The sequence below is a fragment of the Virgibacillus sp. DJP39 genome, assembly GCF_049310925.1.
Taxonomy (GTDB): domain Bacteria; phylum Bacillota; class Bacilli; order Bacillales; family Amphibacillaceae; genus Virgibacillus_F.
Map to the genome: position 1 here is coordinate 1 of NZ_JBMERP010000029.1, position 44675 is coordinate 44675.

46 protein-coding genes, 2 tRNA genes and 1 other RNA gene are annotated in these 44675 nt (G+C 37.8%); 6 read left to right on the plus strand and 43 right to left on the minus strand.

Features of this window, described 5'->3' with window-relative positions:
* Positions 1–124: 124 nt before the first annotated feature.
* The 18 genes from spoVT to metG form a co-directional block, all read right to left on the minus strand.
* Positions 125–661: a stage V sporulation protein T gene (spoVT, locus tag ACOI1D_RS11075; protein ID WP_422501351.1), complete on the minus strand. Its 537-nt coding sequence runs from the start codon at positions 659–661 to the stop codon at positions 125–127.
* Between the two features lie 131 nt (positions 662–792).
* Entirely contained in the window at positions 793–4317 is a 3525-nt protein-coding gene (gene mfd / locus ACOI1D_RS11080) for a transcription-repair coupling factor (RefSeq protein WP_422501352.1), read from the minus strand.
* 691 nt (positions 4318–5008) lie between these two features.
* Positions 5009–5239: an anti-sigma-F factor Fin gene (locus ACOI1D_RS11085; protein WP_422501353.1), complete on the minus strand. Its 231-nt coding sequence runs from the start codon at positions 5237–5239 to the stop codon at positions 5009–5011.
* A 92-nt stretch (positions 5240–5331) separates the two neighbouring features.
* Positions 5332–5892, minus strand: a complete 561-nt coding sequence (pth, locus tag ACOI1D_RS11090) for an aminoacyl-tRNA hydrolase (RefSeq protein ID WP_422501354.1) — start codon at positions 5890–5892, stop codon at positions 5332–5334.
* Positions 5893–6039: 147 nt separating this feature from the next.
* On the minus strand, positions 6040–6672 hold the full coding sequence (locus ACOI1D_RS11095; RefSeq protein ID WP_422501355.1) for a 50S ribosomal protein L25/general stress protein Ctc: 633 nt from the start codon (positions 6670–6672) through the stop codon (positions 6040–6042).
* A 125-nt stretch (positions 6673–6797) separates the two neighbouring features.
* On the minus strand, positions 6798–7751 hold the full coding sequence (locus ACOI1D_RS11100; RefSeq protein WP_422501356.1) for a ribose-phosphate diphosphokinase: 954 nt from the start codon (positions 7749–7751) through the stop codon (positions 6798–6800).
* Positions 7752–7784: 33 nt separating this feature from the next.
* Positions 7785–9158, minus strand: a complete 1374-nt coding sequence (glmU, locus tag ACOI1D_RS11105) for a bifunctional UDP-N-acetylglucosamine diphosphorylase/glucosamine-1-phosphate N-acetyltransferase GlmU (protein ID WP_422501357.1) — start codon at positions 9156–9158, stop codon at positions 7785–7787.
* A 425-nt stretch (positions 9159–9583) separates the two neighbouring features.
* Positions 9584–9874 (minus strand): septation regulator SpoVG, encoded by a 291-nt coding sequence (gene spoVG / locus ACOI1D_RS11110; protein ID WP_422501358.1) that lies wholly within the window; start codon positions 9872–9874, stop codon positions 9584–9586.
* A gap of 247 nt (positions 9875–10121) precedes the next feature.
* Positions 10122–10940 (minus strand): pur operon repressor, encoded by an 819-nt coding sequence (gene purR, locus ACOI1D_RS11115; protein WP_422501359.1) that lies wholly within the window; start codon positions 10938–10940, stop codon positions 10122–10124.
* 56 nt (positions 10941–10996) lie between these two features.
* Positions 10997–11863, minus strand: a complete 867-nt coding sequence (gene ispE / locus ACOI1D_RS11120; protein ID WP_422501360.1) for a 4-(cytidine 5'-diphospho)-2-C-methyl-D-erythritol kinase — start codon at positions 11861–11863, stop codon at positions 10997–10999.
* Positions 11864–12229: 366 nt separating this feature from the next.
* Positions 12230–12412: a small, acid-soluble spore protein, alpha/beta type gene (locus ACOI1D_RS11125; RefSeq protein WP_422501361.1), complete on the minus strand. Its 183-nt coding sequence runs from the start codon at positions 12410–12412 to the stop codon at positions 12230–12232.
* Positions 12413–12624: 212 nt separating this feature from the next.
* Positions 12625–12888 (minus strand): biofilm formation stimulator Veg, encoded by a 264-nt coding sequence (veg, locus tag ACOI1D_RS11130; RefSeq protein ID WP_422501362.1) that lies wholly within the window; start codon positions 12886–12888, stop codon positions 12625–12627.
* A 283-nt stretch (positions 12889–13171) separates the two neighbouring features.
* On the minus strand, positions 13172–14050 hold the full coding sequence (gene yabG, locus ACOI1D_RS11135) for a sporulation peptidase YabG (protein ID WP_422501363.1): 879 nt from the start codon (positions 14048–14050) through the stop codon (positions 13172–13174).
* A gap of 147 nt (positions 14051–14197) precedes the next feature.
* Complete coding sequence (rsmA, locus tag ACOI1D_RS11140) at positions 14198–15070, minus strand: 16S rRNA (adenine(1518)-N(6)/adenine(1519)-N(6))-dimethyltransferase RsmA (protein ID WP_422501364.1); 873 nt, start codon at positions 15068–15070, stop codon at positions 14198–14200.
* Positions 15060–15623 (minus strand): ribonuclease M5, encoded by a 564-nt coding sequence (gene rnmV, locus ACOI1D_RS11145; protein WP_422501365.1) that lies wholly within the window; start codon positions 15621–15623, stop codon positions 15060–15062. The genes rsmA and rnmV overlap by 11 nt, the downstream gene beginning before the upstream one ends.
* 107 nt (positions 15624–15730) lie before the next feature.
* Positions 15731–16936, minus strand: a complete 1206-nt coding sequence (locus tag ACOI1D_RS11150) for a ubiquitin-like domain-containing protein (RefSeq protein WP_422501366.1) — start codon at positions 16934–16936, stop codon at positions 15731–15733.
* 359 nt (positions 16937–17295) lie between these two features.
* Positions 17296–18072: a TatD family hydrolase gene (locus tag ACOI1D_RS11155; RefSeq protein WP_422501367.1), complete on the minus strand. Its 777-nt coding sequence runs from the start codon at positions 18070–18072 to the stop codon at positions 17296–17298.
* 148 nt (positions 18073–18220) lie between these two features.
* On the minus strand, positions 18221–20179 hold the full coding sequence (gene metG, locus ACOI1D_RS11160) for a methionine--tRNA ligase (RefSeq protein ID WP_422501368.1): 1959 nt from the start codon (positions 20177–20179) through the stop codon (positions 18221–18223).
* Between the two features lie 280 nt (positions 20180–20459).
* Between metG and ACOI1D_RS11165 the strand changes: the two genes are divergently transcribed.
* Positions 20460–20738 carry an AbrB/MazE/SpoVT family DNA-binding domain-containing protein gene (locus ACOI1D_RS11165; protein WP_422501369.1) on the plus strand — a complete coding sequence of 93 codons (279 nt, stop codon included), beginning with the start codon at positions 20460–20462 and terminating at the stop codon, positions 20736–20738.
* Positions 20739–20824: 86 nt separating this feature from the next.
* Here ACOI1D_RS11165 and rsmI read toward each other — a convergent pair whose 3' ends face one another.
* The 19 genes from rsmI to tadA form a co-directional block, all read right to left on the minus strand.
* Complete coding sequence (gene rsmI, locus ACOI1D_RS11170) at positions 20825–21697, minus strand: 16S rRNA (cytidine(1402)-2'-O)-methyltransferase (RefSeq protein WP_422501370.1); 873 nt, start codon at positions 21695–21697, stop codon at positions 20825–20827.
* The gene (locus tag ACOI1D_RS11175; RefSeq protein ID WP_422501371.1) at positions 21675–21968 is read right to left on the minus strand and encodes a GIY-YIG nuclease family protein; all 294 of its coding nucleotides are present in this window, start codon (positions 21966–21968) and stop codon (positions 21675–21677) included. The genes rsmI and ACOI1D_RS11175 overlap by 23 nt, the downstream gene beginning before the upstream one ends.
* Complete coding sequence (locus tag ACOI1D_RS11180; RefSeq protein ID WP_422501372.1) at positions 21958–22701, minus strand: tRNA1(Val) (adenine(37)-N6)-methyltransferase; 744 nt, start codon at positions 22699–22701, stop codon at positions 21958–21960. Before ACOI1D_RS11180 ends, ACOI1D_RS11175 begins: the two co-directional genes overlap by 11 nt.
* Positions 22702–22784: 83 nt before the next feature.
* A complete protein-coding gene (gene yabA, locus ACOI1D_RS11185) occupies positions 22785–23135 on the minus strand; it encodes a DNA replication initiation control protein YabA (protein WP_422501373.1) in 351 nt (116 codons plus the stop codon).
* Between the two features lie 15 nt (positions 23136–23150).
* Complete coding sequence (locus ACOI1D_RS11190) at positions 23151–23978, minus strand: PSP1 domain-containing protein (protein ID WP_422501374.1); 828 nt, start codon at positions 23976–23978, stop codon at positions 23151–23153.
* A 5-nt stretch (positions 23979–23983) separates the two neighbouring features.
* Positions 23984–24970, minus strand: a complete 987-nt coding sequence (gene holB, locus ACOI1D_RS11195) for a DNA polymerase III subunit delta' (RefSeq protein WP_422501375.1) — start codon at positions 24968–24970, stop codon at positions 23984–23986.
* Between the two features lie 11 nt (positions 24971–24981).
* Positions 24982–25422, minus strand: coding sequence for a YaaR family protein (locus tag ACOI1D_RS11200; protein WP_422501376.1), 441 nt, complete (start codon positions 25420–25422; stop codon positions 24982–24984).
* Positions 25423–25511: 89 nt separating this feature from the next.
* Entirely contained in the window at positions 25512–25841 is a 330-nt protein-coding gene (locus tag ACOI1D_RS11205; protein ID WP_422501377.1) for a cyclic-di-AMP receptor, read from the minus strand.
* A gap of 82 nt (positions 25842–25923) precedes the next feature.
* Positions 25924–26559 carry a dTMP kinase gene (gene tmk / locus ACOI1D_RS11210; protein WP_422501378.1) on the minus strand — a complete coding sequence of 212 codons (636 nt, stop codon included), beginning with the start codon at positions 26557–26559 and terminating at the stop codon, positions 25924–25926.
* Entirely contained in the window at positions 26556–27998 is a 1443-nt protein-coding gene (locus ACOI1D_RS11215; RefSeq protein WP_422501379.1) for an aminotransferase class I/II-fold pyridoxal phosphate-dependent enzyme, read from the minus strand. The genes tmk and ACOI1D_RS11215 overlap by 4 nt, the downstream gene beginning before the upstream one ends.
* 35 nt (positions 27999–28033) lie before the next feature.
* Positions 28034–29011, minus strand: a complete 978-nt coding sequence (locus ACOI1D_RS11220) for a cation diffusion facilitator family transporter (RefSeq protein ID WP_422501380.1) — start codon at positions 29009–29011, stop codon at positions 28034–28036.
* Between the two features lie 948 nt (positions 29012–29959).
* The gene (locus tag ACOI1D_RS11225; protein WP_422501381.1) at positions 29960–30151 is read right to left on the minus strand and encodes a sigma factor G inhibitor Gin; all 192 of its coding nucleotides are present in this window, start codon (positions 30149–30151) and stop codon (positions 29960–29962) included.
* A 122-nt stretch (positions 30152–30273) separates the two neighbouring features.
* Positions 30274–30540 carry a pro-sigmaK processing inhibitor BofA family protein gene (locus ACOI1D_RS11230; RefSeq protein ID WP_422501382.1) on the minus strand — a complete coding sequence of 89 codons (267 nt, stop codon included), beginning with the start codon at positions 30538–30540 and terminating at the stop codon, positions 30274–30276.
* Positions 30541–30615: 75 nt separating this feature from the next.
* A complete protein-coding gene (locus ACOI1D_RS11235; protein WP_422501383.1) occupies positions 30616–30831 on the minus strand; it encodes a YaaL family protein in 216 nt (71 codons plus the stop codon).
* 15 nt (positions 30832–30846) lie between these two features.
* Positions 30847–31443: a recombination mediator RecR gene (recR, locus tag ACOI1D_RS11240; protein ID WP_422501384.1), complete on the minus strand. Its 597-nt coding sequence runs from the start codon at positions 31441–31443 to the stop codon at positions 30847–30849.
* Between the two features lie 11 nt (positions 31444–31454).
* A complete protein-coding gene (locus ACOI1D_RS11245; protein ID WP_422501385.1) occupies positions 31455–31769 on the minus strand; it encodes a YbaB/EbfC family nucleoid-associated protein in 315 nt (104 codons plus the stop codon).
* Positions 31770–31791: 22 nt separating this feature from the next.
* Positions 31792–33498, minus strand: coding sequence for a DNA polymerase III subunit gamma/tau (dnaX, locus tag ACOI1D_RS11250; protein ID WP_422501386.1), 1707 nt, complete (start codon positions 33496–33498; stop codon positions 31792–31794).
* A gap of 238 nt (positions 33499–33736) precedes the next feature.
* An RNA gene (ffs, locus tag ACOI1D_RS11255) (signal recognition particle sRNA large type) lies at positions 33737–34002 on the minus strand.
* A 129-nt stretch (positions 34003–34131) separates the two neighbouring features.
* Positions 34132–34611 (minus strand): tRNA adenosine(34) deaminase TadA, encoded by a 480-nt coding sequence (gene tadA, locus ACOI1D_RS11260; RefSeq protein WP_422501387.1) that lies wholly within the window; start codon positions 34609–34611, stop codon positions 34132–34134.
* A gap of 84 nt (positions 34612–34695) precedes the next feature.
* Between tadA and ACOI1D_RS11265 the strand changes: the two genes are divergently transcribed.
* The 3 genes from ACOI1D_RS11265 to ACOI1D_RS11275 all read left to right on the plus strand — a co-directional run bounded on the left by ACOI1D_RS11265 (position 34696) and on the right by ACOI1D_RS11275 (position 37211).
* On the plus strand, positions 34696–34902 hold the full coding sequence (locus tag ACOI1D_RS11265) for a DUF1657 domain-containing protein (protein ID WP_422501388.1): 207 nt from the start codon (positions 34696–34698) through the stop codon (positions 34900–34902).
* Positions 34903–34972: 70 nt separating this feature from the next.
* The gene (locus tag ACOI1D_RS11270) at positions 34973–35704 is read left to right on the plus strand and encodes a DUF421 domain-containing protein (RefSeq protein WP_422501389.1); all 732 of its coding nucleotides are present in this window, start codon (positions 34973–34975) and stop codon (positions 35702–35704) included.
* A gap of 217 nt (positions 35705–35921) precedes the next feature.
* Positions 35922–37211, plus strand: a complete 1290-nt coding sequence (locus ACOI1D_RS11275; RefSeq protein ID WP_422501390.1) for a glycosyl hydrolase family 18 protein — start codon at positions 35922–35924, stop codon at positions 37209–37211.
* Positions 37212–37304: 93 nt separating this feature from the next.
* On the opposite strand, the gene ACOI1D_RS11280 is transcribed toward ACOI1D_RS11275, so the two are convergent.
* From ACOI1D_RS11280 to ACOI1D_RS11290, 3 genes are all read right to left on the minus strand, one after another.
* Entirely contained in the window at positions 37305–37820 is a 516-nt protein-coding gene (locus ACOI1D_RS11280) for a type 1 glutamine amidotransferase domain-containing protein (protein ID WP_422501391.1), read from the minus strand.
* 124 nt (positions 37821–37944) lie between these two features.
* Positions 37945–39660: an acetate--CoA ligase gene (acsA, locus tag ACOI1D_RS11285; protein WP_422501392.1), complete on the minus strand. Its 1716-nt coding sequence runs from the start codon at positions 39658–39660 to the stop codon at positions 37945–37947.
* Positions 39661–39949: 289 nt separating this feature from the next.
* A tRNA-Arg gene (locus ACOI1D_RS11290) sits at positions 39950–40022 on the minus strand.
* 298 nt (positions 40023–40320) lie between these two features.
* Here ACOI1D_RS11290 and ACOI1D_RS11295 point away from each other — a divergent pair.
* The gene (locus ACOI1D_RS11295) at positions 40321–40968 is read left to right on the plus strand and encodes a deoxynucleoside kinase (RefSeq protein WP_422501393.1); all 648 of its coding nucleotides are present in this window, start codon (positions 40321–40323) and stop codon (positions 40966–40968) included.
* Positions 40969–40981: 13 nt separating this feature from the next.
* Positions 40982–41668, plus strand: a complete 687-nt coding sequence (locus ACOI1D_RS11300; protein ID WP_422501394.1) for a deoxynucleoside kinase — start codon at positions 40982–40984, stop codon at positions 41666–41668.
* A 35-nt stretch (positions 41669–41703) separates the two neighbouring features.
* Here the strand turns inward: ACOI1D_RS11300 and proC are convergent, their stop codons facing one another.
* The 3 genes from proC to serS form a co-directional block, all read right to left on the minus strand.
* Positions 41704–42519: a pyrroline-5-carboxylate reductase gene (proC, locus tag ACOI1D_RS11305; protein WP_422501396.1), complete on the minus strand. Its 816-nt coding sequence runs from the start codon at positions 42517–42519 to the stop codon at positions 41704–41706.
* A gap of 498 nt (positions 42520–43017) precedes the next feature.
* A tRNA-Ser gene (locus ACOI1D_RS11310) sits at positions 43018–43110 on the minus strand.
* A 169-nt stretch (positions 43111–43279) separates the two neighbouring features.
* The gene (gene serS / locus ACOI1D_RS11315; protein ID WP_422501395.1) at positions 43280–44554 is read right to left on the minus strand and encodes a serine--tRNA ligase; all 1275 of its coding nucleotides are present in this window, start codon (positions 44552–44554) and stop codon (positions 43280–43282) included.
* Between the last annotated feature and the right edge of the window lie 121 nt (positions 44555–44675).

The following is a 44675-nucleotide window of genomic DNA, read 5'->3' on the forward strand; positions in this document are numbered from 1 at the left end:
GAGGCGACTGGTTTGGGGTGACACGCTTAGTTAAGAGACCTTGGAGCATAGGCCCCTTAGTGCTTAGAGTGTAAACCGAAAAAGGCCAGCACCACTTTTGCTGACCCTTTTACATCTAAGTAAATTATTCCATTTGTTTTGCCAAGAAGCTTGCCGCAGTCTCAACACCTTTTTGCTCGACTTCACTGAGTTGTTTCCCATCTCTTGCAAATATTATTACGCAGCCTATCGGATCACCATTCGCAATAATTGGATTTATGCAATAGGAAGAAAGTTCTTCTTCTTTTCCTTGCAGAATTTCCACCTTATTTGGTTCCGTTACAAACAGCTGTGAGCGATTTTCGATTACCTTTTCTACCTGTTCGCCTACATTTTTGTTTAAGTAATCTTTCTTTGATTCTCCTGCCACCGCAATAATTTCATCTCGATCCGAAATTAATACCGGTTGGTGCAGAGAGTCAAATAACGCTTCCGCGTATTCTTTTGCGAAATTTCCTAGTTCGTTTATAGGTGAATACTTTTTTAAAATTACTTCTCCTTCTCGATCCACAAAAATCTCTAATGGGTCACCTTCTCGGATACGTAATGTTCTTCTAATTTCTTTTGGTATTACAACTCTGCCTAAATCATCAATTCGACGCACAATTCCAGTTGCCTTCATCTCATGTTGCCTCACTTTCTAACGATGATTGTTTCTGGGTCGACTTCCACTTATTAAATAAATTTGAAGATAACACCAGTTGTAAAGTTAGTATGATGCACCCAGATAAAACTATACATCGAAATACAATTTTACTCATTTCTATTAACGTCACTTAACCTCTTAATAAACTTCTTGGCCATTTCATATCGTTCATGTTGTTTATCCTTTGACCACTGAATTGTAACCTTTAATTTTTTGTTGTCTGTTCCCAGTTGAACACCGCGTCCAAATTCATTAGCTACAGTAAATAGCTTAGATCCATCAATTTGTTGACTGCGATTCTCATCAACAAGGAGCACTATTTTCCCACTTTTCTCTGTTATCGATTCAACTCTCTCTGTTTTTGCATACATTTTTAGTGATGATACCTCAAATAAATTCTCTACTTCCTCAGGATAATCACCAAAACGGTCCATTAATTCTTCCTGTAAATCTTCAAATTCATCATTGGATGTTAACGTTTGAAAACGTTTATACATGTCTATTTTTTGCTTCTCATCTTTTATATAAGTATCAGGGATATATGCGTCAATTTTAAGCGTAAGTTCAGGTTCGAATGGCTTCATATCTATAACATCTTTACCAAACTTGCGGGCATCTATTGCATCTTTTAGCATTTGTGAGTACATATCAAAACCAACAGAATCAATGAATCCATGCTGCTGAGAACCTAATAAGTTACCTGCACCTCGAATAGATAGATCACGCATTGCAATCTTAAAGCCGGATCCCAGTTCAGTAAATTCTTTAATTGCCTGTAATCGCTTTTCCGCAATTTCCGTTAGTACCTTATCTTTCTTATAGGTAAAGTATGCGTAAGCCACACGGTTTGAACGTCCAACTCTTCCTCTTAGTTGGTAGAGCTGACTTAATCCCATTCTATCTGCATCATATACAATTAACGTATTTACATTTGGTATGTCCACACCCGTTTCAATAATCGTAGTACTTACCAGAACATCGTATTCACCTGCTAAAAATCCAAACATTACGTTTTCGAGCTCTGTTTCGTTCATGCGTCCATGTGCAATAGCAATTCTGGCATCGTCAACCAGTGCACCAATTTCCCGTGCAATTGAATCTATGTTTTCTACTCGATTATATAAGAAAAATACTTGTCCTCCGCGTGACATTTCTCGTTCTATCGCTTCTCTAATCATAATTGGGTTATATTCAAGTACATACGTTTGGATTGGGAAACGATTTTCTGGTGGAGTTTCAATGACAGATAAATCTCTAACACCCAGCATAGACATATGCAGCGTCCTTGGAATTGGTGTTGCAGTTAACGTTAATACATCAACATTTGTCTTCATCTGTTTGATCTTTTCTTTGTGCTTTACACCAAAACGTTGTTCCTCATCTACAATCAACAGCCCCAAATCACGATATGTAACATCTTTTGATAATATCCGATGCGTTCCAATAACAATATCTACTATTCCACTCTTTAGTCCTGTAGTAGTATCTTTTAACTGTTTCTTGGTACGAAACCTACTTAACAAGCCAATAGTTACAGCTTGATCCTGGAATCGCTCTCGAATCGTTTCATAATGCTGTTGTGCAAGAATTGTTGTTGGAACTAGAATTGCAACCTGCTTTCCATCTGCAACTGCCTTAAATGCAGCACGAATGGCAACTTCCGTTTTGCCATAACCAACGTCACCACATAGTAAGCGATCCATCGGCCGTTCTTTTTCCATATCCTCTTTTATTTCTACAATACATCTAATTTGATCATCTGTTTCCTGGTAAGGAAATGCCGATTCAAATTCCCTCTGCATTTCTGTTTCTTCAGAAAATGCAAAGCCTTTTTTAGCTTCACGTTCTGCATAAAGTTTAATTAGATCGTCTGCAATGTCTTCAACAGAAGATTGGACCTTGCTCTTTACCTTTGCCCACTCGCTACCACCTAATTTATAAAGCTTTGGTTCTTTGCCTTCTGACCCAACAAACTTTTGTACTAAATCTATTTGATCGATAGGCACAAAAAGTTTGTCGTCACTAGCATAGCGAATCAACATATAATCTTTATGCATATCACTCACTTCAAGCGTTTCAATCCCAATGTATTTACCTATACCATGGTTTGCGTGGACAACATAGTCACCAATTTTTAATTCTTGATAACTTTTAATTCGTTCAGCATTCGATATCTTTTGTCTTTTTCTAACCCGCTTTGTCTTCTTCTTGAATAACTCATTTTCTGTGATCAATACCAATTTATGCATTGGTAGTTCGACACCGCTACTTATATTTCCAATAGCGATAGTAGGTTCTTTTACTGGCAAAGTTAAGTCCATCGTACTCCCTACATTAATGTCATAATCAGCAAAGATAGATTGTACCTTTTCCATTCGCTGTTTATTGGGTACAAGTATGACAACAGAAGCTTCACTTTTTGCCCATCGTTTTAATTCATTTTTAAATAAATGCATTTGCCCATGAAATTCTTGCATGGATCGTGATGATAGGTTAATGATATTTTGTGGTTGTGTGTTTGGTATATGTCGCATAAAAACAGACATGTATAGACGCGGCTGTTTCATATTTTGCCAAACATCATGCCAGTCGAAAGAGAATTTGCTTTTTTGAACCATTTTATTTGTTTCAAGCAAATTACTGTACCATTCACCTTCCTCGGCATCAATATTTGTTGCTGTCTCCTGAATTCTGCTCATTTCATCAAGGATGATTAAACCATCTTTTGGTAAGTAATCTAATAAACTAGCAGGTTCATCGTAAAGAAACCCTATATACTTATACATCTCCTGAAAATGTTCAAGATTTTTTAACCGCTCAAGATCATGGTTTAATGAATCGGTCAAAGTCTCTTTGGCATCATCTGTTTTCAATTTTTTTAATGTATCAGCCAAGGCAATTTCAATTCTATTTGTTCCAGAAAGTAAATCTTCTTCGGTCAAAAGCAGTTCAGTCGCAGGGCCAATAACAACCTCACTTTTTTTATCAAGAGAACGCTGTGTCTCTGCATCAAAATAACGAATTGAGTCTACTTCCTCATCAAATAATTCAATTCTAATGGGATGGGCCTCGGTGATAGGATATATATCTATAATTCCACCACGCCGACTAAACTCACCAGGGGTTGTTACCATTGTTTGGCGTTCATAACCCATATCAACCAGTGAGTTTAAATATGTATCTATCTCAATGTCTTCACCAAGCTTAAAGAAGAGCTGGTATTTCTCCCAATAACTTTTGGGTGGCAAAATTCGTTTTAATGCTGCTACCGGAGCAATTAAAATTCCTGAAGTTTTTTTAGACCATTCTGTCAGTGCCTCAATTCGCTGACTTCTCAGTTCAGGACTTGCAATTGCAATTTCAGATGCAATTAATTCATTCACTGGGTACAAATGTACATTTTGATCACCCATAAACTCTGATAAATCATCATACAACTGCTGAGCTTGAACGAGCTGATGTGTAACTAGCAATACAGGTTTGTTCATGGATTCCTCAATAACCGAAACAAGTAAGCTCCTTGCCGAGCCCGATAACCCTGCTACAAGCTGCTCCTGAATCCCAGAATCAATCCCATTAATAATAGATTGTATGTCATCTTTAGACTGTAAAAAAGTATCAATACCCTTCAAAATAAAACCCCCAAGTATATATAAAAGCGTAGGCGACTGGTCTGGGGTGACACGCATAAGCAAGGAACCGTAGAGTGCGTGTTCTTTGCACTCGGAGTGTTCATTGCTTATGTCGCGAACCCCAAGGAGCCGCAGCTAGATAAAGCTTAAAAGCGGAGCGGGCTTGGTAGAGACGACAAGCATAGTCAAGAGACCGTAGAGCAACGTTCTTTGTGCTCGGAGTGTCTATTGACTATGTCTCGAGTCTCTAGCCCGCGCAGCTAGATAATAAAAGCGTAGGCGACTGGTCTGGGGTGACACGCATAAGTAATGGAACCGTAGAGTGCATGGTCTTTGCACTCGAAGTGTTCATTGCTTATGTCGCGAACCCCAAGGAGCCGCAGCTGGATAATAAAAGCGGAGCGGGCTTGGTAGAGACAGATAGCCTCTGAGAAAAGAAAGAAGTGACCAAATCCCACAACGATTAATATTTTTGTATAACAGTTTATAGTTTTCCGTAACGGTTGATATTGTCGAAGACAAGGGTAGATATCCGACCGTAACGGTTGATATTTATCAATAAGGGTCAATATAATCATACAAACATACAAATTTCACTGGCCCTTCTATCAACTGTCATATAGTCAACAGAGTCTCACTTGCTAAGCGCAAAAATGCTTTGGTTTAGAAACCAAAGCTTTGCTTGTATAATTTATTGTATAAAGAAATCAAGTTCATGATACTGTGGATTTTGTCCTAATGCAGCTTCGCAATTCTCACAAATCGTTTTGATATGGACATCTCCATTTTGATTAAAGTGGACCATTTCCTTTTGATCCTCAGCTGATAGTTTATCAAGACCCAATGTTGATGAATCTACAATTGGCTGCTCAATTTTCCCAACTGCATGTCCGCAGTGTCTACACGTATATATAATAGACATAAAAATACCTCCTCGAATAAACATGGGGTATCCTAAAGTTTATCCGAAACGCATCTTTTTATACCATTTATTACGTGGCAGACATAATTTTTTTATTGGTTAAATTCATTCATAACTTCTAAAAATGGTTTTTCAAGCCAAGCCTCAAAGGCATCCGCTGCTTTTTCAATACTATTTTGTACATCACCAGCTTCTTCTTTAGGGAAAGAGCCTAGCACGTAATCAATTACCGGCTGTGGTGTGTCAGGCCGTCCAACACCAATTCTGATCCGTTTAAATTCTTTTGTACCTAAATGACTTATGGTTGATTTAATTCCGTTATGTCCTCCAGGGCCACCTTTTTGGCGTAAGCGAATCTTTCCAGTCGGGAGATCAAGATCATCATATACAACAACAACATCTTCTGTCGCTACATCATAATAATCCATTAGTGGTCTTATTGACTCACCAGACAAATTCATATATGTCTGTGGTTGAAGAAATAACACCTTTTGAGTACCTATATGCTCCAGTGCATATTTGCCATTAAACTTTGTTTTATTCAAGTCAAAAGAATGGCGTTGCAATAACTCATCAACCACCATAAAACCAATGTTATGACGGGTTACACTATATTTCTTGCCTGGATTTCCAAGTCCTACTATACACTTCATGAGCTTCTTCCTTTGTCTTAAAAATAGACTAATATGCAGACGTTTTACTCTACATACAACAATCCCCCCTACCAGAATGAAACGGTCTTTCATTCAGGTTAACAGGAGGGCTGAATTATAAGTTGTATATAAAGTTATGTCTGTCTATTACTTTTCTTCTTCAGATTCTGCCCCAACTAACTCTGGTTCAGCATTTTCATCAGTTTCTTCCTCTTCAATGTCCTCAATTGTATCTGGTGGAACAACAGTTACAACCGTTGTATCCGCATCATCAAGAAACTCGTAGTTCTTTCCTGTTGGTAAATCAGCAATTGAGATACTGTCACCAATTTCTAATTTAGATACATCAATTGAAATTTCTTCTGGAATATCACCTGGTTTAGCGCGTACTTGTAATTCGTACATAGGTTGCTGTAGAACTCCTCCGTCTTTTGAACCTTGAGCTTCTCCTACTAGATGAAGAGGTACTTCAACGTCCATTTCCTCGGACATATTAACAATATAAAAGTCCACATGTACTAATTCATCTTTAATTGGGTTCATTTGATAATCATGTAACATTACATCAACAGATGAATCATTTTCAATATCCAATGAAATAATTGCATTTCTACCTTCATCACGTACAGTCTTGACTAGTTCAATACTGTCAACTGCGATTGATTTTGATTCTTTCGCTTTACCGTATACAACTCCAGGGACCAATCCGCTTTCTCTAATTCCCTTTAGTGCTGAATGCGCTTGATTTTCTCGTGAAACTGCTTTTAGTTTTACCGTCATGTTTTTTACCCTCCATTATTTGGAAACTTGGGTGTTAACCAAGTTAACTAGCTTTTAAAGTTCTATATAAAAAGTATTAAAATTTCTACTTATTATTTATACCCTTATAGTTAAATCATTAAACCTTAGTCAAATAGTATGCTTACCGATTGCATTTCATGAACACGTACAATAGCTTCACCAATTAGAGGTGCCACAGAAAGTTGCTTAACCTTTTGAGTATATTTCTCCGCTTCTAACGGAATAGAATTTGTTATAACCAATTCTTTGATTTTTGAGTTTTCGATACGTTCCATTGCTGGTCCAGATAGTACTGGGTGTGTACAACAAGCGTAAACTTCTTTTGCACCATTTTCAACCAATGCGTTGGCTGCTAGTGTAATCGTACCAGCTGTGTCAATTATGTCATCAATCAGAATTGCAGTTTTTCCCTCTATATTTCCTACAATGTTCATAACTTCAGCAACATTAGGTCGTGGTCTGCGTTTGTCGATAATCCCAATCGGCGCTTTTAAGCGATCGGCCATTTTCCTGGCACGCGTAACTCCCCCATGATCTGGTGAAACAATTATGATATCGTCAAGGTTCTTCTTCTTGAAGTACTCAGATAGGATTGGTACACCTTGCAAGTGGTCAATCGGAATGTCAAAGAATCCTTGAATTTGTGGTGCATGTAGGTCAAGTGTTATAACACGGTTTGCACCAGCAGTTTCAAGTAAATTAGCAATTAACTTCGCTGTGATCGGTTCTCTGGAACGAGCTTTACGATCCTGACGGGCATATCCATAATAAGGCATAACAATATTAATGGATCTTGCTGAAGCACGCTTCAAAGCATCAATCATAATAAGTAATTCCATAATGTGCTGGTTTACTGGTGAGGATGTCGACTGAACGACATAGACATCACACCCACGAATGCTCTCTTCAATATTAATCTGGATTTCGCCATCACTAAATGCTGAGACAGTACATTTTCCCAGGGTTGTACCAATGTGAGTTGCAATTTCTTCTGCTAATTTACGATTTGAATTCAGCGTAAATACTTTCAAAGACGGATCTTTATAGCTAGCTGTCATGAAAAACCCTCCGATAAGATAAAATCTCTTAATTTAATTCTTTAACCTTTTGGCATAGCCTTCTTTGTTTTCTTGTCGAGCACGTGCAACAGACAGAGAATCTTCAGGAACATTCTTGGTAATAGTTGAACCAGCTGCTACAAATGAGCCCTTACCAATAGTTATCGGTGCGACTAAGTTTGAATTACAACCAATAAAAGCATCATCTTCAATCTTTGTTAAATGTTTGTTTTTACCGTCATAATTAACTGTGATTGTCCCACACCCAACATTTACATTGGTTCCAATTTCTGCGTCCCCAATATAGCTTAGATGAGAAACTTTGCTTTCGTCCCCAATAACGGATTTTTTAACTTCAACAAAATTACCTATTTTCACCTTATTACCTATCGAAGCACTAGGACGAATATTGGCGTATGGTCCAATTTTTGTATTCGATCCAATTTGGCTGTCACTTGCAACACTTTGGTGTATTACTGTTCCGTCCCCAACAGTGCAATTCACAATTTCTGAATGCGGACCAATTTCTGCATTTGTTTTAATGATTGAATTACCCTTTATGATAGATCCAGGGTGAATTAATACATCTTGTTCTATTATAACATCTAGACCAATATAAGTGTTATTAGGGTCAATAATCGTTACCCCATTACGCATATGCTTCTCATTTACGCGATTTTTCATTACCTTTTCCGCCTGTGCTAGTGCTACACGGTCATTTACTCCTAATGTTTCTTCCTCATTTGGAGTTGAAAAAGCTGAAACCTTTTTATCATGACCACGAAGTATTTCGATCACATCTGGAAGGTAATATTCTCCTTGAGCATTCTCATTGGATACCTCTTTTAATGCACGAAAAAGAGATTTATTATCAAAACAATATGTACCTGTATTAATTTCTTTTACGTTTAATTCACTTTCACTAGCATCTTTTTGTTCTACAATACGTTCTACCTCACCAGTATTATTTCGGATGACGCGACCATATCCTGTAGGATTATCTACTTTTGTCGAAAGGATTGTTGCGCTTGCATTTTCCTGTTCGTGATGGTCAAAAAGTTCTTGAAAGGTCTGACCAGTAATTAATGGTGTATCACCACATACTACAATAGTCGTTCCTTCTTTATCTTTTAACAAAGCTTCCGCTTGTTGTACTGCATGTCCAGTACCAAGTTGTTCTTCTTGGATAACAAATTTACTTTCATTTCCATTTCCAATCTTTTCCTCAACTGCCTCTGCACCAAATCCAACTACAGTTACAATTTGATCTAAATTGGCAGTTTTTATCTGATTCATTACATGTTGTACCATTGGGCGACCCATTACAGGATGAAGTACCTTATACAGTTTCGACTTCATTCTAGTGCCTTGACCTGCTGCTAAGATCACAGCATACCTTTTTTTCATGAAGTAACCTCCATTCTGATTATCCATTATGAATATATCTCAAAAAGCATATGATTTCAACAAATACAGACAGATAGAAGGGATTTAGGAGAGGGGTTTTTCTTTTAGTTAAAATTTAATCGGTTTTAATACAATAAACCAAAAAATCAGTTTACTTATCTATATCTGCAAAGAACAAAAGCGCCCGTTTATTGCCGTATGACCTGGAGGCTTCGTATGAGATAAAGGAAACACGGAGCTTCAGCGACGATGTTGACTTATCGCAAGGAGGAGCCTGAAGGGCACTAGGCAAGGGGTGCTGGAGCTTGACGTGGCTGTTTATGTACCTTAGTTATCCACAGCCTTCTAAATCTATAGTTTCCTAAACGACAAAAAAAGAAGGCTAATCTCCCTGGATTAGTCTCCTTGGTTATCCATGTTGTTATTTAAGAAGCTCCCGCCTCTTCAAATTCCACTTCAGCTTCACCAACACGCTTATATTCTTCCAAGACTGCATCCTGAATTTTTCCACGTGTTCCAGAATTAATTGGGTGTGCGATATCTCTGAACTCGCCATCAGGAGTACGTTTAGATGGCATTGCAACAAACAAACCATTATTTCCGTCAATTACACGGATATCGTGAACTACAAATTCCTGATCTAACGTAATGGAAGCAATTGCTCGCATTCTTCCCTCAGTGTTAACGCGGCGTAATCTTACGTCAGTTATTTCCATGATGTTTCACCACCTTTTCCCTTTTGAACTTATATACCATAATTCTACAAAACAAAGTTAATTCCTGCTTAATTTTAAAAAAAATTTAAAAATTTAGTTAAAAAGTAAAAAAGGTATTGGAAAACCAGGATTATCGCCATGACTTAATGGCCACTTAGTTGCACTTATGCAGTGAGAAAGGATTTATACTTTCTTACCTGCTAAAAAAAAAGATAAAACCTTTTTAGCAAAGATTTTATCTTTCTGCCTATTTTGTATGGAAATTACCAGGACTTATATTGATTTGTTTTTGTTTTAAATCTACATGTGTAATCTTTATAAGGGATAAATAATTTTCAACAACTCGCTCGTCGTCTTCTTCATCATCAGCTTCTACTAAGACACCAATACCTTTAACATTAGCATTAAATTCACTAAGAAGGCTGACCATACCATTAATAGTCCCGCCTGCTTTCATGAAATCATCAATGATACAAACATTGGAACCTTCCTTCAGGCTCCTTTTAGGAAGAACCATAGTTTGGATTTTCCTGGATGAACCAGAAACATAATTGATACTTACCGATGACCCCTCAGTAACCATTGGGTCACGCCTGACAATTACAACCGGAACATTAAGAAATGATGCTACTGCATAAGCTAATGGAATCCCTTTTGTTGCAACTGTCACGACAGCTTCAATGTTGGAATCTGTAAACTGTGACGCAAAAATACGTCCAATTTGTTTCACTACCGCCGGGTCTCCTAATAGATCACTCATATAAAGATAGCCACCTGGTAATAATCGTTCAGGGTCCTCCAGCGTCTGGCATAAGACATCAATAAATTTTTTACCATTGTTCACAGAAAACTCAGGTATGTATTTTACACCTCCGGCAGCACCAGCAACCGTTCTTAATCGTCCAATGCCTTCATCCGCAAATACTCTATCAATAATATCCAAATCCTCACTTATAGATGATTTTGCAGCATTGTATATTTCAGAAAAACGTGGTAATGACACGTGTTCCCTAGGATTTTCTATAAAAAAGTTTGTTAATGCAACTAACCGATCACTTCTTTTCATGTATACACCTCTAAAACCGAATATTTATTATTAAATATATCACTTTTATACGTGTTTTAGCAAGTGTTAGAATGTCCTATTACACGTACCACGTAAACCTCATCGCAAAATCCTCGAAGGCCATTATAAATTCGTATCGCTTTGTACTGGTGTTCAACAAGTCCTACAATTGTTGGTCCACTTCCACTCATTAGAACTCCATTTGCCCCCGCCTGAGTCATTTTTTCTTTTATCCGCTGAACGTTTGGAAATAATGAAGTAGTTACAGTTTCTAATACATTACCTACATGATTACAAAGTTTATAAAAGTCCTGCTCAGCAATTGCATCTAATATTTTCGTTGTATTTGGGTGAGGCAAATTTTCGATTTCCAACTGATTAAAGACTACACGCGTAGAAACACCAATATTCGGCTTAGCCAGTATTGCCCATTTAACAGGAGGCGGCGGGATTTCCTCTATTATCTCTCCACGACCCTTTGCAAGAGCCGTAGAACCATAAACACAAAAAGGAACGTCAGAGCCAATACCGGCTCCGATTTCGGCCAATTCCTCAAGCGAGAGATTCAACTTCCATAGCTTATTCAATCCACGTAATACAGCAGCCGCATCACTGCTCCCTCCACCTAATCCAGCTGATACAGGAATATTCTTTTCGATATCAATACGTACACCACGGGTGAGATGGTATTTATTTTTAAGAGCAAGCGCAGCTTTAAATGCTAGGTTCCGTTCATCATTGGGAACGTATTGATTATCAGCTGATACATCAATGCGATCTCCATTTAAAGAGCTTAATGCAACCCTATCAGCTAAATCAACTGTAGTCATAACCATTTCAACATCGTGATAACCATCATCACGTTTACCCAGCACATCTACCGACAATGTGATTTTTGCTGGCGCACTTTCAAAAAACACCATACCATCACCCCCTACAAATTTAAACAAATTGTATCATATTTTATAAAGACGTTCGACTATCTTCCATATCAGGATTACCAAAGTTAAATTATTAACCATTCCGTCTACGAACAAAAGCGCAAGCGCCCTGGATAGAGACGTACGGACTGGACTGAGCCGTAGGAGATAAAGGAAACATACCCCTGCAACGTTGGACGGTAAGTCCACTTTAGTCGGCCCTCCTCTGAGGAAGGAAGCTGATGTTGATCGTACGAAGGCGAGGGAAGTCTCGGTAGTCTCTGGGCGTGGCTGTTACTGTATGCAAGCTTAACAAAGCCAAATTTAAATTTTTTATACTTTCTTTACTGCTAAAAAAAGACAAACCCGCTAGGATTTGCCTTTTTGTTGCATGCCTTGCTCAGCCATTTCTATAGCTCTTTTCACCATATTCCCTGCATCTCTTGCCTTAATTCCGCCCCAGCCTTCTTGCTGCACGGTGTCGTAAAAGCCTAACTCTTTAGCAATTTCTTCTTTCAATTGATCAGACATCATACTTCTTCGTCTTCCCATGAAAGAACAACCCCTTTCTAAATTGAGCATCCTTATTACGACACTAATAGCATATGTACTTTTGTTCAACATACACCCGTCATATGTATACAGAAAAGGAAATATTTAAAGGAACAGCAAAGAAAAGGAATTTTTAGGTCTAAAGATGCGAATCCAAACATAGTTATAATCAAAAATTTAATATACAAAAAGAAGCAGTAAACGAATGTTTACTACTTCATCACCATTGCTGTTATTCTATCGTCTTGGAAGCTTAGTTCAACTGTTTCTGTTAAAACGTCTGCATAGCTGTATGAAACACGTTCGAATGCGTTTTCGTCTTGATCGAGCTCAACAATGAAAACGGAAGGGTAAGTTTCTGCCAATATTCCGCATCGTTCAATCGTTTTTCTTCTTCCACCGTTGGCTTTCAATTTTAATCGTTTACCAATGTGACATTCAAGACCTTGCTTAATTTCTATTAATGTTTTAGCCAATACACTCCACCTCACTCCATATAGTATATCACGTGCTTGTATTAACAGTCAAGTAAAACTTTACATTATAACAATATACCTTTTTTAATGTCAACAACTTTTTTCATTAATTGCTGTTATTATTTCAAAAATGTATATAAATATGTATATAAAATGAAATAACTTAAATAATTACCAGCTGTGTAGTTTTTAGAGTGGGCTTTAACTGAACATTAATTGTAAATTTGATTACCTTAAAAGGTGGCCAACTGTATCCAGTAGGCTCACGCTATTTAAGGCTTTTTTATTCATTATCAGGTTGATCTTGTTCTTCCAGATAAGGCATTCCAGTACGTAAAAGTCCTCTTGTTTCCAGACCACCCATACCTTTTTCTCCAGTTAATGTATTTCGTAACACATCCCAAACACTTACTTTTTCCATAAAGGGTGTGTAAGCTATCTTTGCTGCAATATAGACAGGATCTAGAGCATGAATATTGATGCGCGAAGGAGAACTCGCGTAATTTGCACCTGCACGAATCAGCGACTCAAAATGAGATTGACATGCACCTGCAAAAATCACTAGCTGATCTAGTTGGGGTATAATTTGCCTTGCTTCTCTTACGGTTTCCACAAAATATTTAGAATGTCGATAAGCACGTAAATCGCTTTTTGCGCCTTTGTTTTTTGAAAATGAATCATGACCTGTTATGACAAGAACATCTGGTTGTATTTTCTCAATCAACGGCCCAACCTCAAGTGGCATATCTTTTTCATTCACATACACCCCATGAACATGCAATCCTACGCGCTGGTATAATCCGATACACTTTTTTAAATAATTACGATCTCCATCAATATGCAGTATTTTAGCAGGTAAATGAAAGTAGGATGATTCATGCCGAAATCCATCTGTTGCTTGATAATCTCGTTTTTCTTTCATAAACTGGTAATCCTGACGAAACAAGCGATATGAAAATTCTTCTTTTTCCTTTTCTTTTTCATATTTTTTTATCAAATCTCTTTCTTCCACACGAACTAAGTCATTGAATGGCGCATCAACTTCTAATCGAAGATCTTTTCCATGTAACGTAGCTAAATTCTTTGATACAGAAGAAATCCGAAACACCAAATCATGTTTATATGAAATTCGAGAAACGATGTCACCTATTATAAAGTCCATTATGCCACCTCACAGCCTTCTGTACTGAAAGCTTTCATATATACCATAACTTATGTATAAAGGCTGTGAGTGTGCAAGAAAACAAGATGCGAAGGGTTTAATAGTACTATAGTCGGTCACTCATAATCGACAGGAAACAATCATGATCTATGCACGATAAAAGGAGTTAGCTAATTTCGCAAACTCTTCCATTGATAACGATTCGCCACGTCTCATTCCATCAATTTCGAATTCCTCCAACATTGCTGATATCGTTTCTTTATCATATTTTTCACTAAAATAGTTTGTTAAATTATTTCTTAGAGTTTTCCTTCTTTGACTAAAACAGGCTTGTACCAAAGAAAAGAAATAATCTTCATCATCAACATTAACAGGTGGGGTATCTCTAATTGTTAATTTTAATACTGCCGAATCGACATTTGGCTGTGGCATAAACACTTGCTTAGGGACTTGCATCACTACTTCGGCCACTGTGTAGTACTGAATAGCGATCGTTAAAGAGCCATAGCTTTTTGTACTTGGTTTTGCAGCCATTCGTTCCGCTACCTCTTTTTGAATCATAACCGTGATACTTTCTACAGGTAACTTTTCCTGTAACAGCTTTGTTAAAATTGGTGTTGTAATATAGTATGGTAAGTTTGCGACAATGTGTACAACCTGATTGTCTTCAAAATGATGTTTTAATAACGCAATAACATTCGCCTCTAGTATATCCTGATGTATGACCTCAATGTTCCCGTATTCACTCAACGTGTCACCCAGGATAGGAATCAGCCTTTGGTCAATCTCCATTGCAAGAACTTTATTTGAGTGAATCGCCAGCTGTTCAGTCAGACCTCCGATACCTGGTCCTATTTCTATTACACCAGAATCCTTATTTATTCCAGTGTGACTTATTATGTTTTCGAGCACGTTAGCATCAATAATGAAATTTTGTCCCAAACTTTTTTTAAAGAAAAACTTATACTTTGCTAAGATTGCTTTTGTTCCGGTGGGTGTAGCTATAAATTTAGTGGTCATTATTTTCCTCCTGAATAATATGCTTAATTGCTTCTTCAAATTGTTTATGTGTAATTTGAAACATCGTTAAGCGTTTAAGTAATTGTTTCCCATTTGTATGCCCTATTTGTAAAAACTGATTTAGTCTATTTCTTCTATAGCTTGCTCTAGGGCCGCCGATTAAACCAAATTGAATTAAATCACTCTTAGTGATATCTGTTTCATACAATTCGTTTAATTCGTAAACGTCCTGTAGTGCTTTTTGAATCGATTGAACAGATGCATGTTCTATACCAATTCCTTTGTTATTTTTAGCTCGAGCTTCATCTTTTTTCAAAAAAGCATGCTTACATCCAGGTACATGCTCATTAATAATAGCGCGAATTCGTTGGCCAGGATAATCGGGATCAGTAAATACAATTACACCACGTTTTGTTTGTGCATGTTGAATTTGCTGTAGTGTATCTTTATTAACTGCTGACCCATTCGTTTCGATTGTGTCAGCATCGACGGCCAAATGAATTTTTACCGTATCGTCTCTTCCCTCAACAACGATAACTTCTTTAATTCTCAATGTAAATTCCTCATTCCACAGCTTCCTTTTAAAACAATCGGGATTTTCCTGTCAAAATAATAAATGCTCCTACCATTTTATCATGGTAGGAGCATTTATATCATGTATTAATCTAAAATGGTAACTTTAACGGTACGGCGCCCAAATGCATAGGCTGCACTTTTAGATGGGAAATGTATATCAATACGATTACCATTGATACTTCCACCGGTATCCGCTGCTACATATTCACCATAGCCTTCAATATATACGCGTGACCCCATAGGGATTACACTCGTGTCAACCGCAATTACTTTAGCATATGGATTAGCGTTTAAGTTGATCCCAGTTGCGGTTATACCTGAGCACCCTGCACAGTTTGCAGTATAAGCACTAGCAGACATATATAACACCTTTCCGCCTGAATTGTTATCTTTTTTGGATAGTGTTACAAGTTCTGTTTTCGGTTGTGCCTTTACCTTTGTTCCAATCGCAATAACCCGTGCCTTACTTTCTTCCTTAACTTCTTCTTCAATTAACTTTCTACTAACTTCTTTTCCATTTTCTTTAACTACTTCATAAGTTTTAAGAACAGTTCCTTCTTTGCCTTCTGAAACCACACGATCTTTACCTTTATAAAGTGAACTATCTTTCTTTTCCTTAGTTTCAAAAGCCACCGCTTCCTCAACTTGAACTTCTGACTTTTCAACTTGAATAATAGTAATTGCTGTGTCTTTCGTAACTTGATCTTTCTTTTTTACGTTCATCTTATCTAAGTCGTTTACTGCAATGTCATTTGAATTCAATAATTCTCCAACTGTTCCACCTGTTGCCCATAGCTTTTTTTCTTTACCGCCAACGTTTACTGCTACCTGGAACGCTTTATCAATTGTGAGTTCGAGTCCCTCAACAATCTTACTAGCTGGTTTATGTGACAGCTTATCGTGATCAGATAATGATAATTTATTTTCTGCTAGAAAGTCACCAATAGTTTCTGCAAATGTATAAAACTCTTTATCTTTCCCATCAACTTGAACCATTACCTTAGTTGCCTGATTGTATGTAATTTTCATGTCATCTTTTATTTGTGTGTCGCCTGTATGTGAAATTGCATCATGTTCTCCTACTACAATATCTACTTCGTTAAGCAGTTCATCAACTGTATTTGCATGTGTCTTTATTGTTTCTTTTTCACCGTCGTTCATCACGACTACCTCTGCCTGTGTAGCTAGTGTTACTACCATTACAGAAAAAATAACAAGTGCTAGAACACCAATACTTGAAATAACCAGCTTCATTTTAGATGCCGGCAATAGCTTTGAAATAATCTTCATGCTTCTTGCCTCCCTTTGTATCGACTTTGATTATATAAACAGTTATATGTTTAGTCAAAGCATATAGGGTTACGGTTTCTTTACAATTAGGTTACAAATAATAACCCTGTAATTTTTATACCCCTATGAACCAAGTATGGCAACGGTTTACGTATATCAGCCGATTCTCTCCTGTAACTGTTATTTCCCCTCCTATTTTCCTCAGCCACGCTTAAAAAACCTGGCATTCGCCAATCCTTTATGGCGAGTGACTTAGTTGCATTTATGCAGTAAGAAAGAATTTACACTTTCTTACCCACTAAAAAAGAGACAGGTTAGTAACCCCGTCTCTTCATCATAGGTATAAAATGCTTGTTTTATTACAACTTTTTATCCAACCTGAAAAATTCCCTAGCATTTTTAGTAGTGTTCTCACTTAACTCTTCAACAGTAATCTCTCGTAATTCTGCTATTTTTTCGGCGACCAGCGTTACATAACTTGGTTCATTTCGCTTCCCACGATTTGGATGTGGAGCAAGAAAAGGTGCATCTGTTTCTACAAGTAACCGATTTAATGGAACTTTAACGGCTACCTCCTTTGGATCAGAAGCATTTTTAAATGTTACTGGACCGCCGAGAGAAATATAAAAATTCATGTCTAAACATTCCTGCACGTAATCGACAGTATCGTTATAACAATGCATGATACCGCCAACTTCTTTAGCGTTTTCCTCCTGCAAAATAGCAATAATGTCCTCAGTTGCCTCACGGTTATGAATGATAATTGGCATGTCGATCTTTTTTGCAAGTCTAATTTGTTTCCTAAATACGTCCTTTTGCACATCCTTAGGTGACTTATCCCAGTGATAATCCAATCCCATTTCGCCAATTGCAACGACTTTGGGATGAGCAGAAAGTTCTTCAATCCAAGCTAAATCTTCTGGTGTCATATCGATTGCATCAACTGGATGCCAGCCTACAGCAGCATATATTGTATCGTATTGTTCTGCTATCTGTATCGCAAGTGGTATGGTCTCCCTGTCAAACCCAACAACCACCATATGTGTAACACCTGCCTCAAAAGCGCGTTTTATCACTTCATCTCTATCCTCTTCAAATTGTCTAGCATTTAAATGTACATGTGTATCAAAAAGCACATAATCACTCCTTATTAGAAAAACTTTGCTTATCGCCAAGTCTGAATGGCGAAAGCCTTAGTTGCATTATGCAGTAAGAAAGTATTTATACTTCTTACCTGCAAATAAAGGTCTGGCTCCCCATTGTCAAGAAGCCAGACCTTACGTTTTATTTTACTACCGAACCATTTGGTAAGGATTGTTCAACTGTTGCAAGTGACAGCTTTCCGTCAGCATCTTCTCCAGATAAGATCATACCTTCAGACATTTCACCACGTAATTTAACTGGCTTTAAATTAGTGATGCAAATAACCTTTTTCCCAACTAGTGATTCTGGGCTATAGTGCTCAGCAAGACCAGAAACTACTTGTCGTTTTTCTTGACCTAAATCGAGTTGCAGTTTCAATAACTTATCGGCCTTTTTCATTTTCTCAGCTTTTATTACCTCTGCTACACGCAAATCGAGTTTCATGAAGTCTTCATAAGCAATTAAATCTTTTGCCTCAGTCTCAGTTGCCGCTGGTTCTTCTTTAGGTGTTGCCGGGTTTTGCATCATTGCTTTTATTGTCTGGACTTCTTCTTCAACATCTAACCGAGGAAAGATTGGTTCACCTTTAATGACGCGTGTTCCTTCTTTAATCTGTCCAAGTGTATATATACTTTCCCATTCTTTATATTTTTCATCTGTGATGCCAATCTGACGAAAGATCTCATTAGGTGATTCTGTCAAAAACGGTTGTAACATAACACCAATGATACGAAGAGAATCTGTTAAATGAGCCATTACATTGCCTAGACGTTCTTTTTTGCTATCGTCCTTCGCTAAGACCCAAGGCTCCGTCTCATCAATGTATTTATTGGTGCGACTTACAAGTTTCCATATTTCTGAAAGTACGACAGAGAACTGCATGTTTTCAAGGGATTCTTCTACCTGATTTATGGTTTCTGTTACAGTCTTTTCCAGACTTGCATCTATCTCTGTTTCAGATTTCCTGTAAGCTGGAACCTGACCGTCAAAGTATTTATCAATCATTGCTACCGTGCGGTTAAGTAAATTACCTAAGTCGTTAGCAAGATCATAGTTGGTACGGTGCACGAATCCTTCTGGTGTGAACACACCGTCCGACCCAAATGGCACTTCTCTTAACAAGTAATAACGAACTGCGTCAAGGCCATAACGATCTACTAGCTGAATTGGATCAACTACATTACCTTTTGATTTTGACATCTTTCCATCCTTCATCAGGATCCAACCATGTGCAAAAACCTTTTTTGGTAGCGGTAAATCTAGTGCCATCAACATGATTGGCCAGTAAATCGTATGGAAACGCACAATTTCCTTACTCATTAGGTGGACGTCTGCAGGCCAATAGTTTTGGAACTTACCGTCGTCATCCGTATCATACCCAAGAGCAGTGATATAGTTGCTCAATGCATCAATCCATACATAAATAACATGCTTTGGATCACTCGGAACCTTTACACCCCAATCAAACGATGTACGTGATACTGCTAAATCTTCAAGTCCTGGCTTGATAAAGTTATTGAGCATTTCGTTCTTTCGACTTTCCGGTTGGATAAATCCTGGGTTTTCATCATAATGTTTGACCAATCGATCGACATATTTACTCATTTTGAAGAAATACGATTCTTCTTTCACTTTCTCAACTTGTCCACCGCAATCAGGGCAGTGCCCGTCTTCTAATTGACGTTCTGTGAAGAATGACTCGTCTGATGTACAATACCAGCCCTCGTATTGATCTAAATATATATCACCTTGTTCAAGCAGTTGGGTAAATATTTTTTCAACGACCTTTTTATGGCGTACTTCAGTTGTGCGAATAAAATCATCATTCGTTACTTTAAGCTTTTTCCAAAGACCCTGAATCCCCTCAACTATTTCATCAACATAATCTTGTGGAGATACACCTTTTTCCTCCGCCTTACGCTGGATCTTTTGTCCGTGTTCATCTGTCCCGGTTAGATACATTACATCAAACCCACGCATCCGCTTATACCTTGCTATTGCATCGCCAGCTACCGTTGAATAGGCATGGCCAATATGTAATTTACCACTTGGGTAATAGATCGGTGTTGTAATATAGAATGTTTTTTTATCATTCACCATGAAACTACCTCCTTTTTCCAACCGCTATTGACAAGATTGGATATGAAAACTAATACTATTGTAGCGATTTTATCATAAAATTTCCATTATCATATAATCGGTTCGACAAATATTCTTAAAAACGACATTAAACAACTAAATTACCTTATTGATAAAACTTTCTAATTTGTCAATATTTTAAGCAAATACAAATTGACATAAGTGGAAATCGTTGGTACTATATTTTTAGAAACATGTCGAATCTTGACGAATTTACGTCTTTTACCTGGGGGAAAACTGAATGAAGTCTACTGGAATTGTCCGTAAAGTTGATGAACTCGGCCGAATTGTCATCCCGATTGAGCTAAGACGAACGCTTGATATTCACGAAAAAGACTCGTTGGAAATCTATGTTGATAATGACAAAATTATTCTTAACAAATACAAACCTAATATGACATGTCATATTACTGGTGAAGCCTCCAATGAAAACCTATCGTTGGCAAGTGGAAAACTAACACTTAGTCCCGATGGAGCGAAACAACTAATCAAAGAACTGCAATCTAAATTCAATGTCTAAATATGTCGATTATACTACCAAAAGAAGAACTGTGAGTTGTCTACTGAAATAGTGGCAAGTCATGGTTCTCCTTCTGTTTTCATCCATTAACCATTAATATGATATGTTTGGTATACTTCACGCTTAGCCATTTTCCGATCAAGAGCAACTTGCTTTATCGCTTCTTTACTCGATAAACTCTCTTCTATATAATGTTTCACATGTTCCACTACTGATAAATGACTCCACCAGAGGGCATCTTGTGAAGTTATACTTTCTTTACTACCTTCAACAACTATACAAAATTCTCCTCTTAATTCCGTCGCTTCAATCCAACCTAGTACCTCTGATGCGGTTCCCCGTATATATTCTTCAAACCGCTTCGTTAGTTCTCTTGCAAGCGTAAGTTTTCGGTCACCAAACTGCTCGTAAATGGCGGACACAGTTTCCTTTAATCGATGGGGAGACTCGTAAAATAATAGGGTTGACTGCATTACTTTCATCCGTTCCAATTCGACTAGTCTATCCTTTTTCTTTCTGGGTAAAAAACCATAAAACAAAAATTCAGTCGTTGGTAAACCAGATCCTATAAGTGCACACAATGCAGCATTAGCCCCTGGGAGAACAACTACTGGTATTGTTGCTTCAATAGCTGATTGGACCATTCCGTACCCTGGATCAGAAATGCCAGGCATACCTGCATCACTTACGAATGCAATTGACTCCCCATTTTCTAACCTCGCTAGTAACTGATGTCCACGTGATTCCTGGTTGTGCTCATGGTAGCTGATGAGCGAGGTTGAGATATCAAAATGATTAAGTAATCTTTTGGTATTACGTGTGTCTTCCGCTGCTATTAAGGAAACCTCTTGTAACACCTTTAATGCACGGTAAGTTATATCTTCTAAATTACCGATTGGTGTAGGAACAATATAAACAGTCCCCTTATCAGTTGATTCAAAGCTCTTTTGCGTATTCATTTTGTCCCACCTCAAGTTTGTTCGATAAAATTAAGTGCTGTTTTTCATTTCTTTTTAATTGCTTAATCGCATATTCCTTTTTTAACGCTTCTTCTTTTGTTGAAAACTTTTCGATGTATTCTACACTAAATGGCCCCCGGCCCCGTGTGTATTTGGCGCCTTTTCCACATTCGTGCATATGTAAGCGATTTGTTAAATCATTTGTATAACCTGTATAAAGCGTAGAGTCCTTACATTTTAAAATATAAACGATATGTTTATTATCTTCCATGTATAATTTCCTTCGCCTCTGCTGTATAAGTATTATCTTCATCATAGATGTATAAGGGTGGCAATATGGTTAGGTCCGCTTTTCCATCCCGAATCCCTTCAATTAGTAGCATATTTGCTTCGCGACCCATTTTTGGATAAACCAGTCGGATTCGTTTTGGTTCGAGCTTGTATGCACGGAATAAACTAAGAATATCAACAAGTCTACCCGGTCTGTGAACCATTGATACCTTGCCGCCAGGTCGTACATGCAACTTGCATGCCTTCACAACATCTTCTAAGGAACAAAACACTTCGTGACGTGCAATTGTTAAAAAATCGTTTTTGTTTTGTTCATTCTTTGCTGGTGTTTTAAAATAAGGTGGGTTACACGTCACGACATCAAACGAACTATGCCTCAATTCATCCTTCATATTGGTTAGATCACCATGTATCATTGTTATTTGCTCATTTAACTCATTTAAATCTAGGCTTCTGGTTGCCATATCATGCAAACGCTTCTGTATTTCCACCCCAGTTATCTGGGCACGTGATCGTCTTGTTAAAAGGAGCGGAATAACACCATTGCCACTACATAAATCTAATATTTGACCCTTTTTAATTGGGACATAGGTAAAATGCGCAAGTAGGACAGCGTCAAGAGAAAAAGAGAAAACTGTTGGACTTTGAATAATTTGCATATCGTCCTCTTTTAATAAGTAATCTATCCGCTCGTCATCAAATAATTGTACCATTTTATTAAACCCTTTCTCTTCCTATGTAAGAAAAGCTGTCTCGTTTGTCTTAGGCAAAGACAACGAGACAGCTGATCACTAATTTATTTATTTTTGTTTAAGAACAATAAACAAAACAGACAATCTTCATCCTGCCTTGGACTACCAAAATGAACGTTACAAATGTGGAAACCTTCTTCATATAACCTTGCTAAGTTATCATACCCTTCACCAGGAATTTCACTCTCAGCATGACTATGGTCATTATCTGTATTTTCATCTTGCTTTTCGCCACCGTCTAAGCGATTGCGTAGATGGTGGTTTTCCATGGCAAGTCTATTGTTCTCCTCAAGCATTTTACCCAAATGATCTTTTAAATCACCCAGTTGCTCATATAGCTCACCTATTCGCTTTTCCATATCTGATACTTGATCAAACACTTCTCGTTTCTTCACGCCTTCTACACCCCACTATTCTGTGGCTTGCGCTTTTATTATTCCTTCATCGACCAATTCATCTAACGTGTATTCAATTACACGTTCTTTTTCAGGAATTTCAATTTGAACGACACGTTCTAGGATGTTCATACCAACCACTTTTCCTTTACCGAATGGAGTAATCACCTTTTCCCCATAATCCGGTAAGGTACGTTTTGCTGTCTCGTAATCGTCATTCTCATATTTCAAGCAACACATTAAACGACCACACAAACCAGAAATTTTTGCTGGATTTAAAGATAAGTTTTGATCTTTTGCCATTTTAATAGAAACTGGCTCAAAATCCCCTAAGAATGTTGAACAGCAAAGCATACGACCACAAGGACCGATTCCTCCCAACATTTTTGCCTCGTCTCTAACTCCGATCTGCCTAAGCTCTATTCTTGTCTTAAATAAAGCAGCCAAATCCTTTACTAAGTTGCGAAAATCAACTCTTCCATCTGCCGTAAAATAAAAAATTATTTTATTACGGTCAAAGGTATACTCTACCTCTACTAGTTTCATATCTAGTTTATGTTCGGTTATTTTTTCAGAACAGGTTCTTAGTGCCTTTTCTGAGAGCTGATGATTTTCTGCAACCGTCATTTTATCTTTCTCATCTGCCAAGCGAAGTACACGTTTAAGTGGCAATACAACATCCTCAACGTCTACTTGTTTACTTGCGATGACAACTTTACCAAACTCTATACCTCGAACCGTTTCAACAATAACATATCCATCTAAGGTAATGTTATGATCTCCAGGATCGAAATAATATATTTTACCCGCTTTTTTAAAACGGACACCAATAACTTCAATCATTTAATTCACCTCTGTATATGAAGTGTAAGCTGTTCTATCACTAGTGTAGGATGAACATTTTGCTTCAATTTTCGCTTCGCCTGAAGAATAAGTTGTAAGATAGATAAAGCCCTTTCCTGCGAAAAATATAAAGCTGCTTGTTCCAAATTTGCGTCCTGTTTGCGGTACATGACTAGCTCTTCGTATTCAATATGGAAATAGATAATATCTTTGAAGGCTAATAGCAGCAAATCTAATCCTTGTTCAAGCTGATTTCTCTCTTTGAAGTGGGCTAACCATTGATTATGAATATATAAATATACTTCTTCAGGTTTTACGATAAACATTTCTACCAATTGTACCACTAATTTTCTAGCCTGTGCAAACCACTCATTACCATTTAGCTCAATCGCTTCGTTTAAATTATTAGTTAGTGCTCCCAGCAGTGCTGCATTACTCTCGGCAACGCCTGCATTTAGTAATTGTTTTTGAAATTGCTCTGGATTTAGTGGCTGCAGGTCAAGTAACTGACAGCGGGATCGTATAGTAGATAGAATGGATTGGCTGTTTTCTGTTAGCATTATGGCAGTTGTTTCTAAATTTGGTTCCTCCAGGAATTTCAATATACGATTGGCAGCATTTGTTGTTAATGTATCTGCATCTTTTATTATATACACTTTTCTCGCTGACTCAACCCCACTATACTTGAACTCTTTCTGTAAATCATCTATTTGTTCTTTTTTAATGGATAGTCCATCAGGTTCAATCCAATGAACATCTGGGTGGTTACCAGAATCAATTCGCTTGCATGTAAGGCAGTTATTACACGGGTCCTCATCAATTCGATTTTTACAAAATAATACCTTTGCAAGTAACCTTGCAATTTCTACCTTGCCTGTACCTCGTTCCCCATGAATCAAGTATGCATGGGAAATGCGATCTTTCTGTATACTGTTTACCATAATTTTACTTGTTAAGGGTTGAATGGCTGCAATCTGAGACCATGTTTTCATGACTTCCATCCTTACGTGTACAAATTAACTAACAATCCTTTAATTTCTCCAATTAGACCGAGTAAATCAACGTTTTTCTTTTCCTGGTTCATTAATTCTTCCGTTAATTCAATTAGTTTCTCATCTATTTCTTTCACAATTGAAAGCTTTTGGTTACGACTGTCTAATCCAAAGCTATGCGTTTGCTTTAAATCCAGTCCGTTGTATACCGTTTCCTGAAGAAAATCTTTGACCATTCGCTTGAATTTCACAAGATCCTTAAACGAACGGTATCTTGCGAGTTTTTCACCCTGAACGGTAATGCCCTTCATTAAAAACTGGAGCTCTTGTGCCTTCATTTTATGTGATTGGGTTTGTACTAGTCCATTGAAGTTTTGCTTTCCATCAAATGTTGATCTCGCTTGTTTATTCGTTGCTTCTAATTGTGAACGGATATCTTGACTAATTTTCATATATTAGCCCCTTTTAACATGAAATTTTCAACGCTTGTCCATCGTCATTCGCGGGCAACCACTATGCCCGCTTGGTAAACAGTCACCTATTAAAATTGGAAAAATGATTCTATTGGTAACACAAATACTGTTGCTCCACCGACTTCAACCTGTACTGGTTTTGGAATATACGAATCTGCATTCCCCCCCATAGGTGAGATGGGTGCAACCATCTGTTCCCGCTGCGAGCAATTTTCTCGGATAATATCTAGCGCTTCATCCAAATATTCATCTTGGCAACCGATCATAAGAGTCGTATTTCCTTCTTTTAAAAAGCCACCAGTTGTTGCAAGTTTAGTGGTTTTAAAGTTTTCATCACCTAAAGCATCAACCAGCCTATTGGAATCCTTATCCTGGACAACTGCAATGACAAGCTTCATCATGAAACTCTCCCTTTTAAAATTATTTAGACTTGGCTGTTCACCAAGTATTAATGCGACAAGCTTTGTTTTTCTTTCTTAATCAACTCTTACTACTAATAAAACGGTTAATTTGTTCTAACGCTGCTAATTTAACCTGTTCCATTGACTGATCTGCAGCAATGGTTTTGATACGTGCAGGGGATTTCTTAACAAGTAAATGATAAGCCTCATATACCAATTCATGAAAATGCAAATCCTCTAAGTCTAAACGATTCTTTTCTCTATCTTTATTCGCTATTATACGTGCCAATCCCTTTTTTGGTTCGATATCAAAAAATAAAGTTAAATCTGGCATACAATTTTGAATAGCAAATTGGTTTACTGTCAATACTTCGTCCATACCAAGACCCCTGGCATAACCTTGATAAGCTAAACTGCTATCAATAAATCGGTCACATAAAACTACCTTATCCTGTTCTAACGCAGGTAAAACTTTTTCCATTAAATGCTGTCTTCTTGATGCCGCATATAATAATGCCTCAGTCCGGGAATCCATTGCTGTATGGTGCGGATCGAGAATAATATGTCTGATTTTTTCAGCTATTTCAATCCCGCCTGGTTCACGAGTTACTAAAACTTCATAGCCCTTATCTGTAAGTGCTTGCTCAATCAATGGGAGAATAGTTGTTTTACCAGCACCTTCCCCACCTTCAAGCGTAATAAAATATCCGCTCACAACGTGTAATCCCCTTTATATATATAAATACATTTATCAATATCCTTGTTTTGCATCCTGGCACCCTGTTGCAAAAGGTCCTTAACTAAACCTATGTGATTGGCTGTAATCCGCTCCCCCTTCAAAATAATGGGAATGCCTGGCGGATATGGAATAACAGAATCGGCGGCAATCTCTCCAATTGCTTCGTTAAGTGATTGGAGATAAGGTGTTTGTTTCTTCATTAACTTATAGCCCATTGCCAATTCCTCTATAGAATTTGGAAAAACCTTTGTTATCTCTATTGTAGCATGCTTATCCATTATTTTTAATTGTTCTGTCACTATTTTTATCGAATTGCCTAAATGTCGTTTCCCATCAAAAACAGCAAGTCCGTGTATAAACAGAATCTGATTGTATGTTGCAAGCTCAGGATAAATCCCTTTTTCCTCAAACGCATGTGCTACATCGAGCCCAGACAAACCTGGCTTTGTTTGTAATGTTATTTTCAGAGGATCATCCCGGTCAGTTATCGGTAATACGTCCCAAAGAGTACTTTCAGCAAACAGTGAACGTATGTCTCTAACACTTTTCAGTATCAATTTAATATCATTATGGCTCATGGTAGCTAAGAATGATCGCGCAAGATCAAGCGATGCCATAAGTGGATAGGAAGGACTACTTGATTGAATCATTTGCAGGTAATGTGAAATATCCTGTTTTAAAATTAAAGGTGTATTCATATGCAAGTAGGAACTCATTGTCATGCTTGGTGCCATTTTATGTGCAGACTGGACAACCAGATCAGCCCCCAATTCCAGTGCCGAATTAGGAAACGGTTCTCCTAATGAAAAATGAACACCATGAGCTTCATCGACTAACACTGGAATATTATGTACATGTGCGTAATCGATAACAGATTTGATATCATATGTTTTCCCAAAGTAGTCAGGATATGTCAAAACGACTCCCTTTGAATCTGGATTCAAATCGATTGCTTGTTTAATAGAATCAAGGCTTGGACTAGTATAACGGTTAACAGTATGATCATATTCAGGAGCAATAAAAACCGGTCTTGCCCCGGCTAACTCCAATCCATTCATTACCGATTTATGACTGTTCCGCTGAACAATTATTTTATCCCCATCCGAACAAACAGACAGAATCATTGCCAAGTTGCCAGCGGTACTTCCTCCAACCAAAAAGAATGTATGGTCAGATCCAAAGTAATCTGACGCTAGTTCCTCCGCTTCTGCAATTACCCCAAACGGTGCGTGCAGGTCATCCAATCCCGACAATTCTGTCATATCAAGTGATAAAGCAGAACCAAAAACAGCCTTAGCCTGCTCAGGGAACAATGTGCCATTTTTATGACCTGGAACATGAAAAGAAATTGGTTTTTTACCGGAAAAATTTACTAACTTATTATAAATTGGTGTCTCCCTTTGCCTTTGCTTCACTTCAACGAACGCCCCATTTACTTTTGATTACTTCCTCAATTTTTATCTTTTGAATCATTACTCCAGCTCTGCATCTTGTCATCCTCATCGAATTCAATAACAACTTCTGTGACTCCTCTTTCCTGTAAAATTTTATTTTCAATTTTGTCTCGAACTGCGTCAGCTTCAGATACTGTCATATTGGGGGAAAATTCAATTTTTAATTCGACATGCAACTCGTCGCCCTCTTTAACAACCATTAGCTTTTTTATATCTTTTACGTGTTGTTCTGCAAAAACAAGTTCCCCTATTTTTTTCTCCATTTCTTCATCAGCTACACCTAAAACACCAGCAGCGTTATCAAGAAAGACACGTCCTACAACGTAAAACAGCATTAAACCAATTATAACGGAAGCGTATCCTTCTGCCTGATGAAATGGGGTATATGTCCCAATAACAATGGCTAACATTGCAATTAACGCACCCACTGTAGCAACCAGATCCTCAAGGAACACGAGTTTTGTTGCTGGTTTAGCATTTCCAACATTTTTGAAGCTTGTTGTAACTATACCGAACCCTTTAACTTCTTTTTCTCCCATTTCCTCTAATATCTCTTTCATTGCCTTATAAAGAACGAAAGACTCAAGTATTGCTGCGACACCCAGAACAGAAATGTTTAACCAGAACCATGAACCAGTTTCTGAAGGTTCAACAATATGATGAATCCCTTCTTTTATTGTTTCGTATGCTAAAATACCAACCACTAGAACAGCACCAAGTAATACCAAATTCACCAGTCTTGCAAACCCGCCTGGAAAACGATCTGTTGGTGCCTTTTTGCTTAAAGCTGATCCTATAAAAACAAAGAATTGATTGGCCATATCACCAATACTGTGCATCATTTCAGCGAACATCGCAACATTACCTGTGATAAAAAAGGTAAAAGCTTTTATAATCGCTATAACTGCATTCATAATGCTCGCCCATAAAGCAGATTTACTACCTTTTTTAAGTAATCCAAGAAACTCTTTCATTTTTTACTCCTTTCATCCATGCTAAAGGCTTTTATTTATAAGGCAGTTTTCTAAAAATTGTTGTGTTTGACATAAAAACTATAGGTTGCGAAGTATGCGCAGAGTTGTTTTCCGCGGGCACGGCCTCAGCCTCCTTGCCCTGACAAGGGGTATGCCGATGTTGTCCGCAAAGGACGGTCTTAGTCGGCACGCGTTATCTACCGCTCACTGCGGGGGTCTTCAGACTGTTCCTTTCGAGGCCACTGTAAAACTTATATATGGTACAAATTGTGTCGATCTGCCGTCGCATCTTCGAATATACTTCGCGCACCTTAGGGAGAGTGCCGAGCCTCCTCGGACTAACGTCCTGCGGTGTCTCGTCGATCTCTTACTTCCCGCAGGAGTCTACGTATATTCAAGATGCTAATTTGAAGTGAAAGTTAAATTTTTAAAATCTACCGCTTTTTCAGCGGCCTCGTTCCTTTCCCACTGGAGTCTCGCATTTTTACGCAGTTTAGTTAGCTTTCTGTTCAAGTGAGAAAAGTTCCCGTGAAAATATAGGATTCTTAGTGAAGGCAGAATACGAAGACTCCTACGGGAACAGCGCGAGTCCGAAGACCCCGGAAGAAGCGTTCTTTGCTTCTGAGGAGACTGAGGCCGTGCCCGTGGAAAGCGAAGTATTCTGCCGGAACGGCGTCGAAAAAACTTTCACTACATCACAGTTTGTATCAAGCGCGGGTGCTAAAAAAAAAAAGCGACAACATTTACGAAAGTAGCCTTTTTTTTATTAACTTTCATGTATGTACCTATTTTTGCTTAATATCATCTTCCTACTCATTAGGTTACCAATTTAGGTGAAAAAAAACCATTGTAATTAAAAATTTTTGTGAGTAGCGTCAACACGTGAAGAAATTTAAAAATGGCAAACAAAAAAGCCTTTGCATCGGTTTCGCAAAAGCTTAACAATATCTATGAATATAACCTTGGTTGATTCATATTTTTTAATTTTTGTAGATAATAATTGTATTTTTCTTCTCTTGGCTCGGTGTGAATCATATTCTGTTCACATTCACAGCAGATAAAAAGTGTGTATAAATGAATTCCTCTTTCTTTCTCTTCCTCACAAATTCCACAGCACTCATTTACATTGGTTGCTTTCATTTCCCCACCTCCGTTAGTTAGTTTCTCCTAATCTAACGAAATATATACATAGATTCTTTTAATCAATGAATCTGTTCTACAGTAAAGTATATGAGGATACCACCAAAATGTGTCTGTACACACTATACAATAAGAAAAATATGAATGGCAGTAAGAGAGGCGAGACCAAAAATCCCTAAAAATCCAGCGATTGCAGTAGTAAAAAGATTAATAGGTATGTGAAGACCAATTGTTCCTCCAAATACATTCAAGAAAAATAAAAACAGTACACCAATTGCTAATTTGACAACTCCTTGTCCAACAAAACGCATTGGTTTAGCTGGAGCGCCAACAAATAAAACCAATACAATTAATGCAACAATTATAGAAATAACGATTGTTGAGGTCAAAATAACCTACTCCTTCCTTGTCCCCTTTTTACTACATATGAGAGGAAACAAGGAAAAAGACCAATTTATTGTTTATTAATCGTAACGGATAGCACTAATTTTACGGTGTCTAGCCTCACGCAATAAGAACAGGTATTTTGCCTGGGAAAATTTTTCCCTGAATATTGCTGTTTCTGTTGGTTCTATACTTTGTTCAACAATTGACTCTATACTTTTCCATTCTTTTTCCAGAACAAAAATTGTGTCGAGCAATTCTTCATCAACATATTTTTTTTTATATTTTTTTCCCATGTTCTCACCCAACTTCTACAATTCTCTTCGTCCCTCTAAGGCTTTTGATAAGGTTACCTCGTCGGCATATTCCAAGTCTCCACCAACAGGTAATCCGTGAGCAATCCGTGTTGTACGGATGCCGGACGGCCTGACCAAACGTGAGATATACATAGCAGTTGCTTCGCCTTCGATGTTTGGATTTGTAGCTAGAATTAATTCCTCAACGTCTTCTGTTTTCAAACGATTAAGTAAATCAGGTACGTTTATATCCTCAGGGCCAATACCATCCATAGGTGAAATTGCTCCGTGGAGAACGTGGTATTTACCTCTAAATTCTTTCATTTTTTCCATGGCAATAACGTCCTTTGGATCTTGCACAACACAAATAATGGATTCATCACGTGAAGTATCCTGACAAATTGAGCACGGATCCTGATCTGTTATATGACCACAAATAGTACAATGTGTAAGCTCACGCTTTGCATTTACTAATGCATTGGCAAAGTTAAGCACATCATCATCCTTCATGTTTATAACAAAAAAAGCCAGACGGACTGCAGTTTTCGGTCCGATCCCTGGCAATTTTGTAAAGCTGTCAATAAGTTTAGCAATTGGTTCTGGATAATACATTAAAGTGCCTCCTAGAACATTCCAGGCATATTCATCCCTTTTGTGAATTGTCCCATAGTGTCATTCGTTTTGTCTTCAATTTGTTTTAATACGTCATTTGTTGCAGCTAGAATTAAATCCTGAAGCATTTCCAAATCGTCAGGGTCCACAACCTCTTCTTTAATCTCTACATCTGTAATCTCTTTTTTTCCATTAGCTGATACTGTAACCATTCCTCCACCAGCTGATGCTTCAAACGTCATTTCATGTAATTCTTCTTGTGCAGCCGCCATTTTCTTTTGCATCTTCTGCATTTGTTTCATCATATTTCCCATATTACCTTTCATAAGTAACTCCTCCTAGTATGTTTTAATCGTGAATCTCCAACAAATCATCTCCAACGAGTTTCCTCGCTTCATCAATGAGTGGATCTGCTGTTGTTTCTTGTTCTTCCTGGTTTGTGGTCTCTTCCTGTTTGTTTATATATTCATTTCGTAATTCCTGCCAATTATTCTCTGGGATTGGAATAATCGTTAACTCTTTTCCGATTGACTTAGTTAAAACAGCCTCAACAGTCTCCCTATTATCTAAAAATAAGGAACAGTGTATTTCATATTTAAATGCAACAACAAGTGCTGTATCTGATGCTGCAGCTGGTTTACTATCTTGGATTGTCGCGTGTGCAGGAGCATTTGCCTTTTTTAATGCGCTTAAAAAAGATCCCCATTCAGATTGAACCTGCTTTAGTGAAACCTTCTCAGCCGACTGCAGAACATGCCTGATTTTTTCATAAGGCGTTTTGTAACTGTTCTTTGATGCTCTCGATTGTGCTCTTCTCGGTTTCTCAGCTGGTGCAGCTGCATTAGGCGCGGGTGCTGCATTCTTCCACTTCTGCAGCTCCTTTTCGAGTATTTCTACTTTGTCTGATAATTTTTGAAGTGCTTCATCACTGACTGTTGCTTTAACAGACTCTGTACTCTCTGATTGTTTTGTATCACTTTTTGAAAGACTTAAAACCGCAATTTCTATGAAAACTTTTGGACTGTTACTCCATTTAATTTCCTGTTGACATTGATTCAATTCCATTATGGCATTCCGAATCCAATCAACCGTCACAAGCTTTGCAAGTTCTTTAAACGCTTCATCAATTATGGCCCGTTCTAAAATGCCTTCTAGTGATGGAGCACTTTGATATAGCATAAGGTCACGCAGAAAGTAAATAAGATCAAATACAAATCTTCCCGGATCTTTTCCATTTTGAACGATCTCATCTAATAATTTTAGCGCCTTTTGAACATCCTGTTTGTACATTTCCTGAACAATATCAGTTAAAACCTGTTGAGATACGCCACCTGTCACAGCTAGAACATCCTGTAATGTGACACTATCACCACTATAGGATATCGCTTGATCAAGAATACTTAATGCATCACGCATTCCGCCCTCAGCTGCCAAGGCAACTGTCTCGAGTGCGTCAGATGACACGGAAACTTTTTCCTGATCCAAAATGGTATGCATTCTATCTACAATTGCTTTACTTGATATTGGTTTAAAATCAAACCGTTGACACCTTGAAATGATGGTCAATGGAATTTTATGTGGTTCGGTTGTGGCTAAAATAAACACCACATGCTTTGGTGGTTCTTCCAGTGTTTTTAATAATGCATTAAAAGCATTAACAGATATCATATGTACCTCATCAATAATGTACACTTTGTAGGGAACTACACTTGATGCATATTTTACCTTGTCACGTATTTCACGTATATCTTCAACGCTTGTGTGTGAGGCAGCGTCCATTTCAATGATATCCGAAATCGAACCATCCTGGATACCACGGCATGCATCACATTCATTGCAAGGTTCACGAACAGGTGCTTTTTCACAATTAATTGTCTTAGCAAAAATCTTTGCAGCACTAGTTTTTCCAGTTCCACGAGGACCTGAAAAAAGGTACGCATGCGAAAATTTTTCCTGCTCAATCGCATTCTGTAATGTACGTGTTATATGTGATTGTCCCACAACATCCGTGAAATTCCTCGGACGCCATACGCGATATAATGCTTGATAGCTCATAATGGCTGTTCCCCTTTATTTATTCATCTTTAATTATACCCGAATTTGGGGGTGAATGTGAACCATAGCGATAAGTTTATTTAACTTAATTATAGAAAAATCTTAACTTGTTTTAGGAAAATTGGCTTATCGTTAAGTTATAATGGCGAAAGAATTGTTATTAACCTTCCTTAACAGTGTAAAAAAAGCCCTTGCCTGGTTACCCTGACAAAGACTTTTGTAGATTATTTATGTAAAGCCGTGCACCTACCATCGATATGGCGACCCTATGCGTTACGCAAGTTCATGGCTCGGCCTAGGCTTCCCCGCGGCACACGGAAATGATCACTTACTGCTGCTTCCTTCCGGACCTGACAGAATTCATGAGTTTCCATTGCGCAGGACCTGAGCGTCAACACCAATTCCTTACGGCAGACCATAAAGTCGTCATACCTCAGATAGGAATTCGGTCTCGCTATAGCGGATTGCGAGTACAGGGCACCGCTACCTCCCCACTTAGCACGGCGAATTCAATTATAACTAATTTCAACCAAGATTGCAATAGACAAGTAGCGGTAAATAATGACAGGTAATGAATGTAGTATGCGATTATCTACCATCGTTTGGACTTTATCAACAGTTATCCTGATTTTATCAACCTTCGTTTCGAGTATCCCGTTTTTTCATCCTTAGCTCTCTAAAGAAATCGGTTAACAACTTACTACATTCTTTTTCCATTACTCCACTTTCCAGCTCGACCTGATGGTTAAAGCGGGAGTCATTTAATAAGTTCATCAACGATCCTGCGCAACCCGCTTTTGGGTCAAATGCTCCAAATACAACACGCTTAATTCTCGATTGAACGATTGCACCAGCACACATTGGGCATGGCTCAAGTGTCACATATAGTGTGCAATCCTCTAAACGCCAGCTACCCATCCTGTCATTTGCTTCTTGAATAGCAATTAATTCAGCGTGTGACAATGTAGATTGTATTGTTTCACGTATATTGTATCCAGTTGCAATTACTTCCCCTTGGTATACGATGACGGATCCAATAGGTACTTCATTCCGATCTCTTGCATATAATGCCTGTTTTATTGCTTCCTGCATAAATGTAGTATCCATAAACATAATACCTCCTTTTTGATTAGTCCGTGTACTAAAAAGAATAAAATTTCCACTAATGAACACCTTAAATAAAGGAGGTGAAAAGTAATGACGGTTGGTACAAAGATGCAACAAACAATTGCTAGCTGCGAAAGCACACTTGCAAACTTACATTCGTTCTCACTTGAGACACAAAATCAAAATGCCAAACAAATGTTCAATAACTTATCCAATCAACAAAAACAGATTTTAGACAATCTCAATTCACGTCTACAATATATTGAATCGCAAGAACCTCAATATAAACAACAGTAGTTTCCCTAAACATACAATAATGGAAAAACTCCTTAAAATAGGGGTTTTTCTAAAATATAGAGGTGTTTTAATGGATGAATTTATAACTTACGTCTTAAAACCTTTACTGATCTTTGTTATGTCCTATATCTTCATCAGAGTTGGGGGCAAAAAAGCTGTTTCAGAAATGAATAGCTTTGATTTACTGTTTATTCTTGTCCTGGGTACAATTATTAGTGAACCGCTAGTAACGAAGAAGCCTTTTGAAGCATTACTTTACGCTTCTGTATTCTTAATTGTATATATTACTTTTTCCTATTCTGTACTAAATAATAAGTTGCGTTGGTTATTAATTGCGTCCCCTACAGTGTTAATCAGAAATGGTGACATTGATGAAAAGGGACTTCGAAAAGTTAAAATGACTACCGGAGAATTAATTAGTAATTTGAGAATTAAAGGATATGAAAATCCAACTGACATAGAAATTGCTATCATGGAGGACATGGGTAAATTAAGTGTCGTCCAAAAATCATATGCACGGCCTCTTCAACCAAGTGATATTCAATTGCATCCATCTCCAACATTTATTCCTATACCGATAATTATGAATGGACAAATTCTTAATCATAACCTTAAGTTCCTTCAAAAAGATAATGATTGGTTGGACATGCAGCTAAAGGCACATGATTTAAGTCTAGATGATATATCCGGCGTTACATTGGGAACCTACAATCAGCAGGGCACCCTATCCATTGATTCAGATAATCCAAATCTAAAAGGAACGAACAATCCATATTTTTATAAACCAGGAAACCAAAATTAAAAAATAAACCCGGTAAAGTAGGATTCCTTGGAAAAACCCTATCTGCACACATTATAAATGATATAAACTCTAAATGTGAACTAAGAATCAAACTTTTAATTTAATTGGAGTACAAGTGAAGCATTCAAAATTAATTAGTTCTTGCTCCAGGTTATCATCATATATCTGGAACCCCTTTCATACCATGTTAATAGACATCGGTTAGAGGAGGGTTATTATGCAGATTCATGTTGTGAAACAAGGAGACACCATTTTCAATATAGCAAATACATACAATACACCAATGGAAGTGATTATTGAAGCAAACGAGTTAGAAGCACCGGGTGCACTTGTAATTGGGCAAGCACTCGTAATACCAATCGTTGGTCAATTTTATTTTGTACAAGGCGGGGAAAGCTTATATACTATTGCACAAAAGTTCGGTTTAACAGTGCAGGAATTAGCCAGAATTAATAATATTTCAGTAGAGAACACATTGCCTGTAGGATTTCGATTATATATTCCACCACAAGAGGAGCCTGATATCGTATCAGCTGCATACATTGAACCACGAGGAGATGCGGTATCAAGTACACTGGAAACTGCTGCGCGAAAAACATCACCTGTACTAACTTACCTTGCACCGTTCAGCTATACCATTAACCGGGATGGTAGCCTAAACGCTCCACCATTAAACAATTTTAAGACCATTGCAGCCAACAACAATGCGACTCTTATGATGGTAGTTAGCAATCTGGAAGAGGGTGAATTCAGCAAGGAACTTGGTCATATTATTTTAACTGTTCAAGCAGTACAAAATAATCTTTTGGATAACATTGTAAACATTGCCACCTCTGTAGGTTTTTCAGATGTTCACTTTGATCTTGAGTTTTTGCCCCCTGATGATCGCGAAGCCTATAATACCTTTTTAAGAAAAGCAAAAGAGCGTTTAACACAAGCCGGTTTACAAATTTCAACCGCACTTGCACCAAAAACAAGTGCAACACAAGAGGGAGCTTGGTATGAAGCACATGATTATGCCGCCCATGGGGAAATTGTTGATTTCGTTGTGTTAATGACATATGAATGGGGTTATAGCGGTGGGCCACCCCTACCCGTCTCTCCTATAACAAATGTGCGTGAGGTAATAGAGTTCGCTTTATCTGTTATGCCTTCCGAAAAAATTTTAATGGGTCAAAATCTGTATGGCTATGATTGGACACTTCCATTTGTCGAGGGTGGGGAACTCGCGGATGCGCTAAGCCCTCAACAGGCTATTGCCTTAGCACGAAAGGAAAATGTTGCTATTGAGTATGATGAAGAGGATGAAGCACCTTATTTCAGCTATTATGATGCAGAGGGTGCGGAGCATATGGTTTGGTTTGAGGACGCAAGATCAATTCAGGCAAAATTTGATTTAATCAAAGAGTTAAATCTACGTGGTATTGCCTATTGGAAGCTCGGGTTGGCATTCCCTCAAAATTGGTTATTATTACAATCAAATTTTGAAATTGTAAAAATTGATTAACCAGGATTGGCTTCACTTTGAAATCCCTAAATTCTAGAGTGAATTGTTAAAAAACCACGTGAACATAGTAAATGTCCACGTGGTTTTATCGTTTTATTTTAATACATTTAGTGATTCACGATTAAATGCAGGAATATCATCCGGATTTCTGCTTGTCACTAGTTGGTTGTTGCATACGACAACTTCCTCATCCTTAACGGTAGCACCAGCGTACTCCATGTCTACTTGAATAGATTTAAAGCCAGTTGCTTTTCTTCCTTCCAGGGTTTTAGCTGTGATTAACAGTTGTGGCCCGTGGCAGATTGCAAGTACTGGTTTTTTAACATCCATAAAATGTTTTGAAAATGCTACAAATCGTTCATCAGCACGTAATTGGTCTGGCGAGAAACCGCCTGGTATAAATAACGCATCATAGTTGTCAGGATTCACATCATCAATATTTTCATCAATCGTAACTTTTGCCTCTCCATTTTTTCCAGTTACTTTCTTGCCTTTTTCTTTTTCAATCGTTACTACTTCATGACCAGCTTCCTTAAAAGCTTTTGCTGGACCAGTGTATTCCACATCTTCAAACATATCTGTTATAACACATGCTATTTTTTTACTCATTATTCATCGCTCCTTTTAAAAAATGATTCACAAATATTTAGAAATAAAACATATGACGGGCATTTGTATATAATGGTTGATACATTCAAAAGGGGCGCCTATTTGGCACCCCTTTCTGAATAATTTATTCCTCTAAAGTTGACGTATCGCCTGTTGGCAGGCCTAGTTCCCATGATTTCAACAAACGACGCATGATTTTACCGCTTCGTGTTTTTGGAATAGAGTCCTTCACTTCAATTTCTCGTGGCGCTGCGTGTGCGCTTAGTCCAGTTTTGATAAACACACGAATTTCTTCTAGTAATTCAGGTGACTCCTCAAAGCCTTCATTTAGTGTAATAAATGCCTTAATAATTTCACCACGTTCAGGGTCAGGTTTACCGATTACTCCTGCCTCTGAAACTGCTGGATGCTCGAGTAGCTTGCTTTCTACTTCAAATGGCCCTACACGTTCGCCAGACGTATTAATAACGTCATCTAAACGACCCTGGAACCAGAAATAACCGTCTTCATCCATATAGGCACTATCACCCGATACATACCATCCATTAACAAAGTAGCTTTCAAATTTACTTTGGTTATTCCATATTTTACGCATCATTGATGGCCAGCCTGCTTTGATAGCAAGGTTACCCATTTGATTCGGTGGAAGCTCATTTCCTTCGTTATCTACAATTGCCGCTTCTACTCCTGGTATTGGTTTCCCCATTGAACCTGGACGCAATTCCATAGAAGGAATATTCACAATCAGCATAGCACCTGTTTCCGTCATCCACCATGTATCATGGATACGCATTCCAAATGCTTTCATCCCCCATACAATTACTTCTGGATTTAGTGGCTCACCAACACTCATGATGTGGCGAAGTGATGTGAAGTCATGGTTTTTAACTTTTTCTTCACCTGAACTTACTAATTTACGAAGAGCAGTTGGTGCTGTGTACCATACAGTTACATTATTTTTGTCAATCGTTCCATACCAGTCATCCGCACTAAACCGGCCTCCGCGAACTACGTTTGTTACACCAATTAACCATGGTGCAAAAATTCCGTAACTTGTTCCGGTTACCCAGCCTGGATCTGCAGTACACCAATAAACATCATCTTCATTTAAGTCCGCAACCCACTTGCCCGTCGCATAATGCTGTAGCATTGCATTGTGTACGTGGTAAACACCTTTAGGCTTACCAGTAGAACCAGACGTATAATGAAGCAGCATTCCATCTTCTAAATCGACCCATTCGATATCAAAATCAGTTGATGCTTTCTTCATTTCATCTGCATAGTGAATGTACTTATCTCCAGTTTCATTAGACTCACCTATTAGAACAACTTTCTCTAAGTTAGGTAAATCCTCCTGTGGGACCCTTCCTAATAGTTCTGGGGTTGTAATCAGCATTTTCGCTTCACTATCCTGCAGGCGATCACGTACAGCTTGCTCCATAAATGCTTCAAACAATGGGCCGGCAATAGCGCCCGTCTTTAAAATACCAAAAAATGCAGCGTAAAATTCAGGAGCACGTGGTAAGAACAAGAAGACCCGGTCACCTTTATTAACATCATACTTTTTCAACACATTAGCAAACTGGTTGCTTTGCTCTTTAATATCATTAAATGTAAGCTTTTCTTCACGTTCTGGTGATGAATACAAGAGTGCTATCTTGTCTTTTTTATCTGGATCCTCTGCATGACGATCAATTGCCTCATACGCAATATTAACCTTACCAGTTTCATTCCAGCTGAAATTTTTCTTCATGTCATCCCACGAAAAACCATTACGTGTTTTTTCATAGTCTTGCAGATTATGATTTCCTTTTTGTGCTGGAATACTTTTTGTTTCCATCAATTGACTCACCTCGTTATCATTTTTTGAAATCGTTTACAATCATTTAATTAAAAATTATTTAACTATTTAGGTAACTATTTACTATTTTAGAACATCGCGTCTGAATTTTAAAGTAATACACTTGGAGAAAAAAAGATTAGAAAACTGGACTTATCGCAAATCCTTATAGGTAACGCCTAACTGCCAAAAAAAATAAATAGGCGCTCTTCTCAAACTGCGAAGTTTACATGACAGTAAACTTTGAGAAAATAAGCCTATTTAGAAACTAACTTTATTATTCATTTAATGCCCTCGGCAGGATTCGAACCTGCGGCACATAGTTTAGGAAACTAATGCTCTATCCCCTGAGCTACGAGGGCAAAAAGAAAAGCGGAAGCACGTATGACCTGGAAGGCTCCATATGAGATAAAGAAAACACGAAGAGCATAGCGATTCGATGTTGAACTTATCGTAAGGAGGATCCTGAAGGGCACTAGCCAATGGGTGCAGTAGCTAGACAGATAAACGTCTAGAGCATTGGTTTTTAAAGACCATTTTCTATTATACAAAAGTTTTAACTAAATGAAAAGACTAACCTATCTATATGGAATAGAAACCAGGGATATGCTAAAATAAAGTACATCTGTCGAAAGTCTAGACATTGAAAGGGGAATACATATGGCAGACGCACCGTTCATTGCCATTGAAGGGCCAATCGGCATAGGAAAAACATCATTAGCAAAGAAACTATCTGTCCATTTTGATTTTCACCTGTTAAAAGAAATTGTTGAGGAAAATCCATTTCTTGGCAAATTTTACGATGATATTGATGCGTGGAGCTTTCAAACAGAAATGTTTTTTTTATGTAACCGGTTTAAGCAATTAGAGGACATTGAAAAAAAATATCTTGAAGAAAATAAAGCGGTTATCGCTGATTATCATATATCGAAAAACATGATTTTTGCAAAACGGACATTACAGCAGGATAAATTTGAAAAATACGAGCAAATCTACCATATTTTAACGAAGGATATGCCAGTTCCAAACATGATGATTTATCTGCATGCTAGTCTGGATACAGTTCTAGCAAGAATTAAACAACGTGGCCGTGAAATTGAACAAAACATTAAACCCTCTTATCTTGCACAATTGGCAAGCGACTATGAGGATTATATGAATCACTTTGAGGTGTTGCATCCTGACATCCCAGTTATTCGAATAAACGGCGATGAAATGGACTTCGTGAAGCGACAGGATGACCTGGACAAAATTATTGCACAGGTTAATAAACACCTTCACAATCACAAGGAAATTGCTAAACAATAAAGGGGAAAAAATCATGAATTTACGTGAAAAATATCATATTCCAAATGATAGTATCATTACTATAGCCGGAACGGTCGGAGTAGGAAAGTCAACCATGACAAAAGCACTGGCAAACGCTTTACAGTTTAAAACATCCTTTGAAAAAGTTGATGCCAACCCATATTTAGAAAACTTTTATGCCGATTTTGAACGTTGGAGCTTCCATCTGCAGGTTTATTTCTTAGCAGAACGATTCAAAGAACAAAAAAAGATATTTGAGTATGGTGGTGGATTCATCCAGGACCGTTCTATTTATGAAGACACAGGAATTTTCGCAAAAATGCATTATGAAAATGGTACCATGTCAAAAATTGATTATGAAACATACACCAACCTTTTTGAAGCAATGGTTATGACACCTTACTTTCCACATCCGGATTTGTTGATTTACCTGGAAGGTACATTTGATGAAATCATAGATCTCATTAAAATCCGGGGTCGGGAAATGGAAAAAAACACTCCTTTAAGTTATTGGGAAGAAATGTATACCCGCTATGAAAATTGGATTAATAACTTTAATTCCTGCCCTATATTACGGATAAAAATATCTGATTATGATTTAATGAAAAAAGAAGATTCTGTTGAACCTATTTTAGAAAAAGTAGGCCATTTTATTCAGCAATCCAGAAAATGGAAAAGTAGAGAACTTATAAAAAAGTAAAGAAGAGGTAGTTCATCTATTACGGTGAATTACCTCTATTTATTTTTGCCCAATTCAACAGACCTGTCACGTGCACTCTTGACGCATTCCATAATTGCGTTCTGGAATTTCATTTCATCCAACTTTTCAAGTCCTGCTTGAGTTGTGCCATTAGGGCTAGTTATTTTTTTACGTAAAACATCTGCTGATTCCCCTGACTCCTTAAGCATCTCCCCAGCCCCAATTATCGTTTGCATGATTAACGCTTTAGCGATATCTTTATCTAATCCTGATTGAGTAGCAACTTTCTCCAGTGCTTCTGCTAAGTAATAGATATATGCTGGCCCACTTCCGGAAAGTCCTGTAACAATATGCATATCCTTTTCATCAATTATTGCAGTGGTTCCTATTGTATTAAAGAGGGCTATTACCCCATCTAATTGTTCTTCTGTTATAGTAGTTGCGCGCGCGATAGCAGTTGCAGAATATCCAATTGATGCAGAGGTATTTGGCATCGCACGAACCACGGGAACATCTTTACCAATAATCGATGTAATATGTTCTATAGAAACACCAGCTAATACAGAAACAACCACTTGATTTGGGGTTATATATTCTTTTATTGCTTCAACAGCAGCAGTCAAATCATATGGTTTCATCGATAAAACAATTACGTCTGCGCCCGAAATAGCTACTTTTCGATCTGTTGTACATCGCACATTATACTTTACTTCAAGTCGTTCCAAACGTTCTTTGTTATCTTTATTAGTAACGAAAATTTGATTAGACTTCATGTGCTTGTTATTAACGATACCTGCAATAATAGACTCCGCCATTGAACCAGCGCCTACAAATGAAATTTTTTTCAAAATGCATTTCCCTCCTTAAAAAACTAAAAAACCCCAAGTTCATCCTTATAACAAGGACGAATTTGAGATTTGTATCCGCGGTACCACCTTAATTGGCTTTTATGCCCACTTTGTATTGATAACGCAGAACAAGCTGCGGTTAGCTTTTATTCTAACGACTTCCAGGTAGGTTCAACAATACTATACGATGGAATCTTTCAGCCTATGAATTCCACTCTCTTCCGTATAGACAATCATTTACTGACCTGTTCTTAGTTTTATCTAATATGGAAAACTTGGCTAATTGCCGAGCCTCAGTTGGTTTTCTTCTTGCGAATAATATACTTCCATGTCTTTCCTTTGTCAAGTACATTAGAAAACTTGGCTTATCACCAAGCCTTAATGGCCACTTAGTTGCACTTATGCAGTAAGAAAGGATTTATACTTTCTTACCTGCAAATAAAGCCGCTACATTAATGCAGCGGCTTTATATATATTAAGTCTATGTATTTAGGTTAAAAATGGAGGAGGAAGAGGGATTCGAACCCCCGCGGGCTTTGACACCCCTGTCGGTTTTCAAGACCGATCCCTTCAGCCGAACTTGGGTATTCCTCCATAATGGACAATTAATAATATATCATGGTTCAAATAGCTTGTCAACGAAATTAAGAAAAACTTTTTTCACAAAATTTTACTCCCAGTTTTATAAAGAACTGCGTCAGATTAGGGAAACGATGAATATATAGAAAAACCTAGGTTCTCGAATATAGAACCTAGGTTCTCATTATTTAATTACTTCTTTCCCGCCCATATAAGTACGCAACACTTCAGGTACTACAACAGATCCATCTTCCTGCTGGTAGTTCTCCAAAATTGCTGCAACCGTACGGCCAATGGCGAGCCCAGATCCATTCAATGTATGAACAAATTCTGGTTTACTTTTTTCTTCACGTCTAAAGCGAATTCCTGCTCGTCTTGCTTGGAAATCCTCAAAATTAGAGCAAGAAGAAATTTCACGATAAGTCTCCTGGCTTGGAATCCAAACCTCAATATCGTACTTTTTAGCAGCAGTAAAGCCTAAATCCGCTGTACACATGCTCATAACACGATATGGCAATTTGAGTAATTCCAGAACCTTTTCTGCATTACCAGTTAATTCTTCCAATACCTTATAAGAATCTTCAGGTTTAACAAACTGAACCAGCTCGACCTTGTTAAATTGATGCTGACGAATTAATCCACGTGTATCGCGTCCGGCAGATCCAGCTTCAGAACGGAAAGATGCACTAAATGCCACATATTTTTTTGGCAAATCATCAGTTTTTAAAATATCATCTCGATGATAATTCGTTACTGGTACCTCAGCAGTTGGCACCAAAAAGTAATCCCAGCCTTCCACTTTAAATGCATCTTCCTCAAACTTCGGAAGTTGACCAGTTCCAGTCATGCTTGTACGGTTCACCATGTAAGGTGGCAGCATTTCCGTGTAGCCATGCTCATCGGCATGCAGATCCATCATAAAGTTTAAAAGTGCACGTTCTAAGCGCGCTCCCATACCCTTATAAAATACAAAACGGCTTCCTGTAACTTTTCCTGCACTTTCAAAATCAAGAATGTCTAATTTTGTAGCAATATCCCAATGCGGTTGCGCTTCAAATGCAAAACTAGGGAGTTCGCCTACTTCGCGCGCTAATACATTATCATCTTCACTTTCTCCAATTGGTACACTCTCATGAGGAAGGTTAGGAATAGAGAGCAACATTGTTTCTAGTTTTCCTTCAATTTCTTTTAACTCGGTATCAAGAACTTTTATTTCATCACCAACTTCACGCATTTCTATAATAGCTGGTTCAGCATCCTTTTTCTCTTTTTTCAAAGTAGAAATTTGTTTAGACGCCTCGTTTCGTTTTGCTTTTAACATTTCTGATTTAGCAATTAATTCTCGACGTTTGCCATCTAACTCTTCAAATTTATCCAACTCTGATAGATCCTCACCTCTTTTGGCAAGTTTAGCTTTTACTTCGTCAAAATTATTGCGTAGATGCTTCATGTCTAACATAATTAAATTCCTCCTTTAAAATTTAGGCTCTTCCTTTTTTTTGTTGGTCTTTAACCTCGCAGTTGATAAAAAATGCGACATAACTTCTGCTACAGTATCGTCCGTCGTGGGCCGGGAATCT

Bases quoted from the DNA above. Each gene is read 5' to 3' on its own strand.
- ACOI1D_RS11295 (WP_422501393.1), top strand. From the start codon at position 40,321: ATGGCAGACGCACCGTTCATTGCCATTGAAGGGCCAATCGGCATAGGA.
- ACOI1D_RS11280 (WP_422501391.1), bottom strand. From the start codon at position 37,820: ATGAGTAAAAAAATAGCATGTGTTATAACAGATATGTTTGAAGATGTG.
- acsA (WP_422501392.1), bottom strand. From the start codon at position 39,660: ATGGAAACAAAAAGTATTCCAGCACAAAAAGGAAATCATAATCTGCAA.
- ACOI1D_RS11150 (WP_422501366.1), bottom strand. From the start codon at position 16,936: ATGAAGATTATTTCAAAGCTATTGCCGGCATCTAAAATGAAGCTGGTT.
- rsmI (WP_422501370.1), bottom strand. From the start codon at position 21,697: ATGAATACGCAAAAGAGCTTTGAATCAACTGATAAGGGGACTGTTTAT.
- spoVG (WP_422501358.1), bottom strand. From the start codon at position 9,874: ATGGAAATAACTGACGTAAGATTACGCCGCGTTAACACTGAGGGAAGA.
- tadA (WP_422501387.1), bottom strand. From the start codon at position 34,611: ATGTTTATGGATACTACATTTATGCAGGAAGCAATAAAACAGGCATTA.
- ACOI1D_RS11265 (WP_422501388.1), top strand. From the start codon at position 34,696: ATGACGGTTGGTACAAAGATGCAACAAACAATTGCTAGCTGCGAAAGC.
- ACOI1D_RS11275 (WP_422501390.1), top strand. From the start codon at position 35,922: ATGCAGATTCATGTTGTGAAACAAGGAGACACCATTTTCAATATAGCA.
- ACOI1D_RS11180 (WP_422501372.1), bottom strand. From the start codon at position 22,701: ATGGTACAATTATTTGATGACGAGCGGATAGATTACTTATTAAAAGAG.
- glmU (WP_422501357.1), bottom strand. From the start codon at position 9,158: ATGAAAAAAAGGTATGCTGTGATCTTAGCAGCAGGTCAAGGCACTAGA.
- ACOI1D_RS11200 (WP_422501376.1), bottom strand. From the start codon at position 25,422: ATGAAAATTAGTCAAGATATCCGTTCACAATTAGAAGCAACGAATAAA.
- ACOI1D_RS11125 (WP_422501361.1), bottom strand. From the start codon at position 12,412: ATGGGAAGACGAAGAAGTATGATGTCTGATCAATTGAAAGAAGAAATT.
- metG (WP_422501368.1), bottom strand. From the start codon at position 20,179: ATGGTGAATGATAAAAAAACATTCTATATTACAACACCGATCTATTAC.
- ACOI1D_RS11225 (WP_422501381.1), bottom strand. From the start codon at position 30,151: ATGAAAGCAACCAATGTAAATGAGTGCTGTGGAATTTGTGAGGAAGAG.
- dnaX (WP_422501386.1), bottom strand. From the start codon at position 33,498: ATGAGCTATCAAGCATTATATCGCGTATGGCGTCCGAGGAATTTCACG.
- ACOI1D_RS11270 (WP_422501389.1), top strand. From the start codon at position 34,973: ATGGATGAATTTATAACTTACGTCTTAAAACCTTTACTGATCTTTGTT.
- holB (WP_422501375.1), bottom strand. From the start codon at position 24,970: ATGAAAACATGGTCTCAGATTGCAGCCATTCAACCCTTAACAAGTAAA.
- ACOI1D_RS11245 (WP_422501385.1), bottom strand. From the start codon at position 31,769: ATGAAAGGTAATATGGGAAATATGATGAAACAAATGCAGAAGATGCAA.
- yabG (WP_422501363.1), bottom strand. From the start codon at position 14,050: ATGGACTTTATAATAGGTGACATCGTTTCTCGAATTTCATATAAACAT.
- rsmA (WP_422501364.1), bottom strand. From the start codon at position 15,070: ATGACCACTAAATTTATAGCTACACCCACCGGAACAAAAGCAATCTTA.
- ACOI1D_RS11235 (WP_422501383.1), bottom strand. From the start codon at position 30,831: ATGGGAAAAAAATATAAAAAAAAATATGTTGATGAAGAATTGCTCGAC.
- ACOI1D_RS11220 (WP_422501380.1), bottom strand. From the start codon at position 29,011: ATGAAAGAGTTTCTTGGATTACTTAAAAAAGGTAGTAAATCTGCTTTA.
- ACOI1D_RS11190 (WP_422501374.1), bottom strand. From the start codon at position 23,978: ATGATTGAAGTTATTGGTGTCCGTTTTAAAAAAGCGGGTAAAATATAT.
- ACOI1D_RS11095 (WP_422501355.1), bottom strand. From the start codon at position 6,672: ATGACGGTAAAACTAAAAGCAGTTTCACGAGAAAATCAAGCGCATTCA.
- ACOI1D_RS11175 (WP_422501371.1), bottom strand. From the start codon at position 21,968: ATGGAAGATAATAAACATATCGTTTATATTTTAAAATGTAAGGACTCT.
- ACOI1D_RS11300 (WP_422501394.1), top strand. From the start codon at position 40,982: ATGAATTTACGTGAAAAATATCATATTCCAAATGATAGTATCATTACT.
- ACOI1D_RS11085 (WP_422501353.1), bottom strand. From the start codon at position 5,239: ATGTCTATTATATATACGTGTAGACACTGCGGACATGCAGTTGGGAAA.
- ACOI1D_RS11100 (WP_422501356.1), bottom strand. From the start codon at position 7,751: ATGACAGCTAGCTATAAAGATCCGTCTTTGAAAGTATTTACGCTGAAT.
- serS (WP_422501395.1), bottom strand. From the start codon at position 44,554: ATGTTAGACATGAAGCATCTACGCAATAATTTTGACGAAGTAAAAGCT.
- purR (WP_422501359.1), bottom strand. From the start codon at position 10,940: ATGAAAAGAAGTGATCGGTTAGTTGCATTAACAAACTTTTTTATAGAA.
- ispE (WP_422501360.1), bottom strand. From the start codon at position 11,863: ATGGTGTTTTTTGAAAGTGCGCCAGCAAAAATCACATTGTCGGTAGAT.
- spoVT (WP_422501351.1), bottom strand. From the start codon at position 661: ATGAAGGCAACTGGAATTGTGCGTCGAATTGATGATTTAGGCAGAGTT.
- ACOI1D_RS11205 (WP_422501377.1), bottom strand. From the start codon at position 25,841: ATGAAGCTTGTCATTGCAGTTGTCCAGGATAAGGATTCCAATAGGCTG.
- ACOI1D_RS11165 (WP_422501369.1), top strand. From the start codon at position 20,460: ATGAAGTCTACTGGAATTGTCCGTAAAGTTGATGAACTCGGCCGAATT.
- pth (WP_422501354.1), bottom strand. From the start codon at position 5,892: ATGAAGTGTATAGTAGGACTTGGAAATCCAGGCAAGAAATATAGTGTA.
- recR (WP_422501384.1), bottom strand. From the start codon at position 31,443: ATGTATTATCCAGAACCAATTGCTAAACTTATTGACAGCTTTACAAAA.